Genomic DNA, 57,671 nt, shown 5'->3' on the forward strand with positions numbered 1-57,671 from the left:
ACACCGAACAAACCAGACAAAACCACGCCGCCGCTTGACAAACAAAACCCAGGGATGTCTTCACGGACTTGGCAGGCGAAGCGAGGACACGCCCGGGAGCCACGAACTTGATTCATTCCAGAAAATGGGCCAGACTGCGCCCGTGCCCACGACCCCGGACTTCGAGCGGATGCTGCGCGGGGCCTCCCTGCGCGTGACGCGTCCCAGGGTGGCCGTGCTGACAGCGGTACGCGACCACCCGCACGCCGACACCGACTCGATCATCGGTGCCGTGCGTACAGAGCTCGGCGAGGTCTCTCACCAGGCCATTTACGACGTGTTGCGGGCACTGACCACCGCGGGGCTCGTACGGCGGATCCAGCCGTCGGGTTCCGTGGCACGCTATGAGTCCCGGGTCGGGGACAACCACCACCACGTCGTGTGTCGATCATGTGGTGCCATCGCCGACGTCGACTGCGCCGTCGGTCCCGCACCCTGTTTGACCGCGTCGAACGACCAAGGCTTCCTGATCGAAGAGGCCGAGGTCATCTACTGGGGCCTGTGTCCCGACTGTGCGATCGAACCCCGTTCCTGAGCCCTGCAGTTCTGATTCCCGGAAGGATTCCCGTGTCTGACAGCCCGGACGCCGTCATCGGCGAAATGAACGAAGAGAGCGCGGGCGGCTGCCCCGTCTCGTCGGGCCGCCGTAACCACCCCACCGAAGGCGCGGGCAACCGTGACTGGTGGCCGAACCAGCTCAACCTGAAGATCCTCCGGAAGCACTCCGCCGCTTCCGACCCGATGGACGCCGGGTTCGACTACGCCGCCGAGTTCAAGACGCTCGACCTCGGTGAACTCGCCAAGGACGTCGACGCGGTCCTCACGACTTCGCAGGACTGGTGGCCCGCGGACTTCGGCCACTACGGCGGCTTCATGATCCGCATGGCGTGGCACAGCGCGGGCACCTACCGGATCGAGGACGGCCGTGGTGGCGCGGGCGCGGGCATGCAGCGGTTCGCCCCGCTCAACAGCTGGCCGGACAACGGCAACCTGGACAAGGCCCGCCGCCTGCTCTGGCCGGTGAAGAAGAAGTACGGCAGCAAGATCTCGTGGGCCGACCTGATGATCTTCACCGGCAACCGCGCCCTGGAGACCATGGGCTTCAAGACCTTCGGCTTCGCCGGTGGCCGCGCGGACGTCTGGGAGCCGGACGAGGACGTGTACTGGGGCCCCGAGCGCACCTGGCTCGGCGACGAGCGCTACACCGGTGACCGTGAGCTGGAGAACCCGCTGGCCGCCGTGCAGATGGGTCTCATCTACGTGAACCCGGAAGGCCCGAACGGCAACCCGGACCCGCTGGCCGCGGCCCGCGACATCCGCGAGACCTTCGGCCGCATGGCGATGAACGACGAAGAGACCGTCGCGCTGATCGCCGGCGGCCACAGCTTCGGCAAGACGCACGGCGCGGCCGACCCGGACAAGTACGTCGGCCCCGAGCCCGAGGGCGCTTCGATCGAGGAACAGGGCCTGGGCTGGAAGAACACCTTCGGCAGCGGCAAGGGCCGCGACGCGATCACCAGTGGTCTCGAGGTCACCTGGACGCCGACCCCGACCCAGTGGAGCAACTGGTTCTTCCACAACCTCTTCGAGTACGAGTGGGAGCTGACCAAGAGCCCGGCGGGCGCCCACCAGTGGACGCCGAAGGACGGCAAGGCGAAGAACACCGTGCCGGACCCCGAGGACGGCAAGCTCAACCGCGCTCCCGGCATGCTCACCACCGACCTGGCGCTGCGCTTCGACCCGGTCTACGAGCAGATCTCGCGCCGGTTCTACGAGAACCCGGACCAGTTCGCGGACGCCTTCGCCCGCGCCTGGTTCAAGCTGACCCACCGTGACATGGGCCCGATCCAGCGCTACCTCGGTCCGCTGGTGCCGCAGGAGACGCTGATCTGGCAGGACCCGGTGCCCGCCGTCGACCACGAGCTGATCGACGACGCGGACATCGCCGCCCTCAAGGAGAAGCTGCTCGCTTCGGGCTTGTCGGTCTCGCAGCTGGTCTCCACCGCTTGGGCGTCGGCCTCGACCTTCCGCGGCAGCGACAAGCGTGGTGGCGCGAACGGTGCCCGCATCCGCCTCGAGCCGCAGCGCGACTGGGAGGTCAACGACCCGCAGACGCTGTCTCAGGTGCTGCGGACCCTCGAGGGTGTCCAGGAGGCGTTCAACAGCGCCCAGACCGGCGGCAAGAAGGTCTCACTCGCCGACCTGATCGTGCTGGGTGGCGTCGCCGCCGTCGAGCAGGCCGCCAAGGACGGCGGCCACGACGTCACCGTGCCGTTCACCCCGGGCCGCACCGACGCGACGGAGGAGATGACCGACGTCGAGTCGTTCGCCCCGCTGGAGCCGACCGTCGACGGCTTCCGTAACTACCGCGGCAAGGGTCACCGTCTCCCGACGGAGTACCTGCTCCTCGACCGCGCGAACCTGCTGAACCTGAGCGCGCCCGAGATGACCGTCCTCGTCGGCGGTCTGCGTGTCCTCGGCGCCAACGCCCAGCAGTCCCAGCACGGCGTGTTCACCGAGAAGCCGGGGTCGCTGACCAACGACTTCTTCGTGAACCTGCTCGACATGGGTGTCCAGTGGACCGCCACGTCGAGTGACGCGGAGACCTTCGAGGGCCGCGACTCGGCGACCGGCGAAATCAAGTGGACGGGTACCCGTGCCGACCTCGTGTTCGGGTCCAACTCCGAGCTTCGTGCGGTAGCGGAGGTCTACGCCAGCGACGACGCCAAGGAGAAGTTCGTCCGTGACTTCGTGTCCGCGTGGGACAAGGTCATGAACCTCGACCGGTACGACCTGGTCTGAAGCTGATCCGAACGTCCGGGCCCGTCGCATCCGCGGCGGGCCCGGACGTTTTCACTGGTGCTGCAGGTCCGGTTCCGGACAGTCGCCCGCCTTGCGTTCGAGCGCGGTCGTGAAGACACCCAGCGCCATCATGCCGACGCCGAGGCCCATGTGTGCATTTCCGTGCGGGGGTCGTGAGTGATAAAGAGGGTTATTGAGGGGAAAGTCAAAGGTGGCGTGTTGCGTGCCGGAGGCCGGCTGATCGCGATCTCACCGTCCACAAGGGACACGAAACTCCTCTGTGTGCCCGATTTGAGCGGTTTTCGCGGGGGTCGTGAGTGGTAATGATCGTTCTAGCCCTCTTTACCACTCACGACCCCTGTGAGAACTGGACATCAGGACATCAATCGGGCGCACAGTTCGCGCGAAGTGTCCCTTGTGGACACATTGCGCCGGGGGCATCCCCGCGAGTCAGTCCGGAACCCTGCTGTCCGGGGCGGCCATCTCATCGCGAGTTGGCGAAGGACGGCCTGTGCGGCAGGGGTTCGATCACGCCATGTTTGACTTACCCCTCAATAGAACGCTCTTTACCACTCACGACCCGCGTATGAAGCCACGCCAGGTCGCGGTAGCTTGGGCGGCTGCCGCCTGCCGCGAATGCCGGTTTCGTTCATGATTCCCGGCTATCCCGGTCTCGGCCGGTGAAGCCTTCTTGCTCGACGCTCTTGCGTTGTTCCGCCGGTGAGTCCGGGTTGTCGTGCTGATCCGCGCCTTCGGCCGGATCAGTGGGGCGGGCGCCGCGGACCGTGTCTTCGTTCTCCATACCGGCCGAGTACCCGCGAGCTTCGGGGCAATCCTCCGCCCGGCTCCTGGCGCGCGTCCGGCCACTGGGTCGTACAGACTGTGGCGTGTCCGGGTTTCGATCAATGAGCGGGAGGAACGGGTGCCGGAACTGCTGGCCGCGGGTGGCTGGGGCCTGCTGGCCGGGTCGGCCTTGCTGCTCGGCGCGATGGCCGGTTTCCTGATCCGGATTCCGGGCAGGGCCGTGGCCGGCGTGATGGCCTTCGGCAGCGGCGTGCTGATCTCCGCCGTCTCCTTCGAGCTGATCGCCGAGGCGCACGAGAAAGGCGGTTTCCTGCCGACCGCTCTCGGCGCTCTCGGCGGTTCGCTGGTCTATACCTTCGCCAACATCGCGCTCGCCCGGCGAGGCGCCCGTCATCGCAAACGCTCGGGTGACCAGCAGCCGTCCGAAACCGAGCAAGCGGGTTCCGGGACCGCCATCGCGCTCGGTGCCCTGCTGGACGGTGTCCCCGAATCGATGGTGATCGGCACCAGCCTGCTCGGCGGCGGAAATGTCAGTGTCGTGACCGTGGCCGCCGTGTTCATCAGCAATGTCCCGGAAGGGCTGTCCAGCGCCGCTGGGATGAAACGGGCGGGCCGGAGTCCACGCTACGTTTTCACGCTCTGGAGTGGCATCGCCGTGATCAGCGGCGTGGCGGCTCTGATCGGCTACGGCGTTCTCGGCGGCGCCTCCGGCACCGTCCTGGCGGTGATCACCGCGATCGCGGGTGGCGCGATCCTCGCGATGATCGCCGACACGATGATCCCCGAAGCCTTCGACGACGCGCATCTGTGGACCGGCCTGATCACGGTCACGGGCTTCCTCACCGCGTTCGGCCTTGCGCGCGTGGGTGGCTGACACCCGAAGGAAGCCCGCGACCCGCCGATCAGCGGCTGGACGGGGGCGGGATCGGCGCTCCGGGGCAGGACCCGTCGCTGGTCTTGCCGGTCGAGAAGAACTCGACGGCCTTGCTCACGCAGGGGAGCGAGGACAGCGAACCGTGATGGTCGTCCTCGACGGTGAGCAGGGCGCCGCCGATCCGCTCGCGCATGGCCAGTGCCCAGCCGATCGGGGTCACCGGTTCGTAGGTGTGCCCGACCAGTTGCAGCGGACTGGTTCCCTTCGTGAAGTTCCACGGCTGGACCGGTAACGGCCAGCCCGCGCACCGGCCGTTCCAGATCCCGGGGGAGGCGACGGCCGGGTACTCCCGGATGCGGTCGAGCCGCCGTTGCCAGATCGTCTCGAAGTCGCGAGGCCCCACGGAGGCGTTGCAGAGGATCGCCGTCTGCTGGAAGGTGTTGTACCCGTTCGGGTGTGCGTTCCAGCCGAACCCGCGACCTCGCTCGGACGTGGGTTTCGCGGTGGGGACGCCGCCGTCGCGCAGGGCCGCGAGCGCCTTCGCGGCGTTCGCCCAGTCGCGGCGGGGACCGGCGAGGTATCCCTTCACCGTCTCGCCGTCGACGGTCTCGCCGTTCACCGTCCGGGGATGTTCGGTGAGTTCGTCGCGGAGCTTCATCAACGCTTCGAGCACCGCCGGCTGTCGGTCGCCGAAGTGGTAGATGGCGTCGTAGCGGGTGATCCAGCCGGTGAACTCCCGGACCGTGACCTCGCCTGCCGCGATCATCGCGTCGTCCATGGCGCCGACGTCGAGGGTCGGTGACATGACGGAGTCCAGCAGCATGCGATCCACCCGGGAGTCGAACTCGCTGCGATAGGCGGCGCCCAGCGCGGTGCCCCAGGAGACGCCGTAGAACCCGATCTTCGACTCGCCGAGCGCCTCTCGGATCCGGTCCATGTCGCGGGCGACGTTCTCGGTGGTCAGGTTGCGGACGAACTCGGGATCGGCCGCGACGCAGCGCTGGTTCATCTTCGCGTCCCGTTCGAACACGAACCGCGCCTTCTCCTTGTCCGGCAGGGAAACCGGGGGCTCGGCGTCGTCACCGGGCAGCGACGGACAGGAGACGTCGGCGCTGTAGCCGACACCTCGCGGATCGAACCCGATCAGGTCATGGTCGGCGCCGATCCCGGCGGCCTCGCTGTCGGTGATCCACCGTGGCTGGTGGATACCGGACTGGCCGGGGCCGCCGGGATTCAGCAGTACGACACCTCGCCTCCGGGCGTGGCCGGTCGCCTTCTGCCGGGAGACCGCGATGTCGATCTTCCGGCCGTCCGGCCGCGCGTAGTCGACCGGGACGGTCACCATGGCGCATTCGGTGCGCCGGTCGTCCGTGGGTTCCCAGCCCGTCGCGACGTCCTTGCAGGGTTCCCAAATGGGCGACGCCGAGGCGAGGGCCGGTGTCGCGAGTGCGACCATCGTCGTCGCGACCAGCACGGACGCGACCCGGTTTCGGGACATGGGCGGTTCTCCAAGGCTCGGCGGCGGGACTTCGTCAGCCTCGCCGCGCGCCTCGGCCGTCCACATCGGCCGATCGGCCGATGATCACCGGACGTCGGTTCAGACCTCGCCCGACGCCAGCAGGGTCAGCAGTTCGGCGTGCCCGGCCTGGGTGATCAGGCTGGCCGCGTCGAAGTAGATGCGCTCGTTGGTGATCCTGTCCTCGGCGAAGAAGAACACCGCGATGATCGGCACCCGGAACGCCTTACCGGTGGGCGGGCGGCCGTAGAACTCGCCGAGGTTGGTGCCGAGCAGGTCGAATTCGACGATGACCGACTCGTCGGCGAAGTGGTACCGGACGTTGTCGTGCCGCTGGTCCGGGAACGCGGTGCGGGTCATGCGGTAGTACGCCATGACCTCTTCGTCGCCGTCGAAGATCTGCCCGGTCGCCATGATCTCGTAGTGCGGATGGCCGTTGAAGGTGCCCAGTGTGCGGTCGAACTCGTGGGCCACCTCGGTGTCCATGTGTTCTTCGATGATCTTGTGGCGGCGCTCGCGCAGGTCTTCGCTGATCACTGATCCTCCGGGTCGTTTCTGGTCGCGATCCGGAGCCTACCGCCCGCGGCCTCGTCGTCGGTTCCGTAGAGCAGGCGGCCGCACGAGCGCGAAAGGCAGGTCATGGCCTCGATCTTGTGGCCGGGGAAGTCGCCGATCTTCGCCGGAACGGGGGAGAGGGCGATCGAACCGTCGGAGCGGAGCACGCCCGCCAGGTACACGGCCGAGTCGAACGGGCCCTCGTCGCCGGGGTCGGAGGCGGCCGAGACCAGTACGCGGTCGTCAGCGGTGATCTCGACGTCCGAGGTGTGCCGGACGTCGGTGGCCGGATACGGGACACGGAACGGGATCGATTTCGGCTTCTTGAAGGACAGCTTCGAGACCGAGAACTCCGCGGAGTAGAGCGTGGCCGGACGGGCGTCCTGACCGCGGTCCGCCCAGACCGCCAACAATCGGTCCTTCACCTTTTTCAACGCGAAACCCTCGTAATTGTCGTCCGGGTCGCCTTTCGGCACCTGGAAAGTGCCGAGCACTTTCAGTCGACGGTCCTTCAGTGTGAAGTGAAAGCCTTTGCCGTCGCTGGTCAGCGCGATGAATTCGCCGGTCTTGCCGGGCACGGCTTCGGCCGCTTCGAGATCGACCGGGAGCTCACCGGGCCAGTCGATCGAGTCCACCTTGGACACCTTGCCGTGATCGAGGCGGACCCGGACCGCGCGGTTCTCTCCGGTCTTCTTGTTGTCCCGCAGGACGAGTGCGTCGATCCGGTCCTCGTCCCTGTCAAGGACGGCGATGCCGCTGGCGCCGGAGGTCATCCCGGTTCCGATGGATTCCCACCCGTCGTCCGCGAGCGCCGCGGGCGGCAGGAGCAGGGGAATGGTCAATGCCGGAAGAATCGCGAGTGAAGCGAATTTCATGCCGAAAAACTAGTTCAGGAACGGGCCGGGAGAAAGGCCGGAATCGATGCACTCCGTTCCGGCGCGGATCCTCCGGATCCGCGCCGGAACGCGTGCCGGTTCAGCTGCAGGACAGGGTGCCGGCGCGGAGCGCGTGGCCGCCTTCGTTGCCGTCGTCGGCCCAGACCACCTGCTTGCTCCCGGAGGCGCACGTGGAGGAGATGGCGAAGCCTTCGTTGTTGTAGTCCGGCATCCCGCCCGGACGGTCGTACGTGGCCGTGACGGCGAACTTGCCCTGCGCGTCGACGGCGAGTGTCGTCGAGTCACCGCCGCAGGTGTCGTCGCAGACCGCCCACAGCTTGCCGGTCGAAGCCTCGTACTCGAGTTCCATGATCGAATCGAGCCCGCTCGCGAAACTCGCGACCCGGGTGTACTTCCCGCCTGCCTGGTCGAGCGCGTAGGCGTAGATCATCCCGTTGCTTTCGAGGCCGACGAGGTAGAGGCCGGTGCCGTGGCCGGGATAGCCGCTCGGGTTGTACGGCGCCTTCGTCCGTTCGTCCACGAATCCCTTGGCGGTGAGGGCGCTGTCCGGGATCCACGAGACGGCTTCGAGGCCGTCGTTGGCCGAAACCTTCGGCAGGTCCGCCGTCAGATCCCATTCGGCCTTGGCGGTGAGGGTCTTGGCCGTGCCGGAGACGTCGTACCGGAGCACCTTGAGCGCGCTCGTCTTGCTGTTGTCGCCGTCGCGTTCGGTGGCCGCGACCACGCCGTCCGGGGTGGCTACGACGGCTTCGGCGTCGGGATCGCCCTTGCCGTCGCGGTAGCGCAGCGCCTTGCCCGACGACCAGCCGTTGGCGGTGTCCGGCTGCCATTTGGTGCCGTTGCGCACGAGGCGGTACAGCGTGCCGGGACCGTTCTTCACCGCCCACAGGACGTCGGGGTTCCCGAAGGACAGGCCGCTCATGTTGCCGCCGAGGACGTTCGAACCGTCGGCGTTCGTGACGGTCGAGCCACCAGGCCAGGGACTGTTCGCCTCGGTGCTCGCGGTGGCGGTAGTGGCGGGCAGGACCAACAGGGCCGCGGCGACGGTGGCCACGGCGGCGGGTCGGATCCGGCGAGGTGATCGGGGCATTCGCGCTCCTTCGGGGCGGACGAAGTGGGTCGCGGCGTGTCATCACAAGTTAAGTAAGTTTCCTTACAAATACAAGATATCGCCAAGCTCCCACGAAACGAAGCAACGTCAGATTTACAAAAGATGTCTACTTGTCAAACTGGATGTACATCACCTACAGTTTTGTAAACCCAGCCAACGGAGGAGGGTGCGATGAGCGAGATGACGGGCACGATCCCGGCGGGCTCGACCGAACGGTGGACCGACCGCAAGCGATATCTGTGGCTGATCGGCCTCGTGGTCCCCTCGCTCGCGTTCCTGGCCATCGGGCTGCACGCGGCCACCGGGTGGGGCGTGTGGTTCTGGATCGGACCGATCGTGATCCTGGTGATCGTGCCGCTGATCGACCTGCTGGCCGGGCTGGACCGCGGTAATCCGCCCGATGACGTGATCGAACGGCTGGAGCGGGATCGCTACTACCGGTGGATCACCTTCGCGTTCCTGCCCATCCAGTACGCGGGTTTCGTCGTCGCGTTCTGGTTGATCGCCCGCGGGGACCTGTCCGTCGCGGACAAGATCGGATTGGCGATCTCGATCGGCTGTATCGGCGGTATCGGCATCAACACCGCGCACGAATTGGGGCACAAGAAGGAAAGTCACGAGCGCTGGCTGTCGAAGATCGCGCTGGCACAGAGCTTCTACGGTCACTTCTACATCGAGCACAACCGCGGCCACCACGTCCGGGTGGCGACTCCGGAGGACCCGGCCAGCAGCCGGGTGGGGGAGAGCTTCTACCGGTTCTGGCCGCGCACGGTGTTCGGCTCGCTGAAATCCGCGTGGGGCCTGGAGCGCAAGCGGTACGCCCGTCGCGACCGGCATCCGTTCCGGATCGGCAACGACGTGCTCAACGCCTGGCTGATGTCGGCGGTGCTGTGGGCGGCGATGACCGTGTGGCTGGGCCCGGGGATCCTGCCGTACCTGGTGATCCAGGCCGTGATCGGCTTCTCGCTGCTGGAAGTCGTGAACTACATGGAGCACTACGGCATGCGGCGGCAGATGGTCGGCCCGCCGAACCGCCGCCGTCACGAACGAGTCGATCCCAGCCACAGCTGGAATTCCAACAACATCGCCACCAACGTCCTGCTCTACCACCTGCAGCGGCACAGTGATCACCACGCCAACCCGACCCGCCGTTATCAGACGCTGCGCGACTTCGCGGAGTCGCCGGTACTTCCGACGGGCTACGCCGGGATGATCGTGCTGGCGCTGTTTCCGCCGGTGTGGCGTCGGGTGATGGATCCGCGGGTGCTCGCGCATTTCGACGGCGACATCTCCCGCGCCAACATCCAGCCGTCGAAGCGGGCCAAGGTCCTGGCGCGCTACGGAACACGCGTCACCGCGCCGTCCCGGGTCGTCGCCGACACGCACGGCGACGCGACCGAGGGCGGGATGTGCCCCGGCTGTGGCTACGTCTACGACGAGAAACTCGGCGACCCACGTGAGGGTTTCCCCGCCGGAACGCCGTGGTCGGCGATCCCGGATTCGTGGTGCTGTCCGGACTGCGGGGTGCGGGAGAAGGTCGATTTCGTGGCACCGGGAAGGGTCGGAGCATGATGAAGATCGAGGCGGACCGCGCGAAATGCGACGGGCTGGGCATGTGCGAGGCGATGGCGCCGGACTTCTTCGAGGTCGGCGACGACGGCACGGTCGTGGTGCTCGACGAGCGGCCGGGTGAGGAACACCGCCAGGATCTGTCGGCCGCCGTCGACGCCTGCCCTGTCCTCGCCCTGAAGCTGCGGGACTGATCATGACACTGGTCGTCGTGGGGGCGTCACTGGCCGGACTGCGCGCGGTGGAGGCCGCGCGCCGGGACGGGTACCGGGGACGGATCGTGCTGATCGGCGCGGAGGATCACCCGCCCTACGACCGGCTCCCGCTGTCGAAATCGTTCCTCGACACGGAAGGCCCCGGACGTGTCGATCCGTTCCACACCGAGGCCACGCTACGCGACGAGTTCGGCGTCGAACTGATGCTCGGCGCGCCCGCGGACGGACTGGACACCACCGCCCGCGAGGTGTCGGTCGCGGGCACGACGGTTCCCTACGACGCGCTGGTGATCGCGACCGGCGCCACCCCGCGTCGGCTGCCCGGAAGCGAAGGGATCGCCGGGGTCCACACGCTGAGGACCGCCGAGGACGCGCTGGCCGTCCGGGCCGCGCTCGACAACGGGGCGCGCACGGTCGTGATCGGTGCGGGTTTCATCGGCTCGGAGGTCGCCGCGGCGGCACGGAAGCGGGGATTGTCGTCGACGATCGTCGAGGCGCTCGACGTTCCGCTCACCCGATCCGTCGGGGCCGAGACCGGCGCGGTGTGTGTCTCGCTGCACCGGGAGGCGGGTACGGAACTGCGGTTGTCGACGACCGTCGCCGGCCTGGAAACCGACCGCGGTGTGGTGACCGGCGTCCGGCTTTCGACCGGCGAGGTGCTGCCCGCGGACCTGGTGGTCACCGGAATCGGCGTCGTCCCGGCCACCGGCTGGCTGGCCGGGAGCGGGGTCCCGCTGCACGAGCACGACGGCGGGGTGGTGTGCGATGCCACGCTGGCGACCGGGGTGCCCGGTGTGTACGCGGCAGGGGATGTCGCACACGCCTCGAACCCGTTGTTCGACGGCGAGTCGATGCGCCTGGAGCACTGGACGAACGCCGCGGAGCAGGGGGCCGCGGCCGCTCGTCACGCGCTAGCCCCGGAATCGGCGCGTGCGCTGGCGCCGGTGCCGTACTTCTGGTCGGACTGGTACGACCACCGGATCCAATTCGTCGGCACCCCGCGCGCGGACGAGGTGGTGACCGCCGTCCCGGAGTCCCGCGGCTTCACCGCGCTGTACCGGCGCGGGGACCGGATCGTCGGGGCGCTGACGATCGACCGGCCGCGCGAGATCATGAAGTACCGCCGCCACATCGCCGGGCGGGCGCCGTGGCCGGAGGCACTGGCGTTCGCGGCTGGAACGGCGGCTTAGAATGACGATCATGAGCGAGGCACCGGTCACGGGGGGTCCGTACCGTCAACCGATCGTCGCGTCGGCGATCGAGTTGACCGTGCGTTCCGGCTGGTCCTCGGTGACGATGAGCAAACTCGCGGAGATCGTCGGCGTCAGCCGCCAGACCGTCTACAACGAACTCGGCTCGAAGACCCAGCTGGCCGAAGCGATGATCTCGCACGAACTGGCACGCTTCCTGTCGGTCGTCCAGGAAGCCTTCGAACGGCACCCCGACGACCTCGTCGAGGCGATCCACGACGCCGTCCGCGGTGTCCTCGAACTCGCCGACGACAATCTCCTGCTGCGGGCCATCGTCTCGGCCACGCACGGCGCCGACACCGAGTTGCTGCCGCTGCTGACGGTGCGGGCCGGGAGCCTGCTGAGCGAAGCGACGGTCATGCTGCGCGGCCGTGTTCGCGCCTACGATCCACCGCTGGACGCCGAACATCTCGACGTCGCGATCGACGTCGTGGTCCGGACCGTGCTGAGCCACATCATGCAGCCGTCGGACACCCCGGCTCGCACGGCCGACGCGCTGGCGTGGATGGCTTCGCGCGTGCTCGGCGCGACGACGGCCCGCTCACTGCGGCATCCGTCGCGGTATTAGGGCCGCGGTCTCCGCCGGGCTCGAGCGGGTGTTGTCGATGCGCAGGCGATCGTGCCGCTCGAGCAGGTTCTGGGCGTACGTGCGTCGCGTGCCGTCGGTGTTCATGACGTAGTCGCGGTCGAGTCATGTGGTTGTGGAACAGCTCGACCCCGGTGAGCTCGCACAGCTCTTCACCGACGGTGCCCGTTGCTCGCCAGCCGCTACCAGAGGTTCGCCCAACGCTGCCGTTGTGCTCCGGCTCCCTGGGACTTGGGTCTCTACACCACGCCGCCGGGCAGGTGTTGGCTGTCAGGGAGAGGAGCGGACCGATGGGCATCGTCGAGATCGTTGTCGTGATCGTCGTGGGCGTGGCGCTGGCGTCTGCGCTGTGCCGGCTCGTGTACTTCGCGGCCGCCGGTGAGGCTCGACAGGAACGGTGCGAATGGCACGAGCGCCACAGCCACGGCTGAATGCCTGGACGGCGAGCCTCCTTTCTCGGTCAGGGCGGGGCATCGGTGTCAGGGTGCCCAGTCGCCGCGACCCGTAGCGAAGCCCCACAAACCGGTAGGTGAACACCGAACCCCTCTAGGAGCGACCGATGACGGACGTGGTGGACGTGGAGCCCGGTGTCCAGCTGGATCCGACCGAGCAGCTGGATCGGCTGTTGCGGGATCTGCGCAGCTCCCGCTCGGGGTTGAGCAGCCGGGACGCGCAGCGGCGGTTGGTCCATGTGGGGACGAACGAGTTACGTCGGCGGGGCGGGCGGACGTGGCCGCGGGAGCTGGTGCGGCAGTTCACGCACCCGCTGGCGCTGTTGCTGTGGGCGGCGGCTGGCCTGGCGTGGTTGGTGGGCATCGAGCCGGTGGCCATCGCGATCGTGGCGGTGATCGTGATCAACGCGGCGTTCGCGTTCGTGCAGGAGCAACACGCCGAGAAGGCGGTGGAGGCGCTGGCCGCCTACCTGCCGATGCGGGCCAAGGTCCTGCGCGACGGACGGGTGGCCGAGATCGAGGCCATCCAACTGGTGCCGGGTGACGTGCTGATCATCGAGGAAGGCGACCGGATCTCGGCGGACGCCCGGCTGCTCGACGGCGGTATCGAGGTGGATCTGTCCGCGCTGACCGGGGAGGCGCTGCCGGCGTTCCGCTCCGCCGACCTCCTCGACTCCCAGGTACCGCTGCTTCAGGCGCGGGACCTCGTGTTCAGCGGCACGACCTGTACCGAGGGCGAAGCCCGCGCGGTCGTGTTCGCCACCGGCATGCGCACCGAGCTGGGCCGGATCGCCGCCTTGTCCGAGCGGGTGGAACGGGACGAGAGCCCGCTGGAGCACCAGGTGCGCCGGGTCGCCTGGCTGATCGCGCTGATCTCGGTGCTGATGGGGGTCGCGTTCATCCCGGTCGCGACTCTCGGCGCGGGGCTGTCGTTCCTCAACGCGGTGATCTTCGCCGTCGGACTCCTGGTGGGCAACGTGCCCGAAGGGCTGTTGCCGGTGATCACCCTGGCACTGGCGATCGGCGTCCGCGGCCTGGCCCGGCGCGGCGCGGTCGTCAAACGGCTCAGCGCGGTCGAGACCCTCGGGTCCACCGATGTCATCTGTACCGACAAGACCGGCACCCTGACCGAGAACCGGATGCGTGTCACCGTCATCCACACCGCGACCGGAACCCACACCCTCGATCCCGACCGGCCGCCGCCTGGTGAGGCGACACTCATCCACTTGGCGACCGCGATGGCCGCCTGCAACAACGCCCGCATCGACGACCCCGACCACACGACCGGTGACCCCACCGAGGTCGCCATGCTGGGCGCCGGTGTTCTGCTGGGCGTGTCCCTCGACCCGGACGAGCGGCTGCGTCGGCGGCGCAGCCAGTTCCACTTCGACCCGTCCCTCAAACGCATGTCCACCCTCGACGCGGACGACCAGGGACACACCTGGCTGCATACCAAGGGCGCCCCGGAGACCGTGCTGCCGCTGTGCGCCACCGAACTCGACACCGACGGCCACCCACGGCCACTCACCCCAGCCCGGCGCGGTGAGCTCGCCGATCTCGTCGATACCCAAGCACAGCGAGGACTGCGGGTTCTCGCCGTCGCCGAACGCCCACTCGCCCCCGACGCCGCTCCAACCGACCGTGACCAGGCCGAGCGCGACCTGACCCTGCTCGGCCTGGTGGCCATGGTCGACCCGCCTCGCCCCGAAGTCGCCGACGCCGTCGCCCACTGCCACACCGCGGGGATCCGCATCATCGTCATCACCGGCGACCACGGCCTCACCGCCGCGGCCATCGCCAAACAAGTCGGGATCACCCGCACCGAACCGACCGTGATCACCGGCTACGAACTCGACCGGATGAGCGAAACCGACCTCGACACCCTGCTTGCCGGACCGTCCGAACTGATCTTCGCCCGGTCCTCACCCGAAGCCAAGCTCCGCATCGCCGACGCCCTGCGCGACGCCGGACACGTCGTAGCGATGACCGGCGACGGTGTCAACGACGCCCCCGCGCTCCGCCGCGCCGACATCGGCATCGCCATGGGCCGCTCCGGCACCGACGTCGCCCGGGAAGCCTCCACCATGGTGCTCACCGACGACAACTTCGCCACCATCACCGCCGCCGTCCAAGCCGGGCGGCGGGTCTACGACAACATCCGCAAGTTCATCCTCTACATCTTCGCCCACGCCACCCCCGAGGTGACGCCGTTCGTGGTGTTCGCGCTGTCCGGCGGCGCCGTTCCCTTGCCGCTGACCGTGCTGCAGCTACTCGCCTTCGACGTAGGCACCGAAACCCTGCCCGCACTGGCCCTCGGCCGCGAACCCGCCGAACCAGGCCTCATGCAACGCCCACCCCGCAAGCGCAGCGAACCCGTCATCCGCGCCCCCATGCTGCTGCGCGCCTGGCTGTTCCTCGGCCTCATCTGCGCCGCTCTGGAAATGGCCGGATTCTTCTACGTCCTGCTGAAAGCCGGATGGCACCCCGGAGCGCCCACCGACGTCGGCACACCCCTGCACCACGCCTATCAGCAGGCGACCACCATGACCTTCCTCGGCATGGTCGCCGGCCAGATCGGGACCGCGTTCGCCGCCCGCACAGAACGCGCCTCCCTCCGATCCATCGGCGTCTTGTCCAATCCACTCCTGCTCTGGGGCATCGCCTTCGAACTGGTGCTCGCCGCCGCGATCATCTACCTGCCACCGCTGCAAAGCGTGCTAGGCACCGCCCCTCTCACCCTTGACATGCTCGCTCTTACCGTCCCCTTCCCCATCATCGTCTGGGGTGCTGACGAACTCCGCCGCTGGCTCCTCCGCAGGACGAACAAGCACGCGGCCATTACCTGATCAATCGAGGGCACCCGGCAAGATGGCTCGGCGCGCTCATCGCACTTCAAGCCCCTGGTCGTCGATCAGGCGCCGCAACCAGCATGCTGGTAATGCGCACGTAGCCCGGCAACTGCTCACGGAGTGCTCATCGGCACTGCCGAGTGCTCATCCTCGGCCGCTCCCTGCATTGACCTACGGAAAGTGCAAGAGTCCGGACTGGTGAGTCCCTTGTAGAGACACCGGTGCTGACGCCGTGAAGGCCTCCTTCCTTACTGTGAGGGTAGGGAAGGAGGCCTTCACAGCGTCTCAGGCACTGGCCGCGTGCACCACCGAGCAAATCGTCGGTCCCGTGTGCGACGCTCCACCGATGATCGTCGTGTTCGATGCCGAACTCTGGGTCTGGGACGCCCGCCGCGGGGAGACCTGGACCTTCGTCAGCCTGCCCCGGGACATCTCCGAGGAGATCCGTGAGATCACCGACGGTCCGCGCCGCGGGTTCGGGGCGGTCCGTGTCCAGGTCGGTATCGGTGGCAGCAGATGGAAGACCTCGATCTTCCCGGACTCCCAACGCGGCGCCTACGTGTTGCCGGTCAAGAAAGCGGTCCGCGAGGCCGAAGGGATCGAGGAGGGTGATGTAGCGAAAGTGACCGTCGAGCTGATCGACCGCTGACCGTCAAAGCAGGCGTTCGCCGAGCGGGGTCGTCAGATAGAGGACGCTGCGACCGGAGCGTTCACGCGCGACCAGTCCGCTGTCCCGCAGGATCTTGAGGTGCTGGGAAACCGCGCTCGGCGTCACGCCCAGCGCACGTGCCAGGTCGGTCGTGGTCGCGGGGGAGGACAGCGCCGCGAGGAGAGTGGCCCGCATTCGGCCCAAGAGCCGCACGGTGCCGGACCCCGGTGCTCGAGTCTTGGCCGTCCACAGCGCGCCGGTTCCCCGCGCCGGATAGCGGATCGTGGTCTGGGTCGAGGTGTTGTTCTTGATCAGGACGTAGGGCGAACCGAGTACGACAGGCATCAGCACGAGACCGCCCGGCCCTCGCGCGACGACACGGTGCCGGTTCCGCCAGCGCTCGCCGGCCAGTGTCACCCGGTCGGTATGCCAGCGCAGGTCCGGATGCAGATCCGCGAACAACCGCTCGGCACCGCCTGCGGTCAGTTGCCGCGCGCGGTACCCGACGTCGGCGGCCAGCACCGCCCGCATCCGCGGCCAGTGCGGCGCGACGAGGCGGTCATGGGCTTCGCGTAGTTCGTCGGCGATCTCCCGCAGACCGGATGCGGGGTTGTCGGCGAGTGTCGCAACGTTGCGGGGAAGCCTTGCGCCGAAAACCCGATCGAGGCTCGCTCTCACCCGGGCTTCGGGGGTTCGCCGCACCGTGTCGAGGTCGTTCTCGAGGGAAGCACTTGAGTCCCGCGGGGCGGGGACGAGGAACTCCGGCCAGCTCAGCCTGCCGTTCACGAGCAGTGGCCAGGTCCAGGAGAGATCGAGGGGTTCGCGATCGAGTTCTTCCCGCGCCCACCGCAGCCAGGGCAGATTGACCGTATTCCGGTCGAGGCCGGCGATCTGAAGCAGACAGGCCACGGTTTCGGAGAGCGGCGAGATCGCGAACCGGGTCGCTGCCAGTTCGGCGACGCCGAGTTCGATGGTCATCGGCATCGCCCGAGTATGTAGCCCCGAGCTGAAAGGTGTCCCCGGAACACCGGACGTCGCCACGATCCGACCATGCCCGACCTGCCCCGCGCCTACCGACGACTGTGGTGGGCCACCGGAATCGACAGCCTCGGCAACGGTGTCTTCGCAGCGGCGCTGCCCTTGCTGGCGGTGACAGTGAGCCATGACGCGAGGGACGTCGCCCTGGTCTCGGTCGCGACGTACGCACCGTGGCTTCTGCTGTCGCTCACCGCCGGATCCGTCGTGGACAGGGTCGACCGGACCGCGCTCATGTGGCGGACTCAAGCACTCCAGGCCCTGATCGTCGGTGTGCTCACGGCACTTGTCGCGGCCGGGATGATCAGTGTGCCGGTGCTCGCCCTCCTCGCGTTCGCTTTGGGGTCGTGCGACGTCTTCTACGACAACGCCGCGCAAACGGCTCTTCCGGACCTCGTCCCGGAAGAGCTGCTGCATCAGGCGAACGGCAGACAGCAGGTGGCGACGACCGTCGGCAGGCAGTTCCTGGGGCCGCCTCTCGGAAGCCTGTTCTTCGCGCTCGCCTGGACATTCCCGTTCGCCGTCGACGCCATGTCGTTCGTGCTCGCCGCCGTACTTCTGGTCAGGCTGCCCGGGCGACGCGGACAGGCGGAAAGCGCGAAGGTCCTCGATGGAGTTCGCTGGCTGATGAAGCACCGCCTGCTTCGCACTCTTGCTTTGCTGCTGGGCGTCAACACTTTCTGCGGCCAGCTCGGGAACGCGACTCTCGTGCTGTTCGTGACCGACGTGCTGCGTCTCGGCGCTGGAGCGTTCGGCATGCTGCTCGCCGGGGCGGCGCTCGGCGGCGTCGCCGGCGGAATCGTGGTCTCGCGGCTGGTCGCCCGGCTCGGCGATCTTCGTGCGCTCCTTGTCTCGCTCGCCGTGAACGCCGTTGTTTTCGTCGGGATCGGGTTCAGCCCCCAGATGGCCGTGCTCGGTGCGCTCTTGGCGGTGAGCGGTTTCGTGACGACCATCTGGAACGTAGTCACCGTCAGCGTTCGTCAGCGGGAGGTGCCGTCGTCCTTGCTCGGCCGCGTCAACGGCGTCTACCGGCTGCTCGGCTGGGGACTGATGCCGCTCGGCGCGTTGACCGGCGGGCTGATCGCGCACAGGTTCGGGCTTCGCGTTCCTTACCCTGTCGCGGGTGTCGTCCGAGGCCTGGCGCTCCTGGCCGCGCTTCCGGTGCTGATCCCGGCGATGCGGGACGCTACTCCTCGGTGAGCTCGGCCAGCTGATCCGCGGCGTCCCGGTTGCCGCGCTCGGCCAGCCGCCGCAGTTCGTCCAACGCGCCCAGCTCGGTCGCCGTTTCGATCAGCTGGTCCGCCGCGTCACTGCTGCCGCCGTCGGCCAGCCGCCGGAGTTCGTCGAGGTCGCCGCGCTCGCCGGCGTCCTGGATCCGTTCGTCGACGGCGTCCTGATCATCGCTCATGGTCACCAGGTTACGGGCAGTTCATACACCCCGTAGACCGAGCCGTCGTGCTTGAACTTGATCTCCGACAGTTCGGTGGCGAGCCGCAGGGTGGGGACACGCCGATACAGCGTGCTGTAGACGACCTGCAGTTCCATCCGTGCCAGCGGCTGCCCGAGGCACTGGTGCACGCCGAAGCCGAACGCCACGTGACGACGGGAGTCGCGGCGAAGGTCCAGCCGGTCGGGATCGGGGAAGACGTCGGGATCGCGGTTGCCGATGTCGTTGGCCAGGATGATGCCTTCGCCCGCCCGGATGACCTGCCCGGCGATTTCGATGTCCTCGACCGCGACCCGGCGACGTCCGTTGTGTGTGATGTGCAGGTAGCGCAGCAGTTCTTCGACGGCGGAGGCGACGAGTTTCGGGTCGTCGGTCTCGCGGAGCAGGGCCAGCTGGTCCGAGTGTTCGAGCAATGCCAGTGTGCCCAGCGTGATCATGTTGGCCGTCGTCTCGTGCCCGGCGATCAGCATGAGGACGCCCATCTGGGCGGCTTCCTGCCGGGTCAGCTCACCGGTGCGGATCCGCTCCGTGAGACCGGAGAGCAGGTCTTCGCCGGGTTTCTCGAGTTTCTCGCCGATCAGCTCGTCGAGGTACTCGCTCAGGGCGGCACCCGCGGCGGCCTTGGCCTCCGGGCCGGTTTCCCGGTTGATCAGGACATTGCTTTTGTCCTGGAAGAAATCGTGATCCGCGTAGGGGACGCCAAGCAACTGGCAGATCACCAGCGAAGGCACCGGAAGCGCGAACGCCGTGACGAGGTCGGCGGGGTTCGGTCCGGCCAGCATCTCGTCGATCAGGTCGTCCACGATCTCCTGCACACCGGGCCGCATGGCCTCCACGCGTTTGATGGTGAACGGCGCGGTCACCATCCGGCGCAGCCGGGCGTGTTCGGGATCGTCCATCAGGATGAAACTGATGGCGCCACCGCGCAGCGGAGTGGGACTCGGGTACCCAGGCCGGGTGATGTCGGCGCTGACGCGGGGATCCGAGAGTAGTTTCCGCTGGTCGGCGTACCGGGTCACGAGCCACGGCGTGCTGTCGTCCCACAGCCGGACCCGCGCGAGCGGGGTTTCCTCCTGCAGCGACCGGATGGCGGGAGGCGGGTCGAACGGGCAGCCCGCAGCCCTGGCGGCGGGAAAGGACGGGGCGGTGGTCAAGGCTTTCCTCCAGTGAGAACCCCGGTGAGTTCCGGGCGGCGCAGGCGGGCTTGTTTGGGCATGTTCCAGCCGAGGACACCGGTGACCGCGCCGTTCCGCCGGTACTCGGCGACGAACCGGCCTTCGTTCACCGATCCCTCCACAGTGGACACATCGGCGTCCGCGGAAAGGATTCCGTGCACGTGGATCTTGGTGTCGAACTGGTCGGTCCAGAAGTAGGGGACCGGGGTGTAGGGCCGGTCGTCGCCGAGGATGACGCCGGCGACGTGGCCCGCCTGCTCGGTCGCATTGGTCCGGTTCTCCAGCCGCAGGGCCACATCGAGTGTTTCGTGATGCCAACGGGCCACGTCGCCCACGGCGTGGATTCCCTCCGCCGCGCGGCATCGGGAATCGCAGACGACCCCGTTCGCCAGCGCCAGTCCACTGCCTTCGAGCCACTCCGTCGCCGGTGCGGCGCCGAACGCCACCACGACGACGTCCGCGGGGAGCACCTCGCCGGTTTCCAGCCGTACGCCGGTGACGCGCCCGTCGCGCGAATCCAGCCCGGTGACCGCTGCGCCGAGCCGCAGGACCACGCCGCGCGAAGTGTGCGACTCCGCCAGCAGATCCGATATGACCGGGCCGAATTGGGCAGCCAGCGGAGCCGGTTGCGGGCCCGCCAGGGTGACCGGCACGCCCATCCCGGCGGCGCTCGCGGCGATTTCGGTGCCGAGGACGCCATCGCCTACGACGACCGCCCGGGAGCAGCTCAACAGGCCCGCCCGCAAGGCCAGCGCGTCATCGAGAGTGCGGAGAACGTGGACGCCGTCGAGGTCGGTCTGGCCGGGGAAGGTGCGCGGTCGCAGTCCGGTCGCGATGACGATCTCGTCCGCGGTCAGTGATCGCCCCGAGGCCGAGTGGACGATGCGTTCCCGGACGTCCAGCGAAACGGCCGCGTCCCCGAGGACGAACTCGGCGTCCAAAGCGGACAGCCGTTCGGCCGGGCGCAACTGGGTTCGCGACGACTCCCAGTGTCCCGAAAGGACTTGTTTCGACAGTGGGGGCCGGTCGTAGGGGAGATGCGCCTCCGCGCCCAGCACCGTGATGCGGTCCGCGTAACCCTTGCGGCGCAGGGCTTCCACCGTTCCAAGGCCGGCGGCTGAGGCGCCGACGACGAGCACCGTCACGCGTTCTCGCTCACCGTGATGGCGGCGCCGGGGCAGACGTCGGCGGCCTCGCGGACGATGTCGTGCGAGCCCGGGGCGGGCGATTCCTGGAGCAGGAGCACGATGCCGTCCTCCTCCCGCTGGTCGAACACGTCGGGGGCGAGCAGCACGCAGGTTCCGGCGCCGCAGCATTTGTCCTGGTCGACGGTGATCTTCATGGTCCTTTTCCCTCGTCCGGGCCGGGAGTGACCGGTGCCAGCCAGATCCCGGCGAGTGCGTCGATGAGCCCGGTCGCGGCGTCGTGCCAGGTGGACCGGGGAGTGGGGGTGCCCTCGGCGAGGGCGCGTTCGCGTTCGGCGACCATGTGGACCAGCAGCTGGCGGGCCATGTCGCCGCGCTCGGCGCGGACGTCGGCGGGCAGATCGGGCAGGCAGCGGTGGAGTCCTTCGACGATCCGCACCAGTGACGGCGAGGTCAGCGATTCCTCGACCATGATCGGGCGGAGCGCGGGGTCGGTCATCACCTGCGCGCCGAAGCGCGCGAACCAGGTGGGACTCCCGAGCGTGGCCAGGTGCTCGGCCACCGGGGTGACCAGGCAGCCGATCCAGTCCCGCGGGTCCGTGCTGTCGCCGATGCCGGCGAGCATCCGGCGGCGGATCTCTTCGATCTGCCCCGAATGGCGCCGGGCGATCGCGCGCACCAGGTCGGCCTTGGTGCCGAAGTGGTAGCCGACCGCGGTGTTGTTGCCCTGCCCGGCCGCTTCGCTGACCTGGCGGTTGGACACCGCGAACACGCCGTGTTCGGCGAACAGCCGCTCCGCCGCGGTTAGGATCAGTTCCCGCGTCGCGTGCGCCCGTTCGGCGCGGGCACCGGTGATCTCACTCGTCATGGGCATCACCATCGCACGGGCAGTTCCCGTAGTCCGCCGACGGCGAGCCCTTCGACCTTGCGCAGGTCCTCCGCCGCGACGGCGAGTTCGAGTGTGGGCAGTTTCTCCAGCAGGACACCGAGGACGACCTGCAGTTCGGTACGGGCGAGCGGCTGCCCAAGGCAAGCGTGCGCGCCGGCGCCGAACGCCAGATGCGGGTTCGGACTCCGGTCGAGTGTCATGTCGGCGGCGGCTTCGAACGCGCTCTCGTCGCGGTTCGCCGAAGCCATGCTGCACATCGCGGTGGTGCCCGACGGCAAGATCGTCCCGCCGACCTCGAAGTCCTCGGTGAGGTAGCGCGACATGCCGATTCCTGCGTTGGCGTCCATTCGCAGGGACTCCTCGACGGCGGTGCGGATCAGCGACCGGTCCGCGAGCACCGCTTCCCAGCGGCTCCGGTCCTCCAGCAGCATCGCCACCATCTTCGCGATCATGTTCGCGGTGGTCTCGTGCCCGGCGATGAGCAGGCCTATCCCGGTCGCGACGAGCAGCGCGTCGGACCAGCGCTCGCCGTCGGTGTCGGTGTCGGTGATGAGCGCGCTGAGGATGTCCTCGCCGGGCTCCGCCCGCTTGGCCGCGATATGCCCGCCCATGTACCGGCCGAATTCCGCCTGCGCGACGTCGAATTCGGCCTGGGTGTAGCGGGTCATGCTGAGCATGACGTCGGACCAGTGGGCGAACCGTTCCCGGTCGGTGTCCGGGACGCCGAGCATGTCGCAGATGACCCAGACCGGCAGCGGGAAGGCCAGACCCGCCTTGAGGTCCGCGGGTTCGCCCTTCGCGATCATCTCGTCGATCAGCTGGACGGCCATCGCCTCCATCCGCGGTCGCAGCGCGTTCATCCGCTTGGCGGTGAACCACTTTCCGAGCATCCGGCGCCACTTCAGATGCGCTTCGCCGTGTTGCGGGATCACGCCCGCCATCTCGCTGTTGAAGACCCCGCCGGATTCGGTGTCCGCGACCCGCGCCGCCTTGTCCGCGGGGGTCGGCCTGGTGAACCGCGGGTCGGAAAGGACGCGTTTGACGTCCGCGTAGCGGGTGATCAGCGCCGCCTCGTCGCCGCTGGCGAGGGTGACCTTGGCGACCGGGCACTTCGCGCGGAACTCGGCCCATTCGGCGGGTGGTGCCAGGGCGGCCTCGGTCGGGAACGGGAAGCTCGGCAGCCGATCCAGGTCGCTCTGCGTCATCGAAGGCTCCTTCAGCGTGGTGGTCCGGTGATTCAAACAGTGCCCGTGTCGTTGGCATAAGTCAATCAACTGACTTAAGTTGGAGCCGTTCGCTCCCGATCCCCCTCCGGAGGCCTTGTATGACTCAGCCCGTGCCGCGTCCTCGACTGGTCGTGGTGGTGTTAGCGCTGGGCGGGATCGTGGTCTCGCTCATGCAGACCCTGGTCATCCCGCTGATCCCGAAGCTGCCGGAACTCCTGGACGCCTCGCCCGCGGACGCGACCTGGGTCATCACGGCGACGCTGCTCGCGAGCGCCGTCGCGACACCGGTCGTCGGCAGGCTCGGTGACATGTACGGGAAGCGGCGGATGCTGCTGCTCAGTCTCGGCATGCTGATCGCCGGTTCGGTCGTTGCCGGACTCAGCGACACGCTGGTTCCGATGGTCACCGGCCGGGTGTTGCAGGGGTTCGCGGCCGGGGTGATCCCGCTCGGGATCAGCATCATGCGCGACGAACTCCCGGCCGAAAGACTGGCTTCGGCGACGGCGACGATGAGCGCGTCACTCGGCGTCGGCGGCGCGCTCGGCTTACCCGCCGCCGCGTTGCTCGCCGAGAACGCCGACTGGCATCTGCTGTTCTGGACGGCGGCCGGACTCGGTGTCGTCGTGACCGCGCTCGTGCTCGCGTTCGTCCCCGAATCGAACGTGCGCACCGGCGGACGGTTCGATCTCGTCGGCGCCGGGGGGCTTTCGGCCGCCCTGGTCTGCCTCCTGCTGGCGATTTCCAAAGGCGCGCACTGGGGATGGGCGAGCGGGCGGACCTTGGGCCTGTTCGGAGCCGCCGCGCTCGTCCTGCTGTTGTGGGGCCGCTGGGAACTGCGGGTGGCCCGGCCGCTGGTGGACCTCCGGACGACCGTCCGGCGTCAGGTCCTGCTGACGAACCTGACGTCGATCGTGTTCGCGTTCGCGATGTTCGCGCAGTCGCTGGTGCTGCCGCAGATCCTGCAGTTGCCCGCGGCGACCGGCTACGGACTGGGGCAGACCATGCTGGTCACCGGTCTGGTGCTGGTGCCGTCCGGGATCGTGATGATGCTGACCGCCCCGTTGTCCGCGCGGATCACGAAAGCCCGCGGTCCCAAGGTGACGCTGATGCTCGGCGCGCTCGTCGTCGCCGCCGGTTATGGCCTCGGCACCGTCCTTATGGCCGGCGTGTGGCACCTCGTGTTGGTGTCCGCCACGATCGGCGCGGGCATCGGACTCGCGTACGGTGCGATGCCCGCGCTCATCATGGGTGCCGTCCCGGTGTCGGAGACGGCGGCCGCGAACAGCCTCAACACCCTGATGCGCGCGATCGGCACGTCGATCTCCAGCGCCGTCGCCGGTGTGATCCTCGCGCAGCTGACCGTCTCCTTTGGACCGGTGCAGGTCCCGTCTCAGGGCGGTTTCCGGCTGATCATGGGACTCGGCTCGGCGACGGCGCTCGTCGCGCTGGCGATCGCCGCGTTCATTCCCGGCCGGTCTTCGCCAGCTTCGACGGCCACCAGATCTTCCGTCCGACGTCCACCGCCAGAGCCGGTACCAGCAGCGAACGCACCAGGAGCGTATCGAGCAGGACGCCGAACGCGACGATGAACGCCAGCTGGGCCAGGAAGAGGATGGGCAGCACCGCCAGCGCGGCGAAGGTCGCGGCGAGCACGACTCCCGCGGACGTGATCACGCCGCCGGTGACGCGCAGACCGCGCAGGGTTCCCTCCCGGGTGCCGATCCTGCCCGCCTCTTCGCGGACCCTGGTCATCAGGAAGATGTTGTAGTCGATGCCCAGCGCGACAAGGAAGACGAAGCCGAACAGCGGGACGACCGGGTCGGCGCCGGGGAAGTCGAAGACGTGGTTGAACACCAGCGCCGAGACGCCCATCGTCGCGGCGAAGGACAGCACCACCGTGCCGATCAGCAGCAGCGGCGCGAGCAATGACCGCAGAAGCAGGGCGAGCACGAGGAAGATCACGACGAGGACGATCGGGATGATCACCATACGGTCGTGCTCGGAGGTCTCCCTCGTGTCGAGCAGCGTCGCGGTGGGCCCGCCGACCTTGGTGCCGTCGACGGTGTGCACGGCTTCGCGGATCCGTTGGACCGTCGCGACGGCCGCGTCGGAGTCCGGGGGATCGGCCAGCACGGCGTCGATCTTCGCGAGCCCGCCCGCTTCGGCGCTTTGGCGGACGTCCGAGACACCGGGGACGCGCGCCAACGCGGTGACCGCTTGTGCTTGACCGGCGGGGGTGATGATCACCGTGGGAGAACCGGAGCCGCCGGGGAAGTAGCGGGAGAGGACTTCTTGCCCCGCGACGGAATCTACCGGGGTGAGGAAGACGTCGGACTGCGCGGTGCCGGAAGCCTTGAGCTGGGGGAGGAAAGCGCCGCCCGCGAGCAGGACGACGGTCGTCACGATCCAGATCGTGCGCGGTGCGCGGGCGACCCAGCCCGACACGCGGCCCCAGAGACCGCCGGTCTCTTCGCGAGGCGAGGCCACCGCCGGGCGGAAGGGCCAGAAGGCGTTGCGCCCGCACAAGGCCAGGACGGCGGGCAGGAACGTGATGGTCGTGAGGAAGGCGGCGCCGATGCCGATGGCGGCGACCGGGCCGAGTCCCTTGTTGGAGTTCAGATCGCTGAACAGCAGGCAGAGGACGCCGAGGATCACGGTCCCGGCGGAGGCCGCGATCGGTTCGATGGTCGAGCGCCAGGCCGTACGGAGCGCGGAGCGGGAGTCGTCGGTCGTCCTGAGTTCTTCGCGATAGCGCGAGATCATCAGGAGCGCGTAGTCCGTGGCGGCGCCGAAGACGAGGATGAACAGGATTCCCTGACTCTGCCCGTTCAGTGCCAGCACGTCGTGATCCGCGAGCAGGTACACCGCGAGGCTCGCCGTTCCCAGCGCGAACACCGCCGACAACAGGACGAGGAGGGGGAGCAGCGGGCTCCGGTAGACGATGATCAGGATGATCGCGACCACCGCACCCGCGACCAGGAGCAGCAGTCCGTCGATCCCGCCGAACGCCTCCTTGAGGTCGGCGACCTGGGCGGCGGGACCGGTCACGAGCACCTTCAACCCATCGGGGGTGTCGCGGGCGAGCGCGTCCCGCAGTGCCTCGACACCGTCCCCGGGATCGCTCGTGGCGTCCAAGAGCACGACGACCTGCGCGCCCGCGTTGCTCTCCGGCGCGGGGATGAGCCGGGCGCTCGACGTCCGGTCGGTCAGGAACCGCTTGTCGGCCTCGGTCAGGCCCGACGGCCGTTCGGCGACGACGATCGCCGGGATGACGGCGGCGCTGGAGAATTGCTTCTGGAGTTCGCCCACCTCGGTCGCTTCGGCCGACGCCGGCAGGAAACTGCTGCTGTCGTTCTCCGTGACCTGACTCAGCTTGCCCGCGTACGGGCCGCTGAAGCCGCCGAAGATCAGCCAGGCGACCGCTACGAGGGCGGGGAGCAGCCACCGCAGACGTGACCGCGTGCGGGCGGGGCGTTCGACTTCCGAGATCATGGACGGATGGCTCCCGTGACAGCGCTACTTCGACGATTGAATAGTTCGACCATCGAAATAGTAGAGTGGTCACCCGGACCGGGCAACAGGAGGGGAGGTTTCGGTCATGGCCAAGCCCACTGAGGACGCCGAGCAAGTCACGGACGACCTGCTCGTTCTCCTGTTGCGGCAGCTGACCGTCGAGTCGGACCGGTTCGCCGAGATGTTCGGTGAGGCGCACGGTCTGCACCGGACCGACCTCAACGCGCTCGCGGTGATCATGGACGCGGCCAGGATGGGCACCCCGATGAGCCCGGGCAGGCTCGCGAGCGCCCTGCATCTGAGCGCGTCGGCGACGACGTCGGTGCTGGACCGGCTGGAGCGGGCCGGGCATCTCTACCGGGACCGGAGCGCGACCGACCGGCGCAAGGTCGAGTTGCGGATGCACGACCAGGCGCGGCGGATCGGCGCCGAGTTCTTCCTGCCGCTGGGGGAGCGCTACGCCGAAGCATGGCGGGACATGGGGGAGGACGAGCGGCGGACGGTCGCCCGGTTCCTCCGGAGCAGTATCGCCGCGACCGTGGAGGTCCGCGGGCGGCTGGCACCCTGAACGGGGACTCAGAGTGCGCGAAAGGCCTTCGCCGGGAACACTCGGGTAATGCGATGTGTGGTGCTAGGGGCGACCGGTTATGTCGGCGGACGGCTGGTTCCGCAACTGCTCGACGCGGGCCACGAGGTGCGCGTGGTGGCGCGCTCTCCGGAGAAGGTCGCCGAGGAGCCGTGGCGTGACCGTGTCGAGGTCGAACGTGGCGACGTCACCGATCCGGCCTCCATCGAGACGGCCCTGACCGACTGCGATGTCGTCTACTACCTCGTGCATTCGTTGACGCGCAAGGACTTCGTCGACGTCGACCGGGAGGCGGCGCGAACGGTCGCCGAGGCGGCGAAGACGGCGGGCGCGCGGCGGTTGGTGTACCTGGGCGGCATAGTGCCGGACGACGAGGAGTTGTCACCGCACCTGGCGTCGCGCGCCGAAGTGGGCCGGGTCCTGTTGGACTCCGGAGTGCCCGCCATCGTCCTGCAGGCCGCGGTGATCATCGGCTCGGGTTCGGCGAGTTTCGAGATGCTGCGCTACCTGACCGAGCGGCTCCCGGCGATGGTCACCCCGCGGTGGGTGCGCAACCGCATCCAGCCAATCGCGATCCGGGACGTGCTGCACTACCTCGTGCACGCGGCCGAGCTGCCGTCCGAAGTGAACGGTGCCTTCGACATCGGCGGGCCGGATGTGCTGACCTATCTGGACATGATGCGCCGTTACGCCGTCGTCGCCGGTCTGCCGAGGCGGGCCGTCGTACCCGTGCCGGTGCTCACTCCGTGGCTGTCCGCGCAATGGGTCAACCTGGTCACGCCCGTGCCGAAGTCGATCGCCGTACCACTCATCGAATCGCTGGTGCATGAAGTGGTCTGTCACGACCACACGATCGCCGAGCACATCCCCGACCCGGAAGCGGGCCTGACCCACTACGAACACGCCGTCGAACTGGCGCTGACCCGGGTCCGCAACGCCGACGTGCCGACCCGCTGGTCGGACGCGTCGACCGCCGCCGCGCCCTCGGATCCGCTGCCGAGCGATCCGGACTGGGCGGGCGGGACCGTCTACGTGGACGAACGCGAACAGCGGACGGACGCCTCGCCGGAAGCGCTGTGGGACGTCATCGAGTCGATCGGCGGGGAACACGGGTGGTACTCGTTCCCGCTGGCCTGGTCGGTCCGCGGCTGGGCCGACCGGCTCGTCGGCGGCGTCGGGTTGCGGCGTGGACGGCGGGATCCGCGACGGCTGCATCTCGGTGAGGCGCTGGACTGGTGGCGTGTCGAGTACCTGGACCGGCCGCGGCTGCTGCGGTTGCGGGCGGAGATGAAGCTGCCGGGGCGGGCATGGCTCGAACTCGGCGTCGAGTCCGATGAGGACGGTCGGACTGTCTACCGGCAACGGGCGGTGTTCGAACCGCACGGGCTGGCCGGGCACGCGTACTGGAAGGGGATCGCGCCGTTTCACGGTGTGGTCTTCGGCGGCATGGTCCGCAACATCACCGGTGCCGCGCAAGGAGAGGCCTCGTGAGTGGTAAGGACGGTTAGAACCGTCCTTACCACTCACGAGACCCACTGCCTACAGAGCCGGGTACGCGTTCTTCAGCAGCTCCTGGAATTGGGCGGAGAACCAGTGCCCGGAGAGCGGCGCGTCCGGCAGCGCGCCGGACATGTTGTTCTGGTTCCGCGGGTTACCGGTGTACGCCGGATCGCACATCCGGTCGAAACCCTTGCCCTCGGTGTTCGGGATTTCCTTGCTGGCGCCGTCGGATTCGCCCGGCGGCTTGATCCAGACGTAGGCGTCGATCCCGGCTTCCGGCGCGGCCTTGGGACGTTCGCCGAGTCCCGCGCCCGCCTGGTTGCACCAGTTGCCGAGATGGATGCGGCGATCGGTCCTGCCGCCGTTCACGTAGGCGTCGACCGTGGTGGACGGTCCGGGGCCGGACGGCCGCGCGGTGCCGCCCCAGCCGTTGCGTGAGGTGTCGATGAGCATCCCGACCTCCGCCGGGAAGCCGGCCCGGATCGCCTCCTGCCGGAACGCCTGGGCGTAGGACAGTTCGTCGACGTAGCGGTTCCAGTCGACCCACTTCGACGTCCGCACCGAAGCCCCGCCGACACTGTCGTTCACGGTGAAGTACGGCTCCTTGAGCGCCCCGTAGTTCGCGGTGTTCGCGATGAAGCCGTGCACATTGGCCAGTGTGCTGCCGGAACTCTTCGCGGCTTGCGCGAAGAGCGCGGCGGACGGGCCGAGGTTGTCGTCCCAGCCGAGCCAGCCGTGGTGCCCGGCGTCGATGTAGTTGTAGACGTTGGGGATCGCGCCGAACTTCGCCAGCGCGTAGCCGACACCGGCGACGTAGTTCCCGTTGGCCTTCATGACGTCGCATTGGGGCGTGGCCGTCGGCCGGGGCGTCACGTTGGTGACGAGGTTCGGCAGGGAGTCGATCTCGATCACGGTCACCACCCGCAGCGCGGCGTACTTCGGATCGGCCAGGATCGTGGCGATCGGATCGATGTACTCGGCCCGATAGCGCGGGAGTTCGTCCGCCTTGAGTTCGCCGTTCGACGCGAGCGCCGCGCAGTCCCGGCCGGGCAGGTTGTAGATCACCAGTTGGACGACCAGCGGTTTCCCGGCGGCCTGCCGGAGCGCTTCGTCGAGATGGCCGCGTAGTCCGCGGCTCGTGCTCGTGCCCTCGATGGCGGCGATCCGGTCGAGCCAGACGCCGGTCGGCTGGTTCGCGATCCTGGCGCCGCCCGGTTCGGCGGTGGCCTTCGCCGACCACTCCGGGTTCACGTACACCGCGGCGCCGGCGTAGGGGTTGTCCGCCTTGGGGCCGCCCGGACCCGGTGTCGTGGTGGTCGTGGTTGGTGACGTCGTGGTGGTGGGGACGGTGGAACCGGTGCAGGTGGTGCCGTTCAGCGTGAAGACGGCGGGCTTCTCGTTGGTACCGGAGTGACTTCCGTTGAAGCCGGGGGAGACGGTGGCGCCGGTGCCGAGTGAACCGTTCCACCCCGCGTCACGGACCGTCACACGCGTGCCCTGCTGGCCGAAGGTGCCGTTCCAGCCCTGCTGGACCTGCTGGTTTCCGGAGAAGTCCCAGCTCAGCGTCCAGCCGCCGCTGATCGGGTCGCCGAGGTTGGTGACGGTCACGGTGGCCCCGAAACCGGTGTCCCATTGATTGGTGATCGTGTACTCGACCTTGCAGCCCGGCGCCGCTTCGGCGCTCGAGCCCAGTACCACCGGCACCGCCACCATCGCGAGTACCGCGCCGACGGCCGATGGTGCCGAAACACCTTTCCCGCGGAATCTCATACGTCGCCTCCTTGCGACCGGGATCCGATTTATGGGAGCGCTCCCATGGAGGACCGTAAAGGGGTGTCCCGGCCGTGGCAAGGTCGGCCGATCCGAAATGTGGGATCGCTCCCAGAAAGCGACCAAAGGATTGAGCCGTCCCGGGGGAAGACTCGTCCTGACGGAGGTGGAGCCTTCACCCGGACAGCGGGCGGGCGCGTGGTGTTCAAAGCTTGAGTGACTTCACGTCCTCTTTCGTGGCGGGCTCACCCGGCACGTGACCAGAGCGATCACGGTGGATCGATGGCATTCGGTGTGCCGAGCGCCGTCGGCCCGCTGGTGAAGGCGCTCGGCGGGCACTGGCAGTTCGTGGTCCCGGTCTACGCGGCGGGCTCGGCACTGCTGCTCGTGGCCGTCGTCTCGCCGGGCCCGGTCCCCGCCAAGGCCTACGGCCGGAAGGTGATCGGACGGCGTGCGGCCCCCCCGNGGTGGTTCCGGCGCTCTTCTTCACGAACAGCGAACCAGCGAACGCGACCAGCCCGACACAACCGGCGACCATGAACGTGGTGCGGATCCCCGTCGCGTCGGGGCTGGCCGCCCCGGCCGTGGTCGTGCTCGCCGTGGCCACCGCGATGAACACGGCGGTGCCGAGCGCGCCGGCGAGCTGCTGCAGGGTGGAGAGGATCGCGCTGCCGTGTGAATAGAGATGTTTGGGCAGTGACCCGAGGGATTCGGTCATCAGCGGCGTCATCATCAGGCCGAGGCCGCCCATCAGGAGGACGTGGATGGCGATGACCGCGACCAGCGGCGATTCCGGGCCGAGCAGGGCGAACAGCCACAGCGAGACCGCCATCGCGGCCGCGCCGGGGATGACCAAGGGGCGGGGACCCAGGCGGTCGTACAACGCGCCGACCGGACGGCCGAGCAGCCCGAGGGCCAGGCCGCCGGGAAGCACCGCGAGCCCGCTGACGAACGTGCTGGTGTGCAGGACGGTCTGCAGGTACAGCGGAAGCAGGATGGCCGCGGCGCCGAGCAGGCACATGAACAACAGCGCCGTCAGCACCAGCGAGACGACGAAACTGCGATGGGTGAACGGACGCAGGTCCAGCAGCGCGCGATCTTCCTTCTGCAGGCGCAACTGGCGCCAGGTGAACACCACGAGTGCCACCGCCCCGACGGCGATCGGCGCCCACGGCGGCACCGGCTGGTGCCCGCCCGCCGACTCGCCGGACACGGACAGGCCGTACAGCACGCCGCCGAAACCGATGGCGGACAGGACCACCGACGGTACGTCCAACGGCACCTTGCGGTTGTCGCTGTCCAGCCGCAGTTGCAGCATGCCGACCGCCAGGGCGGCGAGCGCGAGCGGCAGCACGATCCAGAACATCCAGCGCCAGCCGAGCGAGGAGAGCACGGCGCCGCCGATGGTCGGGCCGATGGCCGGGGCGACCGCGATGACGATGGTGATCGTGCCCATCGTGGCGCCGCGTTTCTCCACCGGGACCAGGCGCATCACCGTGGTCATCAGCAGCGGCAGCATCACCGCCGTCCCGCAGGCTTGGATGACCCGTCCGGTCAGCAGGAGCGCGAAGCCCGGGGCGAGCGCGCTGACCAGGGTGCCGGTGCTGAACAGGATCAGCGAGGCGAGGAAGACCTGGCGCGGGGTGAACCGTTCGAGGAGGAACCCGGTGGTCGGGATGACGACCGCCATGGTGAGCAGGAATCCACTGGTCAGCCACTGGACGGTGGTGGTCGGGACCTGAAGGTCGACGGTCAGGTCACGCAGCGCGACACTCAGGATGGTCTCGTTGAGGATCATCACGAACGCGGAAAGGACCAGGACCCCGATCAGGAGCCCGGCTTTCGCCGGCGCCCGTTCCTGGGCGTGGGTGGTTTCGGGCAGGGTCTCGGTCATCAGTGAAGGGCTCCTGGAAGGGCGCGGGTCCGTGTGGGCCGCCTCCGGCGCGGCAACGGTGACAACGGAGGCGAGGCTGGATCTGTCGTTCAGTCTGCCTGTGCCGGTCGGTGCGTGTCACGTCGATTTCCGTAGTGAGTACGGTCACTGGATCTCCGGGAGGCATCGGACCGCACGTGAGCGTACGGATTTCCGGCCACAGCACGGTAAAATCGGCCTGTGACCAGAGCGATCACGGTGGATCGATGGCATTCGGTGCGGCGAGCCTATCGGGTGACGGGCGCACGATTCTCGGAAATGGTGGCCCGCGTTCCGGATCCGGACGCGATGGTCACCGCGGAGTGGACGGCGGCCGAAACGGTCGCCCACGTCGCGATGATCGCGAAGATGTACACGTCGCTGGTACGGCGGGACAGTGCCCCGGTTTTGGACACTCGCGGGCAGAGTCAGGTCGAAAAGACCACTGTGGACACGGTTTCCGTACTGAACACCTTGGTCTTACGAGATTTTCCGGAACGTGACATCGGTGTGCTGGTCACCGGATTGCTCGCGGACATCGAGGAAGTACTACGGGTGACCGAGGACGCCGACCCGGAGACCTCGCTGGACTGGCTCGGGGCCTCGAAGGTGCCGCTGGCCGGCGTCCTCGCTCATCTCGTCAACGAACTGCACATCCACGGTTGGGACATCGCCAAGGCGCTGAAGCTGCCGTGGACGATCCCGCCGGCTGACGCGGCGTTGTTCTTCGATCTGTTCATGGTGGGCCTGTTGACCCGCGACGTCGGGCACCTTCTCGACACCGACGAGCCGCCGCGGGATCGACGGATCGCCGTGGCGTTCCGGTCGGCGTACACGTCCCCGGTCGTGCTGGTGTTGCACCAGGGGCGGGTGACGGTCGAGGAGCCCGGCGGCCCGGTCGACGCGCGGATCTCGTTCGATCCGCCGTCACTGAACCTGATGCTGTTCCACCGGGTCGGAAAGGCGCGTTCCGTGCTGACGCGGAAGATCGCCGTCAGTGGTCCTCGGCCGTGGCTGTTGCCCGCCTTCCTGCGAGTCGTGCGTTTGCCGTAGCTCAAGGCTCGTGAGTGGTAAGGACGGTTCTAACCGTCCTTACCACTCACGAGGCCCACGACGGTCCGCCGCTCAGGTCGCCTGAAGTACGTGAAGGTCGAACCGGTGTCGCGAGTCTTCGATGTGGCCGAGGAACCGGTGGGTCCAGTCGCACATCCCGTCGACCGTCGCACGCAGACCGTGGCCCGCCTCGGTGAGGGTGTAGTCGACCCGCGGCGGCACCGTCGGGTGCACCGTCCGCTCGATCAGGCCGTTGCGCTCCAGCATGCGCAGGTTCTGGGTGAGCATCTTGTGGCTGATGCCCTCGATGTCGTTCCGCAGTTCGGTGAACCGCCGGGTGCGGTCCCCGACCGTCTCGATGATCAGGAGCGCCCACTTGTTGGCGACGTCGGAGAAGATCTCCCGCGCCAGCGAGTCCGCCCGCATCAGATCGGCGTCGTCCGAACCGTTGAGCTGCTTGGTCACCATCAGGTTCCCCAGTCACGAAAAAGTGCGTTCTTCCAGGTCGTCGCACACTCTCCTACAGTTCCTCGGTAACCACAAGTGACCGTTGACGAGGAGTACGGATGAGCATCACCCTGGTGAATCCCGCGGGACTGCTGGAGATCCCCGCCTACCGGCAGATGTCGATCGCGACCGGGTCGAAACTGGTCTTCATCGCGGGGCAGGTCTCCTGGGACGCCGACGGCACCGTTGTCGGCGAAGGGGACCTCGTCGCCCAGGTCGAACAGTGCTACCTGAACATCGGCACCGCGCTCGCCGAGGCGGGCGCCACCTTCGACGACGTCGCGAAGTTGACCGTCTATGTCGTCGACTGGACGCCGGACAAACTCGCGCTGTTCCTCGAAGGCGTGGACCGGGCGGCGGCCAGACTGGGTGGCACCCCGGTCCCGCCGGGAACGCTGATCGGCGTCGCGGCGCTCGACGTGCCCGAGCACCTCGTCGAGGTCGAGGCGACCGCGGTCATCGACTGACGCTCACTGACCGCGCGCGGCGCGCCAGATCGGGCTGTCGACGTAGTGGTTGTCGTACTGCTTCGAGGACGCGGCGATCTCCGAAGGGTCCGCTTCGCCGCGCGCGACCCGGTCGAGGAGCCGGTAGTAGTCGAAGCGGGCCATGCCCGGCGTGAAGGTGACCAGGACGTCGGCGTCCGATCCGGTGGCGGGCCCGAAGGCGTGCGGCACCTTGGGCGGCACGGCGAGGAAGTCGCCCTTCTCCAGTGTGTGCAGGGTTTCCTCGACAAGGACCTGGAGTTTTCCTTCGAGTACGAAGAAGAACTCGGTCGCGCGGGTGTGGAAATGGGCCGGGGTGCCGAAGACGCCGTCCTTCAGGGTCGCGCGGTTCGCGGTGAAGCCCCCGTCGGTGGTGTCCGAGTCGGCCAGCAGCGTGATTTCGCTGCCCGGCGCGTCGCTGACGATCTCGGCGTCGGCGGCCCGGAGGAGGATGGGGTCGAACATGGTGGCGTCTCCTTGATTTTCCGTGTTCAGCAGGCTCGCTGACAGGATCAGCCTCTCCTGGAGCCGGGCCTTGATCAACGCGGAAAGCCGCACCGATCGATAATGTGAAGGTTATCGATCAGTGTGCGGGTGTCGGTGGTGCCACTCGCCTGACAAACCGATGGGGGAGAACCCGAAGCGCCACTTACGACCGGTCAGGCGGCGAAGACCTGCGAGTCGTCGGCGAAGGCTTTGAACTCCAAGGCGTTGCCTGCCGGGTCCAGCAGGAACATCGTCCACTGTTCGCCGGTCTGGCCTTCGAAGCGGACGTAGGGCTCGATGACGAAGGAGGTGTCCGCCGCGCGCAGCCGGTCCGCCAGCTTCCGGAACTCCGGCACGGTGAGGATCAGGCCGAAGTGGGGGACGGGCACGTCGTGTCCGTCGACGGGGTTGTGGATCTGCCGCGGCCGTTCCGGCGCGAGGTGCGTGACGAACTGGTGGCCGTGGAGGTTCCAGTCGATCCACGTCTCGGAGCTGCGGCCCTGTTCGAGGCCGAGGACCTCGCCGTAGAAGGTGCGCGCGGCGGCCAGGTCGTCGACGGGCATGGCGAGGTGGAAGCGCGGGATGGGGGAGTCGAGGACGGTCATGCCCAGGGGTCCTTTCCGGCGGGACGAGTACTTGTCGCAATGTTAACATTAGGACAAAGTATGGCGCCGTTACTATCGGGCGTTCCGATGGGAAGGACGAGGATGAGCGAACCCGGCAGGGTGGTGCCGGCGCGTCGGCGCGGGCTGGCGGACGAGGTCGCCGACAGGGTCAGGGACGCCATCTTCGGCGGCGCCTATCCGCCTGGCGCGCAGCTGCGTGAGGTCGAACTTTCGGCGGCACTCGGCGTCAGTCGTGGTCCGGTGCGCGAAGCGTTGCTGAAACTGGAGCGCGAGGGTCTGGTTCGCAGCGAATGGCATCGCGGCGCGATCGTCACGACGCTGTCCGATGTGGACGTCGCCGAACTCGACAGTCTTCGCTCGGCGCTCGAACAACTGGCCGTCCGCCTCGTGGTCGCGAACGCGCCGGAGGCGGAGCTGGCCGCGATCGACGAGACCGTCGACAGGATGGACAGGGCGCGCGACGAGCACGAGATGGTCCGCCGCGACATCGACTTCCACGACGCGGTCTACGCGGCGTCCGGGCACCGGCGGCTCATCGAGGCGTGGCAGGCGATCCGGTCCCAGGTGTACCTGTTCCTGCTGACCCGGATCGGCGTGAGTTCCGACGGCTACCTCGCGAGTATCCCGGCCGAGCATCGCCGGCTGGCGTCCGCTCTTCGCGCCCGTGACGGCGAGAAGGCGCTCGAACTGTTCGCCGCCCACCGCGGTCAGGCGCTCGATGTGCTGACCGGGAAGTGATCCGTGCTCAACGTCCGCTTGAACGACCCGGCCGAGGACGCGCTCGGCCCCTGGTGAACGATACGGTGCCGAGGCGGGCGAAATGGCGTTCAGGGTCTTGACGGCAAGGTGGACCAAGGCTTAACTCAAGCCCTGAAATAAGACGTGTCCCGGGTCACAGGCTCCGGACGCGGCTTGGCCACTCACCCCGAGGACCATCGATGCGAATCGGAAAGATCGCTCCCGCGCTCGTCCTGGCGCTGGCGGCCGCCGCCACGACGGCGTGCGGCGGCGGCGACACGTCGTCCAGTGCTCCCAAGGAGCTCGTCTACTGGGCGTCCAATCAGGGCACCAGTCTCGACAACGACAAAGCCGTCCTGCAGCCCGAACTCGACAAGTTCGAGAAGGCCTCCGGGATCAAGGTCAAGCTCGAGGTCGTCCCGTGGACGGATCTGCTCAACCGGATCCTCGCGGCCACCACCTCCGGCAAGGGACCGGACGTGCTCAACATCGGCAACACCTGGTCGGCCTCGTTGCAGGCGACCGGGGCGTTGCTGCCGTTCGACGACGCCGCGCTGGAGAAGGTCGGCGGCAGGGCGCGGTTCCTCGGCCCGTCGCTGGCGGCCACAGGGGCGAGCGGTCAGCCGCCGGTCGGCGTACCGCTCTACGGCCAGGCGTACGGCCTGTACTACAACAAGAAGCTCTTCTCCGAGGCCGGCATCACCAAGCCGCCCGCCACCTGGGAGGAGCTTGTCGAGGACGGCAAGAAGCTCACCAAACCCGACAAGGGCCAGTGGGGACTCTCGCTCCAGGCGGGCCAGGTCACCGAGAACAGCCACCACGCGGCGATCCTCGGCGCCCAGCAGGGCGCGCAATTCTTCACCGCCGAGGGTAAACCGCAGCTCGCTTCGGATCCGTCGGTCGCGGCCGTGCAGCAGTTCGTCGACCTGATGCAGAAGGACAAGATCGTCAACCCGGCGAACGCCGAGTACGCCGACACCGCGAAGTCCCTCAAGGATCTGTCGGACGGCAAGGCCGCGATGTTCATGAACCAGGCCTCCGCCGGGTCGTTCAAGAACATCGGGATGGACATGGCCGACCTCGGCGTCGCGCCGATCCCGCTGCCCGCCACCGCGCCGCCGAACGGCCGGAAGGTGACCAGCTTCGTCGCGGGCATCAACATGTCGGTCTTCAAGAACACCAAGAACCCCGACGCCGCACTGGACTTCGTCAAGTTCATGGTCTCGGCGCCGGAGCAGGCACTGCTCAACAAGACCTACGGCTCGCTGCCCACCGTCCAGGACGCCTACAGCGACGCGGCGTTCCAGACCGAGGACGTCAAGGTCTTCCAGAACGTGCTCGCGAACTCGGCCGAGCCGATGCCGCAGGTTCCGCAGGAGTCGCAGTTCGAGACCCTCATCGGCACCGCGATGAAGGCGATGTTCGCCGACGTGGCCGCTGGCAAGCCGGTCGACGGAGCCAAGATCCGCGACCAGCTGAACCAGGCGGACCAGCAGATCGCGGCCGGTAGTTGATGCCGACCGCGCTCGACGACGCCCCGGCCGTGAAGGCGGCCGGGGCGCCCCGGCCCCAGGGTGCCCGGCGCGACCGGCGCCGGGTCGCGCTGCCGTATCTGCTCCTGCTGCCCGCGATCCTGCTCGAACTGCTCGTCCACCTGGTCCCGATGATCGCCGGGCTCGTGATGAGCTTCTTCAAGCTCACGCAGTTCTCCATCCGGGACTTCTCGTCCGCCCCGGCGGCGGGGCTGGACAACTACAAGTTCGTCCTGGACTTCAACTCCGCGGCGGGGAAGTCGCTGCTCGGCTCGTTCTGGATCAGCGTCCTCTACACCGTCGCATCGGTCGGGTTCTGCTGGCTCTTCGGCACCTCGGCCGCCGTGCTGATGCAGAAGAACTTCCGGGGCCGCGGCCTGCTCCGGACCCTGTTCCTCGTGCCGTACGCGCTGCCGATGTACGCCGCGGTGATCACCTGGTCGTTCATGTTCCAGAAGGACACCGGCCTGGTGAACGACCTGCTGGGCACCGATTCGTTCTGGCTCATCGGGGACAACAGCTTCTGGTCGCTGGTGGTCGTCTCGATCTGGCGCAACTGGCCGTTCGCGTTCCTGATCGTGATGGCCGGCCTGCAGAACATCCCCGGCGAACTGTACGAGGCGGCGGCCATCGACGGCGCCGGATGGTGGCGGCAGTTCCAGGCCATCACCCAGCCGATGCTGCGCCCGGTCAACCAGGTCCTGCTCCTGGTGCTGTTCCTGTGGACCTTCAACGACTTCAACACGCCGTATGTCCTCTTCGGAGCGTCCGCGCCGAAGGAGGCATCACTGATCTCGATCCACATTTACCAGAGCTCCTTCGTGACCTGGAACTTCGGTCTCGGCTCGGCGATGTCGGTGCTGTTGCTGCTGTTCCTGCTCATCGTCAGCACCGTCTACCTGGGACTGACCGCGCGGAGGAGGAACGCCGTTGTCTGAGCCTCGCTGGGTCCCGTGGGCCCGCCGATTCGTCCTCGGCTTCCTCGCCCTGTTCACCCTGGTCCCGCTGTACGCGATGGTTTCGTCGTCGCTGAAGCCGCTGGGGGACGTGCAGGGCAAGTGGGAGTGGGTCCCGACGACGCTGACCATCCAGCCGTTCTTCGACATCTGGGAGACCATCCCGCTCGCCGAGTACTTCGTGAACAGCCTGGTCATCTCCGGTTCGGCGGCGATCCTCTCGGTGGTGATCGCGATCTTCGCGGCGTACGCCCTGAGCCGTTTCCGGTTCCGTGGCAAGAACTTCTTCAAGATGACCGTGCTGTCCACACAGATGTTCCCCGGCATCCTGTTCCTGCTGCCGCTGTTCCTCATTTTCGTCAACATCGGCAACACCACCGGCATCGTCCTGTACGGCTCCCGGCTCGGGCTGATCATCACCTACCTGACCTTCTCGCTGCCGTTCGCCATCTGGATGCTCGCCGGCTACATCGACTCGATCCCGAAGGAACTCGACGAGGCCGCGATGGTCGACGGCACCGGGCCGTTCGGCGCGCTGATCCGGGTGGTCGTCCCGGCGGCCATGCCGGGCATCGTCGCGGTGGGGATCTACTCGTTCATGACGGCCTGGGGCGAGGTCCTGTTCGCGTCGGTGATGACCGATTCGGGCACGCGGACCCTCGCGGTCGGCCTCCAGGAGTACTCCACTCAGGTCCAGGTGTACTGGAACCAGGTCATGGCCGCGTCCCTGATCGTCTCCGTCCCGGTCGTCGCCGGATTCCTGCTGCTCCAGCGTTATCTCGTCGCCGGGCTCACCGCCGGTGCCGTGAAATGACCCGCCCGTCGCTCCGTACAGAGAGGTCCGCCTTGAATCTGCACCTGCCCGCCGATTTCCTGTGGGGTGCGGCCACCGCCGCGTACCAGGTCGAAGGCGCCGTCGACGCCGACGGCCGCCTCCCGTCCATCTGGGACGACTTCGTCCGGGTCCCGGGTGCCGTCCTGAACGGCGACACCGCCGATGTCGCTTGCGATCACTACCGGCGCTGGCCGGAGGATCTCGGCATCATGAAGCGGCTGGGCCTGGACGCCTACCGCTTCTCGGTCGCTTGGCCGCGGGTGATCCCGGCCGGTCGCGGCGCGGTCAACGCGGCAGGCCTCGACTTCTACGACCGGCTGGTGGACGCGTTGCTCGAAGCCGGGATCCGGCCGTTCGCGACGCTGTTCCACTGGGACCTGCCCTCTGCTCTGCAGGCGAAGGGTGGCTGGCCCGAGCGTGACACGGCCTACGCCTACGCCGACTACGCCGCTGTCGTCGCGGCGAAACTCGGCGACCGGGTCAAGGACTGGAACACCGTCAACGAACCGCTGTGCTCGGCGTGGCTCGGCTATCTGGAAGGCCGGTTCGCCCCCGGCGTCAAAGATCTCAAGCAGGCCGTCCACGCGTCGCACCATCTCCTGCTCGCGCACGGCCTCGGCGTACAGGCGATCACCGCGAACGCTGCCCAACCCGCCAACGTCGGCCTGGTGGTCAACCTCAGCGGGATCGAGCCGGCGTCGGACTCCACCGCGGACATCGAGGCGGCCGCCCGGATGGACGGGCACGTCAACCGCTGGTGGCTCGACCCGTCGAACGGACGCGGCTACCCGGCGGACATGATCGAGGTCTACGGCGTCGAACCGCCGGTGGCCGGGGACGACCTCGAGGTGATCTCGACCCCGGTCGGCTACCACGGGCTGAACTACTACTTCCGGCAGATCGTCGAGGACGACCCGGACGGCCCCGCGCCCCGCGCCCGGCAGGTGCCGGTCGAGGGCGCGGCCACCACCGCGATGGGCTGGGAGATCCACGGGCAGGGTCTCGCGGATCTGATCGACCGGCTCGCCGACGAGTACGGCGCCCAGGCCATCTACGTGACCGAGAGCGGGGCTGCCTTCGACGACAAGGTCGCCGAGGACGGTTCGGTCCACGACGCGGACCGCATCGCCTACCTGGAAGAACACCTCGGCGCGGTCGCGGGGGCCGTCGAGGCGGGCGCTCCGGTGAAGGGCTACTTCGCCTGGTCGCTGCTCGACAACTTCGAATGGGACAGCGGGCTGAGCAAACGATTCGGGCTCGTGCGGGTCGACTACGACACGCAGGTCCGCACGATCAAGGCGAGCGGGCACCGGTACGCGGAGATCATCGCGGAGCACCGGAACCGCTAGTGGCCTCGTGAGTGGTAAGGACGGTTCTAACCGTCCTTACCACTCACGAGCGGTTCGTGCGGGCGGATGGACCGAGGGGCCCGGATTCGTCGCGCGATACGAACGGACGTCCGCCGAAACCTCCTAGGGTCGCCATGAACGAGGCGATCTAGGAGGCGAAGCATGCGGACACTCTTGCGTGGCGGTCGTGTCATCGATCCGGCGACGGGCTTCGACGGCATGGCCGACGTGCTGGTATCCGACGGGGTGGTCACCGCCGTCGGGGCTGGTTTGACCGCCGAGCCGGGTGACGTGGAGATCGACGTCTCCGGGCTCGTGGTCGGACCGGGTTTCATCGACCTGCACAGCCACGTGCACACCATCGCCGGCCAGCGGCTGCAGGCGATGGACGGGGTGACGACCGCGCTCGACCTCGAAGCCGGGTTGATGCCGATCGAGCGGGCCTACGCCGAGGCTGCCGCGGCGGGACGTCCATTGCACTACGGTTTCTCCGCGTCATGGGGTGCCGCGCGGGCGCAGGTGCTCGCCGGGATCGAGCCGGACGCGAATATCGACAGCGGTCTCGCTGTGCTCGGGAACCCTGTCTGGCAACGGTCGTCCTCGCCGACGGAACTCGCCGCCTGGCTGTCTCTTGTGGACGGTGAGCTGGCCGCGGGCGCGCTCGGCGTCGGTGTGCTCCTCGGCTACGCGCCCGACACCGACCCCGGTGAGTTCCTCGCGCTGGCCCGGTTGGCCAAGGAGGCCGGGGCACCGACCTACACCCATGTCCGTGAACTGGTCGAGGTGAACCCGGAGACGCCCATCGACGGCTCGGCGGAGATCGCGATCGTCGCGGCCGAGACCGGCGCGGCGATGCACCACTGCCACGTGAACAGCACGTCCGGCCACCAGATCGAGCGGGTGCTCGCGGCGCTCGAAGCGGGACGCGCGGCCGGGTCGCGGGTGACCGTCGAGGCCTACCCGTACGGCGCGGGCAGCACGGCGATCGGCGCGGCGTTCCTCTCGCCCGAACGCCTGAAGATGAAGGGACTGACCCCCTCCAGCGTGATCATGCTGGAGTCGGGGGAGCGGATCGCCGACGCGGGCCGCCTGCTCCAGGTCCGCGCCGAGGATCCCGGGGCGCCGTGCATCCTGGAGTTCCTCGACGAAAGCAGCCCGCGCGACCTCGGCCTGCTGCACCAGGCGCTCGCGTTCCCTGACGCCATCGTCGCCAGCGACGCGCTGCCCGTGTACTGGAAGAACGGGACCAGCGAGAGCACCGAATGGCCGTTGCCACCCGGCGGCGCGACGCATCCGCGCACGTCCGGGACGTACGCCAAGACGTTGCGCCTGATGGTGCGCGAGAGCAAGGCATGGACGTGGCTGGAGGCGTTCCGGCGCTGCTCCTACCTGCCGGCGCGCGTGCTCGACGAGGTCGCTCCCGGTGCGGTGGCCAAGGGACGGCTCGACGTCGGTGCCGACGCCGACATCGTCGTCCTCGACCCGGAGACGATCACCGACGCGGCGACCTACTTCGACCCGACCAGGCCTTCCGTCGGCGTCCGGCACCTGTTCGTCTCGGGTGTTCCGGTCGTCACCGACGGGAATCTGCGCACGGACGCGTTCCCGGGCAAGCCGTTGCGGGGTGAGCCGCGATGAGCGATCTGCTCGCCGACATCGAGACACTCGTGCGCTGCGAGTCGCCGTCGTCGGACCACGAAGCGGTGGCCCGCAGCGCCGAGGTGCTGGCCGAAGTCGGCCGGAGGCTGCTCGGCGCGGACCCGGAGAGGATCGTGATCGACGGCGTCACCCATCTCCGCTGGCGATTCGGCGACGGACCGCCTCGTGTGCTGCTGCTCGGTCACCACGACACGGTGTGGCCCCACGGTTCGCTGGAGACCCATCCGTTCTCCGTGCGGGACGGGGTGTTGCGAGGACCCGGATGCTTCGACATGAAGGCGGGGGTCGTGATGGCGCTGCACGCCGCCGCGACCGTGCCCGATCGTGACGGATTGTCCATTCTGGTCACCGGTGACGAGGAGATCGGTTCACCGTCGTCCCGCGCGCTGATCGAAGAGACCGCGACGGGCTGTGACGCGGCGTTCGTGCTGGAGGCCTCGGCCGACGGCGGTGCGCTGAAGTGCCGGCGCAAAGGCGTCTCTCACTACCGGGTCGAGGTGATCGGCCGTGCCGCGCACGCCGGACTGGAACCGGAGAAGGGGGTCAACGCGGGAATCGAGATCTCCCATCAGATCCTCGCGGTGGCCGCGCTCGCCGCTCCCGGAGCCGGGACCAGCGTGACGCCCACGGTCGTTTCGGCGGGCACGACGGTCAACACCGTTCCGGCCGCCGCGAGTGTGGCCGTCGACGTCCGCGTCTGGAACGAGACCGAGCAACTCCGCGTGGACAGGGCCATGCGGGAACTCCGCCCGGTCCTGGAAGGCGCCGAGGTCCGCGTGACCGGCGGGATCAACCGGCCGCCGCTCGAAGCGGGCTCGTCGGCGGGACTGTTCGCGCTGGCCCAGGAACTTGCGGGCGAACTCGGTCTCGGGGAACTGCCTTCCGCGTCGGTCGGCGGGGCCTCGGACGGCAATTACACCGCTGGGATGGGAATTCCCACCTTGGACGGCCTCGGCGCCGTCGGCGGTGGGGCGCACGCGGATCACGAACACGTCGTCGTCGCGGAATTGCCGCGCCGCACGGCTTTGCTGGCCGCGCTCGTGGAAAACGTGCTCGCGAAGCGGAGTCCGTCCGGTGCGACGAATCCCGCGGGCGAATCTGGTACGGCACGACGGTGACTCGGCCATCGGGCCGGGAAAGGATTGTCCCGTGACGAATCTTGCGACGAACGCGGAAAGCCTGGTGTCGGCGGAGGTGCGCGACGAAGCCGTCGCCGCCGCGCGTGCCGCGGCCGTGGCTTCGGGCGTCGAAATCCGCGAACTCACCGAAATCGCCGATCTGGCCGCGGTGGCCGGTCTGTTCGAGTCGATCTGGCGGTCCGCGCCGGGCGCCCGGCCGGTGAGCACGGAACTGCTCCGCGCGATGTCCGCGGCCGGGAACTACGTCGCGGGCGCGTTCGACAACGGTGAGCTGCTGGGGGCCTGTTTCGGTTTCTTCGGAAACCCTGGAAAGGCGAGCCTGCACAGCCACATCGCCGGAGTCGCCGAGGCGGGTGTGGGCCGCGGGATCGGGCACGCGCTCAAACTGCACCAGCGCGGGTGGGCGCTGCTCCAGGACGTCTCGGTGATCACCTGGACCTTCGACCCGCTGGTGCGGCGCAACGCCTATTTCAACCTGGGGAAACTCGGCGCGCGCCCGATCGGCTACCTGCCTGATTTCTACGGTCCGATGGAGGACAGCATCAACGGCTCCGGTGACACCGACCGGCTGATGGTCGGCTGGGATCTGATCAGCCCGGAGGTCCGTGCCGCCACCTTCGGTGAACCCGTCCTGATCGACGCGGTAGCGCTGGGCGCGGCGAAGGCGCTTTCGGTCGACTCCGACGGCGGCCCGAGCATCGGATCCGCCGACACGCCGACCGTGCTCGTCGCCGTCCCGTCCGACATCGAACGGTTGCGCCGCACCGATCCCGGTCGCGGCAGCGCGTGGCGCGTCGCCCTGCGCGAAGTCCTCGGCGGACTGATGGCGGACAACGCCCGAGTCGCCGGTTTCGATCGTGCCGGCTGGTACGTGATCTCGAAGGAGCAGTCGTGAAACTCAGCGGTGTGGAACTGCGCCGGGTCCGGATGCCGCTCGTGGCGCCGTTCCGGACGTCGTTCGGAACGCAGTCCGAACGGGAACTGCTGCTCGTCCGCGCGGTGACCCCGGCGGGCGAGGGCTGGGGCGAATGCGTCACGATGGCGGCGCCGCTCTACTCGTCGGAGTACAACGACGCCGCCGAGCACGTGCTGCGGAACCACTTGATCCCCGCCCTGCTGTCGGCCGAGGACGTCACCGCGTACAAGGTGACGCCGTTGCTGGCGAAGTACAAGGGGCACCGGATGGCGAAGGGGGCGCTGGAGATGGCGGTCCTCGACGCCGAACTCCGCGCGCACGAACGGTCCTTCGCGGCCGAGCTGGGGTCCACTCGCGACTCCGTGGCCTGCGGGGTCTCGGTCGGGATCATGGACTCGATCCCGCGGCTGCTCGACGTCGTCGGCGGCTATCTCGACGAGGGCTACGTCCGGATCAAGCTGAAGATCGAACCCGGCTGGGACGTCGAGCCGGTGCGCCAGGTGCGTGAGCGCTTCGGTGACGACGTGCTGCTGCAGGTCGACGCGAACACCGCGTACACCCTGGGCGACGCGCCCCTGCTGTCCAGGCTGGACCCGTTCGACCTCCTGCTGATCGAGCAGCCGCTCGAAGAGGAGGACGTGCTCGGCCACGCCGAACTGGCCAAGCGCATCCGGACGCCGATCTGCCTCGACGAGTCGATCGTCTCCGCGAAGGCCGCGGCGGACGCGATCAAGCTCGGCGCCTGCCAGATCGTGAACATCAAACCCGGCCGCGTCGGCGGCTACCTCGAAGCACGCCGGGTGCACGACGTCTGCGCGGCGCACGGGGTCGCGGTGTGGTGCGGCGGGATGATCGAGACCGGGCTCGGCCGTGCGGCCAACGTCGCGCTGGCCTCTTTGCCCGGCTTCACGCTGCCGGGCGACACTTCGGCGTCCGACCGGTTCTACCGCACGGACATCACCGAGCCGTTCGTGCTGGAGGCCGGGCACTTGCCGGTGCCGACCGGACCGGGGCTCGGCGTGACTCCGATTCCCGACCTGCTGGACGAGGTCACCACGGAGAAAGCGTGGATCGGTTCGTAGCGCGCTACGAAATCCGGGGTTAGATTTGGTCGGATCGAACCATTCGGTTCGGTGAGGCCGGGTTTAACTTCGGGGGGTGCTGACACCGGTGCCCAGCAAGCCGCATACGAGCTTGGGGCGCGTGCTCGAGGACCTCGGGGACGTGCTCCTGGAACCGGTCGCGGTCGGCCGGACCACCCGCAAGCAGCTCGGCGGGGTGGTCATCCACGATCCGCACGACGAATCCGACATCCCTGGCGGAGCCGTCGTGCTCGGCGTCGGGGTGCGGGAGCAGGACGAGGTCGTCCGCCTCTTGCACGACGTGGGTGCGAGAGGCGCGGCGGCGCTCGTCGTCCGCTCTCCCGTCACCCCGGCGCCGGAACTCCGGCGCGCCGCGGATTCGTCCGGGGTCGCTCTGCTCGGGCTCGCGCGGGGCGCCTCCTGGGCGCAGCTCGCCGCCATGCTCAGGACCTTGCTCGCCGAAGAGGACGTCGGCGAGGTCTCGCCGCAGCCCCTCGGCGGAATGCCGTCGGGCGATCTCTTCGCGCTGGCCAACGCGATCGCCGCGCTCGTGGACGCGCCGGTGACCATCGAGGACCGCAGTAACCGGATCCTCGCGTTCTCCGGGCGCCAGGACGAGGCGGACCCGTCCCGGGTGGAAACCATCCTCGGCAGGCAGGTGCCGGAGCGGTTCGCCCGCGGCCTGGAACGGGACGGTGTCTTCGAGAAGCTGTACCGCGACCACGCGCCCGTGTACGTCGATCCGCAGCGGTACGACGACAACACGATCGCGCTTCCCCGCGTGGCGCTCGCCGTCCGCGCCGGCGACGAGGTGCTCGGATCGATCTGGGCGGCGGTCAGGGAACCGCTCAGCGGGGAGCGCACCCAGGCGCTGATCGACGCCGCCAAACTCGTCGCGTTGCACATGCTCCGGTTGCGCGCGGGCGCCGATGTCGAACGGCGGTTGCGCGCGGATCTGGTGAGCACGGCGCTCGAAGGCGGCGCCGGGGCACCGGAGGCCATCGCCCGGCTCGGGCTGCTCGGCCGGCCGTCGATCGTGCTCGCCATGGGCCTGCTCGGCGCCCCCGCGCCCGAGGACGATCTCCGGCTCGTCGCGGATCGCCAGCGGGTCGCCGACGCGCTGGCCATGCACCTGAGCGCCGTCCAGCCTCGCTCGGCCGTCGCGCTGGTCGGCGACGTCGCCTATGGCATCCTCCCGATGCCCGGCGGTCACGCCGACTGCCAGGAGCGTTCGGTGCGGGTCGCGTCGACCTTCCTGGAGCGCACGGGACGCCGGGCGGCGGCCGCGATCGGCATCGGACCGCTCGCGCTCGACGCGTCCGGGCTCCACGCCTCCCGGGACGGTGCGGACCGGGCGTTGCGCGTTCTGCTCACCAACGGCGGCGCCAAACGCGTCGCGACCGCCGACGACGTCCATGTCGACGCACTCATGCTGGATCTGGCCGATCTCGCCGCGGCCAGGGGAGACGTCGCGACAGGACCTGTCGCGCGGCTGCTCGCCTACGACGCCCAGCACCAGTCACAACTGGTGCACACCCTCCGGTGCTGGCTGGACGCCTTCGGTGACATCGGAGCCGCGTCCGCGTCGGCCTACGTCCATCCGAACACCTTCCGCTACCGGTTGCGGCGTCTCGCCGAAGTCGGCGAGATCGACCTCGACGACGCGGGGGAGCGGTTCGCCGCGATGCTGCAACTCCGGCTGTTGCCCCGTGACGTGCGGACCGTTCCGCCAGGCGCCGAAGACTGACGTTGGTCGCCCGGCCCGAAACGGCGGCGGATGTTCGTGTGATCGCACGAACTCCGCTCGCCGAACGCGTTTCAGAATGAGTGATCGGCGCCACGCTCGCCGTTCTCCTTCTCTCCCAACGTTTCCGCGGAGGCGCCATGACGGCAGTGGTCAACGAGGACACCTGGACAGCGCGGCGGATCAACCGGACGGCGCTCATCACCATGGTGGTGATGGTGTTCGCCTGGGCGGTCGACTACATCGACCGGTTCTCGATCGGGATGGCGCTGCCGATGATCGGCGCCGAGTTCGAGCTCAGCAAGACCCAGCAGGGCTGGCTCGTCACCGTGTTCGCGCTGGTCTACATGGTCTGCCAGATCCCGGCCGGCTTCCTCGCCGACCGGTACGGCTCGCGGGGGCCGATGCTGGTCACGCTGCTGCTCTGGTCGGCGTTCACCGCGATGACGGGGATGGCGGGCACCTTCGGCATGCTGCTCGTCGTCCGTGGCCTTTTCGGTGTTTGCCAAGGACTTTTCCCGGCGGCGTCGTTCAAGGCGATCGCCGAGCGGACCACTCCCGGCAACCGCGCGACGGTGACCGGCGTGATGCTGTCCGCCGGCGGTATCGGCGCCGGCCTGGCGCCGTTGCTCGTCGGCCCGCTGCTGATGGCGGTCGGCTGGCGGCACACGTTCTTCTGGATGGCGGGGATCGGCGCGATCATCGGCGTGGTCGTCTGGACGTTGTTGCCCAAGGCGCTGCCCGAAAGGCTGAGCAGCCTTCCGCGCGACGAGGCGAAGACCCCGGAGGTCTCCCGCAAACAGGTGCTGAAGTCCTTTGTGGTCTGGAAGTTCACGCTCTTGTTCTGCGCCACCAACATGCTGAACTACGGCCTGATCACCTGGGTGCCCAGTTACCTGCTCGAGGCGCGGGGCCTGACGCTGAACCAGACCGGGGTGCTCGCGGCGATCCCGATGCTGGTCAGCATCGGGACGACCATCCTCGGCGGCTGGCTGTTCGACCGCTACTTCCACGACCACGGACGCTGGTACCTCGGTTCGATCGCGCTGGTGACCGTGGTGCTGCTGATCCTGATGGTCTCCGCGGAGACCACGGCGGAGTTCACCCTCTACGAGACGCTCGCCCTCGCGGTGTTCGGCATGGCGACTATGGCCGTCTTCGGCCTGCCGCTGCGCGTGCTGCCCACCGCGGTCACCGGGATCGGCATGGGCGTGATGAACTTCGGCGGTCAGGTGGCGGGCGCGGTCGCCCCGGTGGCGATGGGCTGGCTCGCCGACGCGTTCTCCTACACCGCCGCGTTCGGCTTCCTCATCTGCACCACCTTCCTCACCGCCGTGATGGCGTTCTGGGTTCCGCAGAACCCGGCACAGTTCACCTTCTCCCCGGCCGGTCCCAGTTCGGGCTCGTGAGTGGTGAGGACGGTTCCATTTTGAGGGGTAAGGCAAAGGTGCCGTGCCGGGCGAGGTGTGAGCTTTCCCTGCCTCGGACGATGAGCGGGTCTCGAGCGCCTCGCCCGGGACGCTCACCGTCTCGAACGTGACGCTCGGGACCCACGCCCATGGTCGCCGATACGGCACGCCACTCACGAGTCCCAAGTAGACAGGAGTTCCATGTCCACCGCGTCCGAAGTCATCGCAACGATCAACGAACGCGCGAAGGAGGTCGGCGTCCGGGTCCGGCTGCACGCGGCCGAAGTCGACGGCACCCGGCGGATCGGCGTCGACGAACACACACCCGTCGTCACGGCGTCGGTCTTCAAGGTCCCGATCGCGCTGGAACTGGCGAGGCAGGCCGCCGAAGGCGGGCTCGACCTCGGTGAGCGGATCACCGTCCCGCCGGGGCATCCCACGCCGAGTCCGTACGGCCTGGCGACCTTCCGGCACGAGATCACGATGTCCTGGTACGACCTCGCGATCCTGATGATCGGCATCAGCGACAACGTCGCCACCGACCTGATCCTCGACCGCGTCAGGAAGGAAGCGACGGAGAAAACGTTGCGCGACCTCGGTTTCGAGCACACCACCGTTACTCAGGACTGCAGGGAGGTACTCGACAGTATCGGCGAGGACCTCGGGATCTCCTACGAGGACGACGAAAGGTTGCTGGCGGGGCTCCCGATGGAGCGGATCGCCGCGTTGCGCGCCCTGCGACCGGAGCACACTTGCGCGACGACAGCCGAAGAGATCACTCGGCTGCTCGGGCTGATCTGGCGCGACGAGGCGGCTCCGCCGGCCGCGTGCGCGGACGTCCGTCGCTGGATGGAACTCCAGGTGTGGCCGCACCGGCTGCGGTCCGGGTTCCCGGACGACGGGATCCGCGTCAGCGGCAAGACCGGGACCCTGCCGTCGGTGCGCAACGAGGTCGGCGTGGTCGAGTACCCGGATGGTGGCCGTTACGCGGTAAGGATTTTCACCGACGCCGTCGACGGGCGGTCGAGAGTGCCGGAACGGGACGCCTTCATCGGTTTCGCCGCGGCACAGGCCGTCGAATGGCTCAGGCTTCCCGAGGCCGGGAGCGAATGATTCGTCCGCCCGGATGAATTTTCCCGCCGCTCTCGTAGTTCCGCACGAACCGGTGACGCCCGTCACCGGCCTAGCATTCCGGGAACCGCCGGACCACCCTTTCCCTGGACAAGAGGTGCGCATGTCGAAACTTTCCGAAATCGAGACCTGGCTCGCGGAGAACTTTTCCGCCCTTCTGGAGAAGCATCAGGTTCCCGGCGCCGCCGTCGCGGTCTTCGCCAACGGCGAGGTGATCGACCACGCGGCCGGCGTGCTGAACAAGAGCACCGGCGTGGAGTCCACAGTGGACTCACTGTTCCAGATCGGGTCGATCACCAAGGTGTGGACGACCACCCTGGCGATGCAGCTCGTCGACGAGGGCGAGCTGGACCTCGACAAGCCGGTCCGCGACTACCTTCCCGAATTCGCCCTCTCCGACGAAGACGCGGCGTCGCGGATCACCGTGCGGCAGCTGACCTGTCACATCGCCGGCTTCGAGGGTGACATCTTCACCGACACCGGACAGGGTGACGATTGCGTCGCCAAGCTCGTGGCGACGCTTTCCGACGTGCCCCAGCTGTTCCCGCCGGGGGAGATGTTCTCCTACAACAACGCCGGGTACTGCGTGCTCGGCAGGCTCGTCGAGGTCCTGCGCGGAAAGTCCTACGACGATTGCCTGCGCGACCACCTCTTCGCTCCGCTCGGGCTGACCCACGCCGCGGCCGGGCCGTACGACGCGATCCGGTACCGCGCCGCGATCGGCCACGTCCAGCCGACGCCGGACGACGAGCCGGTGGCGGCACCCGTGTGGGCGTTGACGCGGTCGAACGCCCCGGCGGGTTCGCATCTCGCGATGCGCCCGCGCGACCTGCTCACCTTCGTGCGCATGCACCTCAACGAAGGCCGTGCGGACGACGGCACCCAGGTCCTCAAGCCCGAAACCGCGCGCGCCATGTGGGAACGCCAGGTCGAACTGCCCTACCTCGGCCTGATGGGCGGGGCCTGGGGGCTCGGCTGGATGATCTTCGACTGGGAAGGCGGCCCGGTGATCGGCCACGACGGCGGCACCATCGGCCAGTCGGCGTTCCTGCGGGTGGTGCCGGGCAGCAACGTCGCGGTCGCCCTGCTGACCAACGGTGGCAAACCGCTGCACCTGTACCTGGACATCTTCGGGAAGGTGCTGGGTGATCTGGCGGGCGTCGAGGTCCCGCCGCTGCCGGAGCCCAACGCCGCGGAGTACCCGGCGGACCCGTCGCGCTTTGTGGGCGAGTACTCGTCGCAGGTCGCGGACGTCGTCGTCAGCAAGGACGAGGACGGCGGCCTGTGGCTGGAACGCACGCCCAAGGGAATATTCGCAGACCTCGGCCCGGCACCGGAGAAAAGCAGGTTGCTGGGCTACAAGGGGGACACCCTGGTCATCGAACACGACGGGCTCGGCCTGCACATGCCGCACGCGTTCGTCGGTGACGACGGCACCGGCAGGGCGTTGTTCGTCCACACCGGACGGGCCGACCGGCGGGTGGACCGGTGACGGCGACCTCCGACGAGATCGAGGCCGTCTTCGCGAGCGCGGGGGCACGTGGATTCGTGCACGCGCGCGAGATCGGTGTCCCCGGCGGCCCCGAAGTCGGTGTCGGCGCGGACGACCCGGTCGTGCTCGCGTCCGTGTTCAAGATCCCGGTGGCGGTCGCCTTCGCCCGTGAGGTGGCCGCCGGACGGCTCGACGAGACCGAACGGATCCGCGTCACCGCGCGCTACCGGATCGGCGGGATCGGGACCGCCGGCTGCGCGGACGACGTCGAGATGAGCTGGCGCGACCTGGCGCATTTCATGCTGACGATGAGCGACAACGCCGCGACGGACGTCGTCTATCACCGGGTCGGGCAGGAGTCCGTCGACCGGGTGCTCGCCGACCTGGGACTCACCAGGACGCGGCTGATCGGCTGCTGCGAGGACCTCTTCGCCTCGGTGATCGCCGATCTCGGCGCTGGACCGGACGACGATCTGGAAGCCGTCTTCGCCGCGGCCACATCCGAGCAGTTGTGGAAGCTCTCCGTGCTCGACCCGGAACGCACGACGTCGTCGACCCCGCGGGAGATCACCGAGCTGCTCGACGCGATCTGGACCGACCGCGCGGGCGACCCGGCCGCCTGCGAACGCGTGCGGACGATCATGGCCCAGCAGATCTGGCCACACCGGATCTCGTCCGGTTTCCCCGCCGAGGTGGCGATCGCGGCCAAGACCGGGACGCTCCCGGCCGTCCGCAACGAAGCGGGGGTGGTGACCCATGTGGACGGTCGCCGGTACGCCGTCGCGGTGTTCACCCGCGCCGAGTCCCTCGCCGACCGCTTGCCCGCGGTCGATTCCGCCATCGGCAGGGCCGCCCGCCTCGCCGTCGATCACCTCCGTGCGCAGACCGTGACCCAGTAGGAGAACCGCATGAAGAAAGCCCGGCTCACCGCCGCGATCACGAGCGTGGTGGCCTTGACCGTGAGCGCGTGCGGGGGGACGTCGCAATCCGGGCAGGACCGGACCGCGAACCAGAAATTGACCGAGGGCAAGACCTTCACCATGGCGATCGGTACCGATCCGGGAGCGCTGGATCCGGCGATGACCGTGCTCTCGGTCGCGCTCGACATCGGCCGCTACCTCTACGACAGCCTGATCAACCTCGACGAGACCGGCAAACCGGTCGCCGGGCTCGCCGAGAAGTGGGAGGCCTCCACGACCACGGCCTCCTTCACCCTGCGGAACGGGATCACCTGCGACGACGGCACCCCGTTGACCGCGAGCGACGTGGCGGCGAACATCAACTTCGTCGGCGAACCCGCCAACAAGTCCCCGATGTCCGGGCTCACGGTCGCACCGGGGACCAAGGCGACCGCGGACGACGCGGCGCGGAAGATCACGCTCACCAGCGGAGCACCGGACGCGTTCCTGCTGCGCAACGTCGGCGGTCTGCCGATCGTCTGCGGCAAGGGCGTGACCGACCGGCAAGCGCTGGCCAAGGGTAAGTACGGCACCGGCATGTTCACCATGACCGAGATCGTGCCGAACGACCACTACACCCTCACCCGGCGCAAGGACTACGCGTGGGGGCCGGGGGACTGGCAGCGTGAACAGCCAGGCCTGCCGGAGAAGGTGGTCTTCCGGGTCATCCAGAACATGACGACCGCCGCGAACCTGCTGCTGTCCGGTGAACTCAACGGCGCCCGGATCACCGGTCAGGACCAGCAGCGGCTGCGCGCCCAGAAACTGTTCCACGGCGAGCAGGTCGTGCCGATGGGCGAGATGTTCTTCAACCAGGCGCCCGGCCGCGTGGGCGGCGACCTGGCCGTGCGCCGCGCGCTGGTGCAGGCGCTCGACCTCGCCCAGATCGGCAAGGTGCTCACCGGCGGCGCCGGGGCGCCCAGCCAGGGGATGGTCACCACCGAACCCAGGGCGTGCGCCGGAGACTCGGTGAGCGGCAAGCTGCCCGCGTTCGACGTCGCCGCCGCGAAGTCGGCCTTCGACGCGGCGGGCTGGAAGCCGGGCGCCGACGGCGTGCGGGTCAAGGACGGCAAGCGGCTCGCGCTCACCGCCATCTACGGCACCCAGGTGGGGCCGACGATGGCGCCCGCCGCCGAACTGATGCAGCAGTCCTGGAAGGCAGCCGGCGCCGAGGTCACGCTCAAGGGCCTCGACAGTCCGGGGACCAGCCAGGTGCTCTTCAACACCGGCGAGTGGGACATCTCGCTCGCGCCGGTGACCTTGCTGCTGCCGAGTCAGGTCAGCCCGTTCGTCTCGGGGCCGAAACCGCCCGCCGGCACGAACTTCGCGCACATCGAGAACGAGCGGTACACGTCGCAGGCCGCTCAGGCGGCGCGGATGCCGGGTGACTCGGGCTGTGCGACCTGGCTCGCGGCTGAGCAGGCGCTCATCGAGCGGCTGGACGTCGTGCCCTACGTCAACTCGGTCATCCCGACCTTCGGCAGCAACGCGCGGTTCAAGGTCATCTTCGGCTCGGTCGAGCCGTCGTCGATCCGGATGTACAGCTGATGGCGGTCGCGGCCGCCCCGGCCGGGTTACGCGGCAGTCCGTGGTCGTCGTTCGCGCTGCGCCGCCTCGGCCGGTTCGCGATCTCGCTGTGGGTCCTGGTCACCACGGCGTTCCTGATGATCCAGCTGATCCCCGGCGACCCGGTCCGGGCGGCGCTCGGCTTGACCGCGCCGGTGGAACTGGTGAACGCGCGACGCGCGGCACTCGGCCTCGACGATCCGCTGTGGCTGCAGTACGTCCACTACCTCGGGGGTCTGGTCACCGGTGACTTCGGCACGTCGATGACGAGCGGGCAGCCGGTCTCCGAGGTGATCGGCGACCGGTTGCCCGCCACCCTCCAGCTGGCGTTGCCCGCCTTCGCGGTGGTCATCGCGGTGGCGATCCCGCTGGGCCTGCTGTTCGCCGTGCTGACCCGCGGCGGGCGACGGCGGGGCGGCGAGCTGGCCTTCACCTCGACGACCGTGCTGCTCGCGGCCATCCCGGAGTTCCTGCTCGCCGTCGCGCTGGTCGCGTTCTTCGCGGTCCGGCTCGGCTGGTTCCCGGTCGCCGGGAACGCGGACGCGAGTTCGTTCGTGCTCCCGGTGATCGCGCTGGCGCTCGGCCCGGCCTCGGTGCTCGCCCGCATCGTCCGGGTGGAGACGCTTTCCGTGCTGGGCAACGACTTCATCCGTACCGCGCGGGCGAAACGGTTGCCCGCGCGGGTGGTCTACCTGCGGCACGCGCTGCCGAACGCGCTGACCGCGACGCTGACCATGGGCGGGCTGATGCTGACCGGGATGGTCGCCGGGACGGTGCTGGTGGAGAACGTGTTCGCCTGGCCCGGTCTCGGTTCCACCATCGCGCAGTCGATCCTGCAGAAGGACTACCCGCTGGTGCAGGGGATCGTGCTCGTCTACGGCATCGGGGTACTGCTGGTGAACCTGACGGTGGACGTGCTGCTGGCCGTCCTCGATCCGCGTTCGACGATCCGGGAGAACTGAGATGGTGAATCGGCGTGGAGCGAAATGGTTCGCGGCCTTGCGCACCCCGGTGGGCGGGTTCGCGGCGACCCTGCTGGCGGTGGTGATCGCCCTCGCGGTACTGGCCCCGATCCTGTGGCACGACAACGCTTTCTCGATCGACACGGACGCGATCGGGCAAGGACCGTCGGCGGCGCATTGGCTGGGCACCGACGACCTCGGCCGCGACATCCTCTTCCGTGTCCTGGTGGCGACCCGGCTTTCAGTGCTGCTGGCGGTACTCGCGACGGTGATCGGGGTGGTGACCGGGTTCGTCCTCGGCACGTTGCCCTCGCTGCTGCCGCGCCCCGCCGCACGGCTGGTCACCTCCGCGGTGAACATCGCGGTCGCGTTCCCCGGTCTGCTGCTGGTGCTGTTCTTCTCGGTCATCTTCGGGGTCGGCACCCACGGCGCGGTGCTGGCGGTCGGATTCGCGCTGGCCCCGGCGTTCGCGCGGCTGGCCCAGACGCTGTCGGCTTCCGTGGCGGGGCAGGACTTCGTGTCCGCCGCGCGGATCTCCGGCGTCGGCCGGATCCGGTTGCTGATGCGGCACATCCTCCCCAACATCGGCGAACCGCTGGTGGTGAACGCGACCATCGGGGCGGGTGCTTCGCTGCTGGCGTTCTCCGGGCTGTCGTTCCTCGGTATCGGTGTGCAGGCACCGGATTACGACTGGGGACGACTCCTCGGTGAAGGGCTCAACGGGATCTACGTCAATCCGGCGGCCGCGCTCGCGCCGGGTGTTGCGGTGGTACTGGCCGGGCTCGCCTTCAACCTGGTCGGCGAGACCGTGGCCGGGGTGATCGGCGTCCGCACCGGGCTGCGCAAGCTCGAACCGCGGCCGGTCACTCCCGCCAGGGAGGACGTCGCCGAGGCGTGTGACGACGCCGTACTGGTGGTGGAGAACCTCCAAGTGGCGTTCCCCCGCCCGGCGGGCTGGACCGTCCCGGTGCGCGGGGTGAGCTTCACCGTCCGGGCGGGCGAGGCGATCGGCGTCGTCGGCGAGTCGGGCTCGGGGAAGAGCCTGACCGGGTTGGCGGTGTCGCGGCTGGTCGAAGCGCCGGCCGTGGTCACCGCGGACAAGCTCGAATTCGCCGGGAAACCGTTGCTGACGACCCCGGATCGAGACTCGCGCGGCTTGCTCGGCACCTCGCTGGCGATGGTGTTCCAGGATCCGATGACCTCGTTCAACCCGACCAGGCGGATCGGCCGTCAATTGGCCGAAGTCGCCGAGCAACATCAGGGACTTCCCCGTGCCAAGGCTTTCGAGCGGGCCGTGGACCGGTTGCGCGCGGTGCGGATCCCCGCTGCCGAGCGGCGTGCCCGGCAGTATCCGCACGAGTTCTCCGGCGGGATGCGGCAGCGCGCGATGATCGGCATGGGCCTCATGGGTGATCCGAAGCTCATCATCGCCGACGAGCCGACCACGGCGCTGGACGTCACCGTGCAGCGGCAGTTGCTGCGCCTGCTGGCGCGGACCAGGGCCGAGCGGGACACGGCGATCATCCTGATCAGCCATGACATCGCGGTCGTTTCGCAGACTTGCGAGCGGATGCTGGTCATGTACGCGGGCCGGGTGGTGGAGGACCTGCCGACCGCCGGAACCCCGCGTCATCCGTACACGCGGGCCTTGCTGGCCGCGACGCTCGACCTCGAGACCGATCGTGACGCGCCGCTCGCGGTGATCCCCGGCCGCCCGCCGGAACCGGATCGTGTGCCCAACGGCTGTGCTTTCGCCGACCGGTGCCCGGCGGTGACCGACCGGTGCCGCCTCGAAGATCCGGTGCTGGAGCGCGTGGGATCCGGGCATCGCGTCGCGTGCTGGTACCCGGCGCCGCTTTCCCGGCCCGCCAAGGAAACCGTGACCGCCGGAGGTGCGGAGTGAGCGATCTCGTCTTCGACGCGGTGAGCGTGCGATACGGCGGGCGGCGTGGACTCACCGCTGTCGACCGGGTCGGGCTGACCGTCCCTTCCGGACAGGTCGTCGGGCTCGTCGGCGAATCGGGCTCGGGGAAATCGACGCTCGCCCGTGCCGCCGTCGGGCTCTCGCCGATCAGCGCCGGCCGGGTCCTGCTGGGTGGCGTGGATGTCCGGAAACTGCCCCGCCGCCCTCCCTTGCAGATGGTGTTCCAGGATCCGTATTCCTCTTTGGATCCCCGGATGAGCATCGGGGAGTCGATCACCGAAGCGATACCGCGGGGCGTCCTCCCCGGTCGCGCCGCGCGCCGGGACGAGGTCGCCCGGCTGCTGGAACTGGTCAACCTCGACCCCGAACGGTCAGGCCATCTGCCGGGCCGGCTTTCCGGCGGCCAGCGGCAACGGGTGGCGCTCGCCCGCGCGCTGGCCGGACGGCCCGAGGTGCTGATCGCGGACGAGATCACCTCCGCGCTCGACGTCTCGGTACAGGGCGCGGTGCTCAACCTCGTCCGGTCCCTGCAACGACGCATGGGCCTGTCGATGCTGTTCATCTCGCACAACCTCGCGGTGATCCGCTACCTCAGCGACATCGTCGCCGTGATGTACCTCGGCCGGATCGTCGAGGTCGGCCCGGCGGAACAGGTGCTCACCGACCCTCAGCACCCGTACACGCGTGACCTCCTCGCGGCGGCGCCGTCGGCGACCACCTCACTGCTCGACATCGGCGAAGCGAGTGAGACCGCCG

50 protein-coding genes and 2 pseudogenes (1 of these 52 running past the window's edge) are annotated in these 57,671 nt (G+C 68.6%); 34 read left to right on the forward strand and 18 right to left on the reverse strand.

Features of this window, described 5'->3' with window-relative positions:
* Window positions 1-142 precede the first annotated feature (142 nt).
* Both H074_RS07645 and katG read left to right on the forward strand, forming a co-directional pair.
* Window positions 143-574, forward strand: a complete 432-nt coding sequence (locus H074_RS07645; protein WP_007029454.1) for a Fur family transcriptional regulator — start codon at window positions 143-145, stop codon at window positions 572-574.
* A gap of 32 nt (window positions 575-606) precedes the next feature.
* Complete coding sequence (gene katG, locus H074_RS07650; RefSeq protein WP_039921795.1) at window positions 607-2,841, forward strand: catalase/peroxidase HPI; 2,235 nt, start codon at window positions 607-609, stop codon at window positions 2,839-2,841.
* A 649-nt stretch (window positions 2,842-3,490) separates the two neighbouring features.
* On the opposite strand, the gene H074_RS40685 is transcribed toward katG, so the two are convergent.
* Window positions 3,491-3,643 (reverse strand): hypothetical protein, encoded by a 153-nt coding sequence (locus H074_RS40685; protein WP_161630671.1) that lies wholly within the window; start codon window positions 3,641-3,643, stop codon window positions 3,491-3,493.
* 120 nt (window positions 3,644-3,763) lie between these two features.
* Between H074_RS40685 and H074_RS07655 the strand changes: the two genes are divergently transcribed.
* Window positions 3,764-4,519, forward strand: a complete 756-nt coding sequence (locus H074_RS07655; RefSeq protein ID WP_007029456.1) for a ZIP family metal transporter — start codon at window positions 3,764-3,766, stop codon at window positions 4,517-4,519.
* 28 nt (window positions 4,520-4,547) lie between these two features.
* Here H074_RS07655 and H074_RS07660 read toward each other — a convergent pair whose 3' ends face one another.
* From H074_RS07660 to H074_RS07675, 4 genes are all read right to left on the reverse strand, one after another.
* Entirely contained in the window at window positions 4,548-6,017 is a 1,470-nt protein-coding gene (locus tag H074_RS07660; RefSeq protein ID WP_007029457.1) for an alpha/beta fold hydrolase, read from the reverse strand.
* Window positions 6,018-6,116: 99 nt separating this feature from the next.
* Window positions 6,117-6,572, reverse strand: a complete 456-nt coding sequence (locus H074_RS07665) for an ester cyclase (RefSeq protein WP_007029458.1) — start codon at window positions 6,570-6,572, stop codon at window positions 6,117-6,119.
* Window positions 6,569-7,465 (reverse strand): hypothetical protein, encoded by an 897-nt coding sequence (locus H074_RS07670; RefSeq protein ID WP_007029459.1) that lies wholly within the window; start codon window positions 7,463-7,465, stop codon window positions 6,569-6,571. The genes H074_RS07665 and H074_RS07670 overlap by 4 nt, the downstream gene beginning before the upstream one ends.
* A 100-nt stretch (window positions 7,466-7,565) precedes the next feature.
* Entirely contained in the window at window positions 7,566-8,576 is a 1,011-nt protein-coding gene (locus H074_RS07675) for an SdiA-regulated/phytase-like domain-containing protein (RefSeq protein WP_051071898.1), read from the reverse strand.
* A gap of 192 nt (window positions 8,577-8,768) precedes the next feature.
* Between H074_RS07675 and H074_RS07680 the strand changes: the two genes are divergently transcribed.
* From H074_RS07680 to H074_RS07705, 7 genes are all read left to right on the forward strand, one after another.
* Complete coding sequence (locus tag H074_RS07680; RefSeq protein ID WP_007029461.1) at window positions 8,769-10,169, forward strand: fatty acid desaturase; 1,401 nt, start codon at window positions 8,769-8,771, stop codon at window positions 10,167-10,169.
* Window positions 10,166-10,360, forward strand: coding sequence for a ferredoxin (locus H074_RS07685; RefSeq protein ID WP_007029462.1), 195 nt, complete (start codon window positions 10,166-10,168; stop codon window positions 10,358-10,360). Before H074_RS07680 ends, H074_RS07685 begins: the two co-directional genes overlap by 4 nt.
* 2 nt (window positions 10,361-10,362) lie before the next feature.
* A complete protein-coding gene (locus tag H074_RS07690; protein ID WP_007029463.1) occupies window positions 10,363-11,571 on the forward strand; it encodes an NAD(P)/FAD-dependent oxidoreductase in 1,209 nt (402 codons plus the stop codon).
* Between the two features lies 1 nt (window position 11,572).
* Window positions 11,573-12,199: a TetR/AcrR family transcriptional regulator gene (locus tag H074_RS07695; protein WP_007029464.1), complete on the forward strand. Its 627-nt coding sequence runs from the start codon at window positions 11,573-11,575 to the stop codon at window positions 12,197-12,199.
* Window positions 12,200-12,507: 308 nt separating this feature from the next.
* On the forward strand, window positions 12,508-12,648 hold the full coding sequence (locus H074_RS40690; RefSeq protein ID WP_161630672.1) for a hypothetical protein: 141 nt from the start codon (window positions 12,508-12,510) through the stop codon (window positions 12,646-12,648).
* Window positions 12,649-12,776: 128 nt separating this feature from the next.
* The gene (locus H074_RS07700; RefSeq protein WP_007029465.1) at window positions 12,777-15,515 is read left to right on the forward strand and encodes a cation-translocating P-type ATPase; all 2,739 of its coding nucleotides are present in this window, start codon (window positions 12,777-12,779) and stop codon (window positions 15,513-15,515) included.
* Between the two features lie 349 nt (window positions 15,516-15,864).
* A complete protein-coding gene (locus H074_RS07705; RefSeq protein WP_007029466.1) occupies window positions 15,865-16,167 on the forward strand; it encodes a DUF1905 domain-containing protein in 303 nt (100 codons plus the stop codon).
* A 3-nt stretch (window positions 16,168-16,170) separates the two neighbouring features.
* Here the strand turns inward: H074_RS07705 and H074_RS07710 are convergent, their stop codons facing one another.
* Complete coding sequence (locus tag H074_RS07710; RefSeq protein WP_235096693.1) at window positions 16,171-17,151, reverse strand: ArsR/SmtB family transcription factor; 981 nt, start codon at window positions 17,149-17,151, stop codon at window positions 16,171-16,173.
* 66 nt (window positions 17,152-17,217) lie between these two features.
* Here H074_RS07710 and H074_RS07715 point away from each other — a divergent pair, with 66 nt between their 5' ends.
* On the forward strand, window positions 17,218-18,402 hold the full coding sequence (locus H074_RS07715; RefSeq protein ID WP_007029468.1) for an MFS transporter: 1,185 nt from the start codon (window positions 17,218-17,220) through the stop codon (window positions 18,400-18,402).
* Here H074_RS07715 and H074_RS07720 read toward each other — a convergent pair.
* The 6 genes from H074_RS07720 to H074_RS07745 are packed head-to-tail and all read right to left on the reverse strand — an operon-like array spanning window position 18,389 to window position 23,063.
* The gene (locus H074_RS07720; protein WP_039921796.1) at window positions 18,389-18,610 is read right to left on the reverse strand and encodes a hypothetical protein; all 222 of its coding nucleotides are present in this window, start codon (window positions 18,608-18,610) and stop codon (window positions 18,389-18,391) included. The two genes, H074_RS07715 and H074_RS07720, sit on opposite strands and share 14 nt — an antisense overlap.
* 2 nt (window positions 18,611-18,612) lie before the next feature.
* Entirely contained in the window at window positions 18,613-19,803 is a 1,191-nt protein-coding gene (locus H074_RS07725) for a cytochrome P450 (protein WP_007029470.1), read from the reverse strand.
* Window positions 19,800-20,969 carry an NAD(P)/FAD-dependent oxidoreductase gene (locus H074_RS07730; protein WP_007029471.1) on the reverse strand — a complete coding sequence of 390 codons (1,170 nt, stop codon included), beginning with the start codon at window positions 20,967-20,969 and terminating at the stop codon, window positions 19,800-19,802. The genes H074_RS07725 and H074_RS07730 overlap by 4 nt, the downstream gene beginning before the upstream one ends.
* Window positions 20,966-21,166: a ferredoxin gene (locus H074_RS07735; RefSeq protein ID WP_007029472.1), complete on the reverse strand. Its 201-nt coding sequence runs from the start codon at window positions 21,164-21,166 to the stop codon at window positions 20,966-20,968. Before H074_RS07735 ends, H074_RS07730 begins: the two co-directional genes overlap by 4 nt.
* Window positions 21,163-21,837, reverse strand: a complete 675-nt coding sequence (locus H074_RS07740) for a TetR/AcrR family transcriptional regulator (protein WP_039921840.1) — start codon at window positions 21,835-21,837, stop codon at window positions 21,163-21,165. Before H074_RS07740 ends, H074_RS07735 begins: the two co-directional genes overlap by 4 nt.
* 5 nt (window positions 21,838-21,842) lie before the next feature.
* The gene (locus H074_RS07745) at window positions 21,843-23,063 is read right to left on the reverse strand and encodes a cytochrome P450 (RefSeq protein WP_039921797.1); all 1,221 of its coding nucleotides are present in this window, start codon (window positions 23,061-23,063) and stop codon (window positions 21,843-21,845) included.
* A 119-nt stretch (window positions 23,064-23,182) separates the two neighbouring features.
* Here H074_RS07745 and H074_RS39140 point away from each other — a divergent pair.
* Window positions 23,183-24,601 (forward strand): annotated as a pseudogene (locus tag H074_RS39140) (MFS transporter); the annotation flags it as partial.
* On the opposite strand, the gene H074_RS07750 reads toward H074_RS39140, so the two are convergent.
* Window positions 24,546-26,576 (reverse strand): MMPL family transporter, encoded by a 2,031-nt coding sequence (locus H074_RS07750; protein WP_007029476.1) that lies wholly within the window; start codon window positions 26,574-26,576, stop codon window positions 24,546-24,548. The pseudogene H074_RS39140 and the gene H074_RS07750 sit on opposite strands and share 56 nt — an antisense overlap.
* 106 nt (window positions 26,577-26,682) lie before the next feature.
* On the opposite strand from H074_RS07750, the gene H074_RS07755 reads away from it, so the two are divergent.
* Window positions 26,683-27,165, forward strand: a complete 483-nt coding sequence (locus tag H074_RS07755) for a MarR family winged helix-turn-helix transcriptional regulator (protein ID WP_007029477.1) — start codon at window positions 26,683-26,685, stop codon at window positions 27,163-27,165.
* A 48-nt stretch (window positions 27,166-27,213) separates the two neighbouring features.
* Window positions 27,214-28,674 (forward strand): SDR family oxidoreductase, encoded by a 1,461-nt coding sequence (locus H074_RS07760; protein ID WP_007029478.1) that lies wholly within the window; start codon window positions 27,214-27,216, stop codon window positions 28,672-28,674.
* 48 nt (window positions 28,675-28,722) lie between these two features.
* Here H074_RS07760 and H074_RS07765 read toward each other — a convergent pair whose 3' ends face one another.
* Both H074_RS07765 and H074_RS07770 read right to left on the reverse strand, forming a co-directional pair.
* The gene (locus H074_RS07765) at window positions 28,723-30,453 is read right to left on the reverse strand and encodes a glycoside hydrolase family 6 protein (protein ID WP_007029479.1); all 1,731 of its coding nucleotides are present in this window, start codon (window positions 30,451-30,453) and stop codon (window positions 28,723-28,725) included.
* A gap of 466 nt (window positions 30,454-30,919) precedes the next feature.
* Window positions 30,920-32,347 (reverse strand): annotated as a pseudogene (locus H074_RS07770) (DHA2 family efflux MFS transporter permease subunit); the annotation flags it as partial.
* 297 nt (window positions 32,348-32,644) lie between these two features.
* Between H074_RS07770 and H074_RS07775 the strand changes: the two are divergent.
* The gene (locus tag H074_RS07775; protein ID WP_007029481.1) at window positions 32,645-33,418 is read left to right on the forward strand and encodes a maleylpyruvate isomerase N-terminal domain-containing protein; all 774 of its coding nucleotides are present in this window, start codon (window positions 32,645-32,647) and stop codon (window positions 33,416-33,418) included.
* Between the two features lie 72 nt (window positions 33,419-33,490).
* On the opposite strand, the gene H074_RS07780 is transcribed toward H074_RS07775, so the two are convergent.
* Window positions 33,491-33,886: a winged helix-turn-helix transcriptional regulator gene (locus H074_RS07780; RefSeq protein WP_007029482.1), complete on the reverse strand. Its 396-nt coding sequence runs from the start codon at window positions 33,884-33,886 to the stop codon at window positions 33,491-33,493.
* A gap of 98 nt (window positions 33,887-33,984) precedes the next feature.
* Between H074_RS07780 and H074_RS07785 the strand changes: the two genes are divergently transcribed.
* Window positions 33,985-34,392: a RidA family protein gene (locus H074_RS07785; RefSeq protein WP_007029483.1), complete on the forward strand. Its 408-nt coding sequence runs from the start codon at window positions 33,985-33,987 to the stop codon at window positions 34,390-34,392.
* Between the two features lie 3 nt (window positions 34,393-34,395).
* Here H074_RS07785 and H074_RS07790 read toward each other — a convergent pair whose 3' ends face one another.
* Window positions 34,396-34,875 carry a cupin domain-containing protein gene (locus tag H074_RS07790; RefSeq protein ID WP_039921845.1) on the reverse strand — a complete coding sequence of 160 codons (480 nt, stop codon included), beginning with the start codon at window positions 34,873-34,875 and terminating at the stop codon, window positions 34,396-34,398.
* A gap of 194 nt (window positions 34,876-35,069) precedes the next feature.
* Complete coding sequence (locus H074_RS07795) at window positions 35,070-35,501, reverse strand: VOC family protein (RefSeq protein ID WP_007029485.1); 432 nt, start codon at window positions 35,499-35,501, stop codon at window positions 35,070-35,072.
* 102 nt (window positions 35,502-35,603) lie between these two features.
* Between H074_RS07795 and H074_RS07800 the strand changes: the two genes are divergently transcribed.
* The 18 genes from H074_RS07800 to H074_RS07885 all read left to right on the forward strand — a co-directional run.
* Entirely contained in the window at window positions 35,604-36,260 is a 657-nt protein-coding gene (locus H074_RS07800) for a GntR family transcriptional regulator (RefSeq protein WP_007029486.1), read from the forward strand.
* 200 nt (window positions 36,261-36,460) lie between these two features.
* Window positions 36,461-37,774, forward strand: coding sequence for an ABC transporter substrate-binding protein (locus tag H074_RS07805; RefSeq protein ID WP_007029487.1), 1,314 nt, complete (start codon window positions 36,461-36,463; stop codon window positions 37,772-37,774).
* Window positions 37,774-38,730 (forward strand): carbohydrate ABC transporter permease, encoded by a 957-nt coding sequence (locus tag H074_RS07810; protein ID WP_007029488.1) that lies wholly within the window; start codon window positions 37,774-37,776, stop codon window positions 38,728-38,730. Before H074_RS07805 ends, H074_RS07810 begins: the two co-directional genes overlap by 1 nt.
* Window positions 38,723-39,562 (forward strand): carbohydrate ABC transporter permease, encoded by an 840-nt coding sequence (locus H074_RS07815; protein ID WP_007029489.1) that lies wholly within the window; start codon window positions 38,723-38,725, stop codon window positions 39,560-39,562. The genes H074_RS07810 and H074_RS07815 overlap by 8 nt, the downstream gene beginning before the upstream one ends.
* A gap of 32 nt (window positions 39,563-39,594) precedes the next feature.
* Window positions 39,595-40,932 (forward strand): GH1 family beta-glucosidase, encoded by a 1,338-nt coding sequence (locus H074_RS07820; RefSeq protein ID WP_007029490.1) that lies wholly within the window; start codon window positions 39,595-39,597, stop codon window positions 40,930-40,932.
* A gap of 162 nt (window positions 40,933-41,094) precedes the next feature.
* The gene (locus H074_RS07825) at window positions 41,095-42,570 is read left to right on the forward strand and encodes an amidohydrolase family protein (protein WP_007029491.1); all 1,476 of its coding nucleotides are present in this window, start codon (window positions 41,095-41,097) and stop codon (window positions 42,568-42,570) included.
* Window positions 42,567-43,709, forward strand: a complete 1,143-nt coding sequence (locus tag H074_RS07830) for a M20 family metallopeptidase (protein WP_007029492.1) — start codon at window positions 42,567-42,569, stop codon at window positions 43,707-43,709. Before H074_RS07825 ends, H074_RS07830 begins: the two co-directional genes overlap by 4 nt.
* A gap of 31 nt (window positions 43,710-43,740) precedes the next feature.
* Complete coding sequence (locus tag H074_RS07835) at window positions 43,741-44,625, forward strand: hypothetical protein (protein ID WP_007029493.1); 885 nt, start codon at window positions 43,741-43,743, stop codon at window positions 44,623-44,625.
* Window positions 44,622-45,728 carry an o-succinylbenzoate synthase gene (gene menC / locus H074_RS07840; protein WP_007029494.1) on the forward strand — a complete coding sequence of 369 codons (1,107 nt, stop codon included), beginning with the start codon at window positions 44,622-44,624 and terminating at the stop codon, window positions 45,726-45,728. Before H074_RS07835 ends, menC begins: the two co-directional genes overlap by 4 nt.
* Window positions 45,729-45,804: 76 nt before the next feature.
* On the forward strand, window positions 45,805-47,475 hold the full coding sequence (locus tag H074_RS07845; RefSeq protein ID WP_039921801.1) for a PucR family transcriptional regulator: 1,671 nt from the start codon (window positions 45,805-45,807) through the stop codon (window positions 47,473-47,475).
* A gap of 137 nt (window positions 47,476-47,612) precedes the next feature.
* A complete protein-coding gene (locus H074_RS07850; RefSeq protein WP_039921846.1) occupies window positions 47,613-48,881 on the forward strand; it encodes an MFS transporter in 1,269 nt (422 codons plus the stop codon).
* Between the two features lie 201 nt (window positions 48,882-49,082).
* Window positions 49,083-49,994, forward strand: coding sequence for a serine hydrolase (locus H074_RS07855; protein WP_007029497.1), 912 nt, complete (start codon window positions 49,083-49,085; stop codon window positions 49,992-49,994).
* A 121-nt stretch (window positions 49,995-50,115) separates the two neighbouring features.
* Entirely contained in the window at window positions 50,116-51,504 is a 1,389-nt protein-coding gene (locus H074_RS07860; RefSeq protein WP_007029498.1) for a serine hydrolase domain-containing protein, read from the forward strand.
* Window positions 51,501-52,403 (forward strand): serine hydrolase, encoded by a 903-nt coding sequence (locus H074_RS07865; RefSeq protein ID WP_007029499.1) that lies wholly within the window; start codon window positions 51,501-51,503, stop codon window positions 52,401-52,403. Before H074_RS07860 ends, H074_RS07865 begins: the two co-directional genes overlap by 4 nt.
* Window positions 52,404-52,412: 9 nt before the next feature.
* Window positions 52,413-54,011, forward strand: a complete 1,599-nt coding sequence (locus H074_RS07870; protein ID WP_007029500.1) for an ABC transporter substrate-binding protein — start codon at window positions 52,413-52,415, stop codon at window positions 54,009-54,011.
* On the forward strand, window positions 54,011-54,991 hold the full coding sequence (locus H074_RS07875) for an ABC transporter permease (RefSeq protein ID WP_007029501.1): 981 nt from the start codon (window positions 54,011-54,013) through the stop codon (window positions 54,989-54,991). Before H074_RS07870 ends, H074_RS07875 begins: the two co-directional genes overlap by 1 nt.
* Window position 54,992: 1 nt before the next feature.
* Window positions 54,993-56,894, forward strand: coding sequence for a dipeptide/oligopeptide/nickel ABC transporter permease/ATP-binding protein (locus H074_RS07880; protein ID WP_007029502.1), 1,902 nt, complete (start codon window positions 54,993-54,995; stop codon window positions 56,892-56,894).
* On the forward strand, window positions 56,891-57,671 hold the 5' portion of the coding sequence (locus H074_RS07885; RefSeq protein WP_007029503.1) for an ABC transporter ATP-binding protein. It continues 227 nt past the right edge of the window; the window shows 781 of its 1,008 coding nt (coding positions 1-781); its start codon is at window positions 56,891-56,893; its stop codon lies off the right edge, out of view. The genes H074_RS07880 and H074_RS07885 overlap by 4 nt, the downstream gene beginning before the upstream one ends.

The organism is Amycolatopsis decaplanina DSM 44594 (assembly GCF_000342005.1).
Taxonomy (GTDB): domain Bacteria; phylum Actinomycetota; class Actinomycetes; order Mycobacteriales; family Pseudonocardiaceae; genus Amycolatopsis; species Amycolatopsis decaplanina.

Coding starts and splice junctions, on each gene's coding strand:
- H074_RS07785 (WP_007029483.1), top strand. CDS start 33,985: ATGAGCATCACCCTGGTGAATCCCGCGGGACTGCTGGAGATCCCCGCC.
- H074_RS07775 (WP_007029481.1), top strand. CDS start 32,645: ATGGTGGCCCGCGTTCCGGATCCGGACGCGATGGTCACCGCGGAGTGG.
- H074_RS07700 (WP_007029465.1), top strand. CDS start 12,777: ATGACGGACGTGGTGGACGTGGAGCCCGGTGTCCAGCTGGATCCGACC.
- H074_RS40690 (WP_161630672.1), top strand. CDS start 12,508: ATGGGCATCGTCGAGATCGTTGTCGTGATCGTCGTGGGCGTGGCGCTG.
- H074_RS07760 (WP_007029478.1), top strand. CDS start 27,214: ATGCGATGTGTGGTGCTAGGGGCGACCGGTTATGTCGGCGGACGGCTG.
- H074_RS07745 (WP_039921797.1), bottom strand. CDS start 23,063: ATGACGCAGAGCGACCTGGATCGGCTGCCGAGCTTCCCGTTCCCGACC.
- H074_RS07780 (WP_007029482.1), bottom strand. CDS start 33,886: ATGGTGACCAAGCAGCTCAACGGTTCGGACGACGCCGATCTGATGCGG.
- H074_RS07660 (WP_007029457.1), bottom strand. CDS start 6,017: ATGTCCCGAAACCGGGTCGCGTCCGTGCTGGTCGCGACGACGATGGTC.
- H074_RS07715 (WP_007029468.1), top strand. CDS start 17,218: ATGCCCGACCTGCCCCGCGCCTACCGACGACTGTGGTGGGCCACCGGA.
- H074_RS07790 (WP_039921845.1), bottom strand. CDS start 34,875: ATGTTCGACCCCATCCTCCTCCGGGCCGCCGACGCCGAGATCGTCAGC.
- H074_RS07670 (WP_007029459.1), bottom strand. CDS start 7,465: ATGAAATTCGCTTCACTCGCGATTCTTCCGGCATTGACCATTCCCCTG.
- H074_RS40685 (WP_161630671.1), bottom strand. CDS start 3,643: ATGGAGAACGAAGACACGGTCCGCGGCGCCCGCCCCACTGATCCGGCC.
- H074_RS07870 (WP_007029500.1), top strand. CDS start 52,413: ATGAAGAAAGCCCGGCTCACCGCCGCGATCACGAGCGTGGTGGCCTTG.
- H074_RS07800 (WP_007029486.1), top strand. CDS start 35,604: ATGAGCGAACCCGGCAGGGTGGTGCCGGCGCGTCGGCGCGGGCTGGCG.
- H074_RS07830 (WP_007029492.1), top strand. CDS start 42,567: ATGAGCGATCTGCTCGCCGACATCGAGACACTCGTGCGCTGCGAGTCG.
- H074_RS07710 (WP_235096693.1), bottom strand. CDS start 17,151: ATGCCGATGACCATCGAACTCGGCGTCGCCGAACTGGCAGCGACCCGG.
- H074_RS07875 (WP_007029501.1), top strand. CDS start 54,011: ATGGCGGTCGCGGCCGCCCCGGCCGGGTTACGCGGCAGTCCGTGGTCG.
- H074_RS07750 (WP_007029476.1), bottom strand. CDS start 26,576: ATGATCTCGGAAGTCGAACGCCCCGCCCGCACGCGGTCACGTCTGCGG.
- H074_RS07850 (WP_039921846.1), top strand. CDS start 47,613: ATGACGGCAGTGGTCAACGAGGACACCTGGACAGCGCGGCGGATCAAC.
- H074_RS07795 (WP_007029485.1), bottom strand. CDS start 35,501: ATGACCGTCCTCGACTCCCCCATCCCGCGCTTCCACCTCGCCATGCCC.
- H074_RS07675 (WP_051071898.1), bottom strand. CDS start 8,576: ATGCCCCGATCACCTCGCCGGATCCGACCCGCCGCCGTGGCCACCGTC.
- H074_RS07755 (WP_007029477.1), top strand. CDS start 26,683: ATGGCCAAGCCCACTGAGGACGCCGAGCAAGTCACGGACGACCTGCTC.
- H074_RS07735 (WP_007029472.1), bottom strand. CDS start 21,166: ATGAAGATCACCGTCGACCAGGACAAATGCTGCGGCGCCGGAACCTGC.
- H074_RS07740 (WP_039921840.1), bottom strand. CDS start 21,837: ATGACGAGTGAGATCACCGGTGCCCGCGCCGAACGGGCGCACGCGACG.
- H074_RS07805 (WP_007029487.1), top strand. CDS start 36,461: ATGCGAATCGGAAAGATCGCTCCCGCGCTCGTCCTGGCGCTGGCGGCC.
- H074_RS07720 (WP_039921796.1), bottom strand. CDS start 18,610: ATGAGCGATGATCAGGACGCCGTCGACGAACGGATCCAGGACGCCGGC.
- H074_RS07810 (WP_007029488.1), top strand. CDS start 37,774: ATGCCGACCGCGCTCGACGACGCCCCGGCCGTGAAGGCGGCCGGGGCG.
- H074_RS07765 (WP_007029479.1), bottom strand. CDS start 30,453: ATGAGATTCCGCGGGAAAGGTGTTTCGGCACCATCGGCCGTCGGCGCG.
- H074_RS07825 (WP_007029491.1), top strand. CDS start 41,095: ATGCGGACACTCTTGCGTGGCGGTCGTGTCATCGATCCGGCGACGGGC.
- H074_RS07855 (WP_007029497.1), top strand. CDS start 49,083: ATGTCCACCGCGTCCGAAGTCATCGCAACGATCAACGAACGCGCGAAG.
- H074_RS07860 (WP_007029498.1), top strand. CDS start 50,116: ATGTCGAAACTTTCCGAAATCGAGACCTGGCTCGCGGAGAACTTTTCC.
- H074_RS07705 (WP_007029466.1), top strand. CDS start 15,865: ATGATCGTCGTGTTCGATGCCGAACTCTGGGTCTGGGACGCCCGCCGC.
- H074_RS07880 (WP_007029502.1), top strand. CDS start 54,993: ATGGTGAATCGGCGTGGAGCGAAATGGTTCGCGGCCTTGCGCACCCCG.
- H074_RS07685 (WP_007029462.1), top strand. CDS start 10,166: ATGATGAAGATCGAGGCGGACCGCGCGAAATGCGACGGGCTGGGCATG.
- H074_RS07680 (WP_007029461.1), top strand. CDS start 8,769: ATGAGCGAGATGACGGGCACGATCCCGGCGGGCTCGACCGAACGGTGG.
- H074_RS07690 (WP_007029463.1), top strand. CDS start 10,363: ATGACACTGGTCGTCGTGGGGGCGTCACTGGCCGGACTGCGCGCGGTG.
- H074_RS07695 (WP_007029464.1), top strand. CDS start 11,573: ATGACGATCATGAGCGAGGCACCGGTCACGGGGGGTCCGTACCGTCAA.